The organism is Bacteroides sp. MSK.20.82, from assembly GCF_019052485.1.
Taxonomy (GTDB): Bacteria; Bacteroidota; Bacteroidia; order Bacteroidales; family Bacteroidaceae; genus Bacteroides; species Bacteroides thetaiotaomicron.
Genome location: NZ_JAHQUN010000001.1, coordinates 115,343 through 173,013, shown reverse-complemented (window position 1 = coordinate 173,013; position 57,671 = coordinate 115,343). Strand labels below are relative to the sequence as shown.

At 41.5% G+C, this 57,671-nt stretch carries 38 protein-coding genes (2 of these 38 running past the window's edge); 24 read left to right on the top strand and 14 right to left on the bottom strand.

Annotated elements, in window-relative coordinates:
- Together KTR07_RS00755 and KTR07_RS00750 are read left to right on the top strand one after the other, a co-directional pair.
- On the top strand, nt 1-205 hold the final stretch of the coding sequence (locus tag KTR07_RS00755) for an acyltransferase family protein (protein WP_070750354.1). 743 nt of this gene lie to the left of the window's left edge; 205 of the gene's 948 nt are visible here — the last part of the coding sequence; its start codon lies beyond the left edge, outside the window; it ends in the stop codon at nt 203-205.
- A gap of 37 nt (nt 206-242) precedes the next feature.
- Nucleotides 243-2,048: a S8 family serine peptidase gene (locus tag KTR07_RS00750; RefSeq protein ID WP_070750353.1), complete on the top strand. Its 1,806-nt coding sequence runs from the start codon at nt 243-245 to the stop codon at nt 2,046-2,048.
- Nucleotides 2,049-2,275: 227 nt separating this feature from the next.
- Here KTR07_RS00750 and KTR07_RS00745 read toward each other — a convergent pair whose 3' ends face one another.
- The 4 genes from KTR07_RS00745 to KTR07_RS00730 form a co-directional block, all read right to left on the bottom strand.
- On the bottom strand, nt 2,276-3,367 hold the full coding sequence (locus tag KTR07_RS00745; protein ID WP_016268184.1) for a hypothetical protein: 1,092 nt from the start codon (nt 3,365-3,367) through the stop codon (nt 2,276-2,278).
- A 1,019-nt stretch (nt 3,368-4,386) separates the two neighbouring features.
- Nucleotides 4,387-5,418 (bottom strand): endonuclease/exonuclease/phosphatase family protein, encoded by a 1,032-nt coding sequence (locus tag KTR07_RS00740; RefSeq protein ID WP_055271179.1) that lies wholly within the window; start codon nt 5,416-5,418, stop codon nt 4,387-4,389.
- Nucleotides 5,419-5,446: 28 nt separating this feature from the next.
- Nucleotides 5,447-6,133 (bottom strand): TrkA family potassium uptake protein, encoded by a 687-nt coding sequence (locus KTR07_RS00735; protein ID WP_008760381.1) that lies wholly within the window; start codon nt 6,131-6,133, stop codon nt 5,447-5,449.
- Between the two features lie 4 nt (nt 6,134-6,137).
- A complete protein-coding gene (locus KTR07_RS00730) occupies nt 6,138-7,967 on the bottom strand; it encodes a TrkH family potassium uptake protein (RefSeq protein WP_008760380.1) in 1,830 nt (609 codons plus the stop codon).
- 145 nt (nt 7,968-8,112) lie between these two features.
- Between KTR07_RS00730 and KTR07_RS00725 the strand changes: the two genes are divergently transcribed.
- From KTR07_RS00725 to nfo, 17 genes are all read left to right on the top strand, one after another.
- The gene (locus KTR07_RS00725; protein ID WP_008760379.1) at nt 8,113-9,483 is read left to right on the top strand and encodes a TrpB-like pyridoxal phosphate-dependent enzyme; all 1,371 of its coding nucleotides are present in this window, start codon (nt 8,113-8,115) and stop codon (nt 9,481-9,483) included.
- Nucleotides 9,484-9,653: 170 nt separating this feature from the next.
- Entirely contained in the window at nt 9,654-13,715 is a 4,062-nt protein-coding gene (locus KTR07_RS00720; RefSeq protein WP_008760378.1) for a two-component regulator propeller domain-containing protein, read from the top strand.
- A 190-nt stretch (nt 13,716-13,905) separates the two neighbouring features.
- Nucleotides 13,906-16,164, top strand: a complete 2,259-nt coding sequence (locus KTR07_RS00715) for a glycoside hydrolase family 95-like protein (RefSeq protein WP_055300831.1) — start codon at nt 13,906-13,908, stop codon at nt 16,162-16,164.
- A 308-nt stretch (nt 16,165-16,472) separates the two neighbouring features.
- Nucleotides 16,473-18,596, top strand: a complete 2,124-nt coding sequence (gene hepC, locus KTR07_RS00710; protein WP_061473433.1) for a heparin-sulfate lyase HepC — start codon at nt 16,473-16,475, stop codon at nt 18,594-18,596.
- Complete coding sequence (locus KTR07_RS00705; RefSeq protein WP_254306523.1) at nt 18,562-20,754, top strand: surface glycan-binding family protein; 2,193 nt, start codon at nt 18,562-18,564, stop codon at nt 20,752-20,754. Before hepC (KTR07_RS00710) ends, KTR07_RS00705 begins: the two co-directional genes overlap by 35 nt.
- A 23-nt stretch (nt 20,755-20,777) precedes the next feature.
- The gene (locus KTR07_RS00700; protein WP_113748677.1) at nt 20,778-23,924 is read left to right on the top strand and encodes a TonB-dependent receptor; all 3,147 of its coding nucleotides are present in this window, start codon (nt 20,778-20,780) and stop codon (nt 23,922-23,924) included.
- 14 nt (nt 23,925-23,938) lie between these two features.
- Nucleotides 23,939-25,630: a RagB/SusD family nutrient uptake outer membrane protein gene (locus KTR07_RS00695; RefSeq protein WP_016268192.1), complete on the top strand. Its 1,692-nt coding sequence runs from the start codon at nt 23,939-23,941 to the stop codon at nt 25,628-25,630.
- Nucleotides 25,631-25,732: 102 nt separating this feature from the next.
- On the top strand, nt 25,733-28,660 hold the full coding sequence (locus KTR07_RS00690) for a chondroitinase family polysaccharide lyase (protein ID WP_117981262.1): 2,928 nt from the start codon (nt 25,733-25,735) through the stop codon (nt 28,658-28,660).
- 2 nt (nt 28,661-28,662) lie between these two features.
- The gene (locus KTR07_RS00685) at nt 28,663-31,098 is read left to right on the top strand and encodes a glycoside hydrolase N-terminal domain-containing protein (RefSeq protein WP_061473106.1); all 2,436 of its coding nucleotides are present in this window, start codon (nt 28,663-28,665) and stop codon (nt 31,096-31,098) included.
- Nucleotides 31,099-31,282: 184 nt separating this feature from the next.
- Nucleotides 31,283-32,587: a DUF4995 domain-containing protein gene (locus KTR07_RS00680; RefSeq protein WP_008766874.1), complete on the top strand. Its 1,305-nt coding sequence runs from the start codon at nt 31,283-31,285 to the stop codon at nt 32,585-32,587.
- A gap of 55 nt (nt 32,588-32,642) precedes the next feature.
- Nucleotides 32,643-34,643, top strand: coding sequence for a heparin-sulfate lyase HepC (gene hepC, locus KTR07_RS00675; RefSeq protein ID WP_016268196.1), 2,001 nt, complete (start codon nt 32,643-32,645; stop codon nt 34,641-34,643).
- Nucleotides 34,644-34,755: 112 nt separating this feature from the next.
- The gene (locus KTR07_RS00670; RefSeq protein ID WP_008760372.1) at nt 34,756-36,366 is read left to right on the top strand and encodes a sulfatase; all 1,611 of its coding nucleotides are present in this window, start codon (nt 34,756-34,758) and stop codon (nt 36,364-36,366) included.
- 21 nt (nt 36,367-36,387) lie between these two features.
- Nucleotides 36,388-38,016 carry a hypothetical protein gene (locus tag KTR07_RS00665; protein WP_016268198.1) on the top strand — a complete coding sequence of 543 codons (1,629 nt, stop codon included), beginning with the start codon at nt 36,388-36,390 and terminating at the stop codon, nt 38,014-38,016.
- 160 nt (nt 38,017-38,176) lie between these two features.
- A complete protein-coding gene (locus tag KTR07_RS00660; RefSeq protein WP_117981261.1) occupies nt 38,177-39,130 on the top strand; it encodes an ROK family protein in 954 nt (317 codons plus the stop codon).
- Nucleotides 39,131-39,167: 37 nt separating this feature from the next.
- The gene (locus KTR07_RS00655) at nt 39,168-40,433 is read left to right on the top strand and encodes a sugar MFS transporter (RefSeq protein ID WP_022470959.1); all 1,266 of its coding nucleotides are present in this window, start codon (nt 39,168-39,170) and stop codon (nt 40,431-40,433) included.
- Nucleotide 40,434: 1 nt separating this feature from the next.
- Complete coding sequence (locus tag KTR07_RS00650) at nt 40,435-43,056, top strand: DUF4962 domain-containing protein (protein ID WP_181981935.1); 2,622 nt, start codon at nt 40,435-40,437, stop codon at nt 43,054-43,056.
- Nucleotides 43,057-43,437: 381 nt separating this feature from the next.
- Entirely contained in the window at nt 43,438-44,271 is an 834-nt protein-coding gene (nfo, locus tag KTR07_RS00645; RefSeq protein ID WP_008766881.1) for a deoxyribonuclease IV, read from the top strand.
- Between the two features lie 16 nt (nt 44,272-44,287).
- Here the strand turns inward: nfo and KTR07_RS00640 are convergent, their stop codons facing one another.
- From KTR07_RS00640 to KTR07_RS00600, 9 genes are all read right to left on the bottom strand, one after another.
- Nucleotides 44,288-45,862 carry a ClC family H(+)/Cl(-) exchange transporter gene (locus KTR07_RS00640; protein WP_008760366.1) on the bottom strand — a complete coding sequence of 525 codons (1,575 nt, stop codon included), beginning with the start codon at nt 45,860-45,862 and terminating at the stop codon, nt 44,288-44,290.
- Between the two features lie 315 nt (nt 45,863-46,177).
- On the bottom strand, nt 46,178-46,762 hold the full coding sequence (locus KTR07_RS00635; protein ID WP_011109357.1) for a hypothetical protein: 585 nt from the start codon (nt 46,760-46,762) through the stop codon (nt 46,178-46,180).
- Nucleotides 46,763-46,794: 32 nt separating this feature from the next.
- Entirely contained in the window at nt 46,795-47,154 is a 360-nt protein-coding gene (locus tag KTR07_RS00630) for a hypothetical protein (protein WP_061473102.1), read from the bottom strand.
- 4 nt (nt 47,155-47,158) lie between these two features.
- A complete protein-coding gene (locus tag KTR07_RS00625) occupies nt 47,159-47,695 on the bottom strand; it encodes an RNA polymerase sigma factor (RefSeq protein ID WP_008760363.1) in 537 nt (178 codons plus the stop codon).
- 198 nt (nt 47,696-47,893) lie between these two features.
- Complete coding sequence (locus KTR07_RS00620) at nt 47,894-48,070, bottom strand: DUF4250 domain-containing protein (protein WP_008766883.1); 177 nt, start codon at nt 48,068-48,070, stop codon at nt 47,894-47,896.
- A 61-nt stretch (nt 48,071-48,131) separates the two neighbouring features.
- On the bottom strand, nt 48,132-49,673 hold the full coding sequence (locus tag KTR07_RS00615) for a carboxypeptidase-like regulatory domain-containing protein (RefSeq protein WP_117981260.1): 1,542 nt from the start codon (nt 49,671-49,673) through the stop codon (nt 48,132-48,134).
- Between the two features lie 15 nt (nt 49,674-49,688).
- Nucleotides 49,689-50,531 (bottom strand): FecR family protein, encoded by an 843-nt coding sequence (locus tag KTR07_RS00610; RefSeq protein ID WP_048697257.1) that lies wholly within the window; start codon nt 50,529-50,531, stop codon nt 49,689-49,691.
- Nucleotides 50,528-51,079, bottom strand: a complete 552-nt coding sequence (locus KTR07_RS00605) for an RNA polymerase sigma-70 factor (RefSeq protein WP_048697261.1) — start codon at nt 51,077-51,079, stop codon at nt 50,528-50,530. The genes KTR07_RS00610 and KTR07_RS00605 overlap by 4 nt, the downstream gene beginning before the upstream one ends.
- Nucleotides 51,080-51,129: 50 nt before the next feature.
- Nucleotides 51,130-52,386, bottom strand: coding sequence for a carboxypeptidase-like regulatory domain-containing protein (locus KTR07_RS00600; protein WP_008760358.1), 1,257 nt, complete (start codon nt 52,384-52,386; stop codon nt 51,130-51,132).
- Nucleotides 52,387-52,525: 139 nt separating this feature from the next.
- Between KTR07_RS00600 and KTR07_RS00595 the strand changes: the two genes are divergently transcribed.
- The 5 genes from KTR07_RS00595 (at nt 52,526) to KTR07_RS00580 (ending at nt 56,070) form a co-directional block, all read left to right on the top strand.
- Nucleotides 52,526-52,963, top strand: coding sequence for a GNAT family N-acetyltransferase (locus KTR07_RS00595; protein WP_008766887.1), 438 nt, complete (start codon nt 52,526-52,528; stop codon nt 52,961-52,963).
- 111 nt (nt 52,964-53,074) lie between these two features.
- The gene (locus KTR07_RS28685; RefSeq protein ID WP_008760356.1) at nt 53,075-53,515 is read left to right on the top strand and encodes a hypothetical protein; all 441 of its coding nucleotides are present in this window, start codon (nt 53,075-53,077) and stop codon (nt 53,513-53,515) included.
- 150 nt (nt 53,516-53,665) lie between these two features.
- Entirely contained in the window at nt 53,666-54,307 is a 642-nt protein-coding gene (locus KTR07_RS00590; RefSeq protein WP_011109355.1) for a DedA family protein, read from the top strand.
- Between the two features lie 79 nt (nt 54,308-54,386).
- Complete coding sequence (locus tag KTR07_RS00585) at nt 54,387-55,034, top strand: DUF47 domain-containing protein (protein ID WP_022470951.1); 648 nt, start codon at nt 54,387-54,389, stop codon at nt 55,032-55,034.
- A gap of 16 nt (nt 55,035-55,050) precedes the next feature.
- Nucleotides 55,051-56,070: an inorganic phosphate transporter gene (locus KTR07_RS00580; protein ID WP_022470950.1), complete on the top strand. Its 1,020-nt coding sequence runs from the start codon at nt 55,051-55,053 to the stop codon at nt 56,068-56,070.
- Nucleotides 56,071-56,145: 75 nt separating this feature from the next.
- Here KTR07_RS00580 and dnaK read toward each other — a convergent pair whose 3' ends face one another.
- On the bottom strand, nt 56,146-57,671 hold the 3' portion of the coding sequence (gene dnaK, locus KTR07_RS00575) for a molecular chaperone DnaK (RefSeq protein ID WP_008760352.1). The gene runs 391 nt beyond the window's last position; 1,526 of the gene's 1,917 nt are visible here — the last part of the coding sequence; its start codon lies beyond the right edge, outside the window; it ends in the stop codon at nt 56,146-56,148.

The window sequence follows — 57,671 nt, the reverse complement described above, 5'->3', positions numbered from 1 at the left end:
TCTCCTTTTCTCTCCCATATTTACTATTCTGTCCAAGTTATTAATCCCTCTATTCACTTTTGATAGAACGGGGATATGTTTCGCATCTGTTTCAGTGGCTTTTGTCACGATAGGATGTATTGCTATTTCATATATCATGGATTATTTTCATCTATCAAGATTTTTCGTAGGCAGAGATCGAATTCTTAACAGAATAAGTAATTGATTGATAATTATTGTGTCATAATAATGAATGAAATAAAATGAAAAAAAATGCAGTTTTATTATATGGTTTGTTTTCAGCCTTTATGTTGATATTCCTAACAGGATGTTCTGACAAAATAGAAAACATTAGTGATATGAATGGGAATGAGGTTTCTACTCGCTCACTGTCCTTTACTGATTATTATTGGTATAATGGGCAAAAAATCGGAATAAATAAATTGAATAACAAAAAGTATATTCTTTTTGATGAGAATAACGAAAATACTTTAAAAAGTTATTCTGCAACAACTCTGAAGTTCGTAAAAGAGCCACAATTGCTTCAACTTTCAAATAAGATAATGAAAAAAAAGCTGCAATCTTCACCCAAAAATCTTAAATGGGCTACAATTGAAACAACGGCTTCATCACCGACCTTAACCAAACTAAACGGAATAATTTATGAAGCCCCATATTTTCAAACAGAAAATGGAACTGAAGTAGGATTGAGTCACTTGTATTATGTGAAATTAAAGTCAGACAAAGACGTCTCTAAACTTATGGAACTAGCATCTATCAATAAAGTTGATATAATAGGTAATAATGAATATATGCCTTTATGGTATACATTATCATGCTCAAAAGAATCGACTGGCAATGCTTTGGAATTAGCTAATAAGTTTTATGAAACGAATTTGTTTGAAGCCAGTGAACCAGACTTAATGAGTGATGACACACCTAATTGTGTCAATGACTCTAATTTCTCAAATTATCAATGGAATTTAAGAAATACAGGTCAGAATGGAGGAACTATAGGAGTTGATGTGAATTTTTGTAATGCCAGAAGTATAACTACTGGAAGTCAAAATGTAATTGTAGCTATTGTCGACCAAGGCATTCAACTTGATCATCCCGACTTAAATGTACATTCCATCAGTTATGATACAGAAAGTGGAACATCACCTAGTAGAGTATTGGGCACCCATGGCACCAATTGTGCAGGATTCATTAGTGCAAAAACAAATAATAGTATTGGTATCGCATCCCTCGCTCCAGATTGCCCGTCAATGTCAATTAGTAATTCATTGGCATCTTCTCCGGATAGTAGACAAAAGAGAGCTGACGGGATTAATTTTGCATGGAGAAACGGTGCTTCTGTAATCTCAAATTCATGGAGTTCAAGTGTTGCATATTCAATAATTAACGACGCAATCTCAAATGCCTTAACAAGTGGACGATCTGGAAAAGGATGCGTTGTTGTGTTTGCTACAGGAAATGACTACTCATCAACAGTGGGTTATCCCGCTAATTGCAATCCAGATATACTTGCTGTAGGTTCTAATAACCGAAATGGTTCAAGATCTTCTTTTAGCAATTATGGCACAGCATTAGATATTGTAGCTCCGGGAGAAAATGTATGCACAACAACAACTGGAAGTAATTATTCCACTTCAATAAGTGGTACCTCCTTTTCCTGTCCTACAGCTGCTGCTGTTGCGGCTTTAGTAATATCGGTTAATCCCAACTTAACTCAAAAACAGGTTGTTGATATTCTAGAGAAAAGCGCACGAAAAGTTGGAAACTATGCATATTCGACAACGTCTAACAGATTAAATGGAACTTGGAATAATGAAATGGGATATGGTTTGCTAGATGCCTATGCAGCAGTATCTTTAGCAGGCGGCGAGAATGTCTATTTTAATGACCAAACGGTATCATACACTCAAACAGTTTCTGGAATGAACATCTTTTCTCAAAATGTTACTGTAACGAATAATGCCACCTTAACATTCAATTTTATTCAAACTGTTATCATTAATCCGCCATTTACAGTAAATGCCGGATCGCAGTTCTTCTTATATTACTAAAGTTCTAGGGTGCCCAGTTTGATGTTCTCATTTTAGAGAAGAATTTAACAGTACGATAACAATTGCATTAAGAATGTCAAACTGAACACCCTAACATTTTGCCACTATTTATAACTTAGATAAGGAGCATCTTTCTTCTCTGCCTAACTGATTGTACTTTGCACGGGCAAGTATTGTAAATTTTCCTCTAGGAAATTTTGCATAAAAGTGACCAAGAGAAGTATTATTCATTTGATTCGATAGATATAAATACCATCAGTATAAGTATAAAGTATTAAAATATCATCATATTGTTCAATATCAATAATTCCACCTACACCCAATAAATCGGCTTGATAAAGTATAGACCATGTATCACCACCATCAGTAGAATGATGAATTGTAAATTTATGTTCTTCTTTAGGAATACGGGTGACTCCAGTAGAATATAGTATTTGTGGATTTCTCTTATCATAAATTGTTTTGTAAAAATATACATCATCCTTCAAAACAGGATTCCAAATCCGACCTTTATCTATAGTTTTCTTTAAAAAATATTCCCCTGAATATATCATTATATTTGGATTAGTTGGGTCAAAAGCTATATGATGTATACAATTATTTCTTTCATTCTCAAGTATTATCCAATCTTTCCCATCATTACAAGAAGCATTAATAAAAGATTCAAATATCATAGTTTCCCCTGTATTGTAAATATTTGTAGTGTCTTGAGGATGAAATCCAACAAACCAATTCTGATAGCCGCCATAAAAAGTACTGATAGTCTTCCAACTTTTTCCAAAATTTACCGATTTCACTACTCCAATAGGTTCGACCAAAGCCAATAGTGAATTCGCATTTTGGGAGTTTTGAGATATTGAGTAAGGTATGACCTTTAACTCATTCTCTTCAATTAAAAACTCCGGTGGCGTTATCGCCTTACAAGTTTTTCCACCATCTGTTGAAAGCACAAATGCCTTCTCGTCAGTGCAAGCTGTAATTGCAATTATAGAATCCCCCTTCATAACAAACTGGATTACTGGAAGACCGGAGAACGCAAACTTTTCCCAGTCCATGTTATTCAACGACTTCGCTGGCTTTCGATATATCCCCGACCACGTTGCTATGTAAATATATCCATCAACTACTTGAACAGACGGTCTATAAGGACGCCCATAAGTATTCCAAACTTTTTCTTGGGCCTCTATTACATTTGCTTTATCTTTTAATCCAATATATTCAAAAATCTTCTCGTCGTCAGTAATTTCTCGTAGGTTATTATCATCCTTACAAGAAATAAACATAACTGATAAAAACAAAATTAAAAATAATGATTTCATTTATAATTGCTTTATAATTAGTCTAAGTGGTGATTACAAATTAATTTAAATTATGCGTATATTGGTTTGTCTGCAGGACGAGTCAATATTCATTATATACTAAAATCCTTTAGAACAAACCTTTATATTATCTAAAATATTATTGGATTGATTCTTTTCGAGAGAATCCCTATAAACAAATTGTTTGACCATATTAAAAATTTAAATATAGAACCAATAAATGAAAACCAGCTATCTATCTGGTAGCATTTATATAGACACTAGTATAGTTAAACATTTGCACACTATAATCAAATAATTGAGTAGCAAGCACAATAGCAATGCGTTAAATAAAAACATTCATTTCACAGTATATGTGCATATCATTGCATTCTTCACAATCATTCATACCAAATAACTATTGCAAATATATAATAAATAAGCAGTACATGCTATAAAACACAGCCTACTTCTTCAAGATTAACTAGTATTAGTATTTTCAACGTAAATTTAGTGCCACTCGTTGCCACCCAATGCGCAATTCTCATTAGGAAACTACGTATATCAGATTGAACGTGTAGCTATAGTCATGTGTGTATAATCATAAGATAGAAAAGAAGAAAAGGCTGGCGGCATAATCAGCGCTAATACATGAAAAACGGAAAAGTTTATTAACTTCCTGCTAAAAGGCAGGCCCCTACATCATGATTTCAGGATGTAAGATACAGATATGTAAATAATATTATCAAAAAAGGAAGAATAATTGAGATCTGTATATAAAAAATGAAGAGAAAAATCTCTAAAAATTAATATTATCCTATTCATTTATAGAAAATAAGGACATTTACAGAATACCCCTAAATAAACTACAACGAGTGGCAACAGCGTGACGGCAAATTCTGCCATCACACTGCTGTCACTCGTTGCCGTCACCATATTTATACCTAAAAATCAGCCTGTTACATCTAAAACAGTGACAGGTGACAGATAATATTTGTTTTTATTTATATAGGATGAAGAAAATATAGATGCTACTGATATTATTTACAGATAAACGTAACCAACAATCCTTTGTGATCGGTTGGCCATACATCAAGCGGCAATAAGAACTTATCTTTGGATGTCTCCTGCACGCGCTGTGCGCGGACAATAGAACCTTTCGGTCCGAAGATGACCGCCTTCCTTGCATCCAGTCCTTCGCCTTTATAGAAAATAAAGTCGATCCGGTCCCGCTCGTCTGCTTTGGGAGCCCATGTGATTTTCTCCGGAGTTTTTGCCGGATTGTCCGAAGGATAAGTAAAGCCGGGATGTGTCAAGGGATTGGGATATATCTTGCGGTAACTATCTACAAATCCGGCTTCTTCGAGCAAAGTCGTTACCGTCCAGGGCACAACGAAGCCATTGTGATCGTACATATCTTTATTCTTCTCTATCCAGTCACGGTGAGACGGTTCGTTAAAGTCACCGCCGATAATCACTTTATACCCTGCTGCCAGGTCTTTCTCAGCCTGAGTGATAAACAAACGGATAGCATCGTCACGCTGGGAAGCAACGTTTACTTTCAGTATCTCTTCTACCGATGCCGGCAACGGTATTTCCTTCCAGGTAGAACCGTCATAGCCGCGGGCATTGTAGTATGCACAATCCAGATAATCCAGATGTGACGTGTAAACCGCTACCTTATGCCCGTTTACCGAACTGGTCAGGCGATAGATACTTCCGTGATCGTCTTTCTCGGGAAAAACAGTCAGGGAATCGGTGATAGGATGTTTGCTCAGCAGCCCCGTGTCATAACTATAAAAAGAATAATACGAAAGCCCCTTCTCTTTCAGCGAAGCACAGACGCGGGCTGTGAAATTCGTCTTATTGTAATTCCTGACTTCACTGAAAGTTACAAAGTCCGGTTTCAGGCGAACAATCTCATTGACAATAGCGTCATATCCTCCCGGTACCATCGTACCTTCCTGCCATACATTCCATTGCAGTACTGTAAATTCATTACTCTTCTGACTTCGTGCAAAGACGGAAACAAATAGTAAAAGTGTCGTAAATAGTAAGTTGGTTAATCGCATTTCATTTATTATTTAGCGTGATGTATCTTTAAATAGCTTTCCAGAAAGACTGAAAATCACGGTATTTACCGTAGCAGACCAGTTCGTCTCCTTCTTCCACCTTCTCATCTCCGGGCAACTCATTCTTGACATGACGCTCCATCAAAGAAATGCCCAGGCAATTAGTGACTTTGTTCGCACGCTTCAGTGCGATCAGTTTCAGATGAAACTCTTCATCCATATTCAGCTCATTCACAAAGTATCCTACAAACTTCTTCGGAACAGTAAACTTCACGACATAATAATCCTGATCAATACGGAACGCTTCCATCGTCGCCCCAAAGTCGAGCAACTGCACCAGGCTACGGGCAGCATCCTCTTCCGGTGTCAGAATCTTCTCCAGACTAAACGCTTCAAGCACTGCCTTGTGCACCGCATCAATGGCACGGGCAAAAATACGAGGCACCTTTTTCTGCTTCAACAACGCGACAACACGTACCGATGCTCCAAAATTCTCGCCAATCGCCACAACAACAATATCTACGCTATTCAAAGGCAGCACCGACAACGACTGTTCGTCCGTAGCGTCAATGACAAAAGCAGTGGCAACCTTATCTTTGATTGAGTCGACACGGCTTTCGCTGATGTCCGCTCCAATGATCTCATGCCCCAATGCCGATAATTCCTCGGCAAGTACATGCCCGTAATTTCCTAGACCAATAATAATATACTTCATGATGTTAGTTTATGATGATGTTATCACTCGGATAACGGTATTTTGTATTCTTTTTCTGCTTGACGATGCCCAGCATCAACGTAATCAGACCGACACGTCCGATAAACATCAGCAACGATACCAGCAATTTACTGGCATCGCACAATTGAGGCGTCAGATTCAGGCTCGATCCTACCGTACTAAGGGCGGAAACACATTCAAAGGTCAGTGCCAGCAAAGAGGCTTTCGGTTCGAGTATGCTCAATATGAAGATGAAGAGAAACAATACGCCCAGCGACATGACGACCGTCGCATTGGAACGCCGGATAGAGTCATGAGACAATTCCCTGCCGAAGACCTCCACCCGCTCACTTCCCCGCAATACGGCTACAAGGTTCAACACTACCACTGCAAAAGCATTCACTTTGACACCGCCTGCCGTAGACTGCGAACCGCCGCCGACCCACATCAGGAAGAGATAAACCAACAGCGTCTGCACGCTCAATGATGCCAGATCGACACTGCTAAACCCAGCCGTTCGCGGACAGGTCGCATTAAAGAATGCTTGCGTCCATTTATCGGCCACAGACATACCGGCAAAAGAGGCATTCCACTCAAAAGCAGCAATGGCCAGTGTACCGATCAGCAAAAGCAGGAAAGTCATGATCAATACGATTTTCGTATTCAGATTGTAGAGGTGCTGCATCTTATGTCTTTCCAGTTTGCGGGTACGCACAAACGTCCAGAAATGGCGCAAATGGTATAATACGATATCTTTGAAATTAACCAGAATCGGAAAGCCGATACCGCCCAAGATAATCAGTAAAGAGACGGAGATGAACAGCCAGTTGTGGTTGGTCATCACCATCGAATTTCCTAAATTGCCTGAAAGTGTGGAGAAACCCGCATTACAGAAAGCCGAAATGGAATGGAAGGCGGCAAAAGCCAGTTCCTCTTCCAGATTCATCCCAAGCGTATCGTGAATGCTGAACCAGATGGACACCATGCCAATGCCTTCGATGACCAATGTAAATCCAAGGATATATAGTAGTGTGGACAGTAACGACCCCAACGAATTGGAACTGACCATATCACGGACAACGAGCTGATTGTAAATGGAAGTATTTCCCATAAAGAACATGGCAAAGAAACTGGTTAATGTCATCACTCCCAGTCCGCCGATCTGAATGAGCAGGATAATGACTACAAGTCCGCTGGTGGTGAAAGTGGTGGATACGTCTACCGGCACCAAGCCCGTCACACAGACGGCACTGGTGGCTGTAAACAGAGAATCGACCCAAGTGATGCCATTGACCGTACATCGTGGAAGCATCAGCAATCCCGTCCCGATCAGAATAATAGCCATAAAGCTGACAGCCAGTATCAAAGACGGATTCGTACGGCGTCCTAAAAGACGCACCAAGCCATTGGACAGGTTCAGCAGAGAAAAAACCAACAATAATATTAAATGATAAAACTTCCCGTGAAGGAATTCCCAGACTTGCAGAATTGCTCCCTCTTCTTCCGGACGATGGAAGATGACGGGAACCAAAGTTAGGTAAAGCAATACGCTCAATATCCATGCCAACCTTCGATATTGCTTTTTCGTATTCCGGTATTCCAGCGAAATATGCAGGGTAACATCAATTAAAAAGATAATCCATACGGCTTTATACAAGATCTGTATCTGCTGTACCTCGACCGGGGACAATGGAAAACCATGTTCGTAAACCACTCCGACAATCAACAACAGAGATGCCAGATAAGTGAGCGCTTCTACCAACCCCAGCAGGATACGTACATAGGGCTTGAGAAGCTTATTCTGATATAACAGAAATTTATGATAAATCTTCATATCACATTTTTTTATTGTCGTATTTGCTATGCCGTGCAAACTTAACTAAAATAACAATCGAATTCGATTCTTTGTTGACAAAATTACACGAATATTAAAAATTTTGCCTACTTTTGGCAGCAGAAAACTAATAAACCACAATAACATGAGTGACAAAAGAAAACGGTATATCCTACCGGAAGAAGAAATTCCACATTACTGGTACAACATTCAGGCTGATATGGTGAACAAGCCAATGCCGCCGTTGCACCCGGGAACAAAACAGCCGCTGAAAGCGGAAGATCTGTATCCAATCTTTGCCAAAGAACTGTGTCATCAGGAGCTTAACCAGACTGACGCATGGATCGAAATACCGGAAGATGTACGCGAAATGTATAAATATTATCGCAGTACGCCGCTTGTACGCGCTTACGGACTGGAAAAAGCGCTCGGAACTCCGGCACATATCTATTTCAAGAACGAAAGTGTCAGCCCGATCGGTTCTCATAAACTGAACTCTGCGCTGGCTCAGGCATATTATTGCAAAGAAGAAGGCGTCACGAACGTTACTACCGAAACCGGTGCGGGCCAATGGGGAGCCGCCCTTTCTTATGCTGCCAAAGTTTTTGGTCTCGAAGCCGCAGTTTATCAGGTAAAGATCAGCTACGAACAAAAGCCTTACCGCCGCAGCATTATGCAGACTTTCGGCGCACAGGTCACTCCTTCTCCGTCTATGTCTACCCGTGCGGGAAAAGATATCCTGACGGCTCACCCCACCTATCAGGGTTCTCTGGGTACAGCCATCTCGGAAGCTATCGAACTTGCACAAATGACTCCCAACTGTAAATACACTCTTGGTTCGGTACTCAGCCACGTTACTCTCCACCAAACCATCATCGGTCTGGAAGCTGAAAAGCAAATGGAAATGGCGGGCGAATATCCGGACGTAGTAATCGGTTGTTTCGGAGGCGGTTCCAACTTCGGAGGTATCTCTTTCCCATTTATGCGTCACAACATCCTGGAAGGAAAGAAAACCCGTTTCGTTGCTGCCGAACCTGCTTCGTGCCCGAAGCTGACCCGCGGTAAATTCCAATATGACTTCGGTGATGAAGCCGGATATACTCCGCTGCTCCCGATGTTTACATTAGGACACAACTTCGCTCCTGCCCATATCCATGCAGGCGGTCTTCGCTATCACGGTGCAGGCGTCATCGTCTCCCAATTGCTGAAAGACAATCTGATGGAAGCGGTAGATATCCAGCAACTGGAATCTTTCGAAGCCGGCTGTCTGTTCGCACAGGCGGAAGGTATTATTCCGGCACCGGAATCCAGCCACGCGATTGCTGCCGCTATACGCGAAGCAAAGGCGTGCAAGGAAACAGGAGAAGAGAAAGTGATTCTGTTCAACCTGTCCGGACACGGTCTGATCGATATGGCATCTTATGACAAATATCTGGCAGGCGATTTAGTGAACTACGCACTGACTGACGAAGATATTCAGAAGAATCTGGATGAAATAGGAGACTTATCCAAGTAAGCCCCGGTTTCTGAACCGAATTCTGTAAGCATAAAAGCCCGGTATGATGCCGGGCTTATTTATTATCTCTACGAAACTATCCAAAAGAATACAGTCTTTTGTACTTTATTCATGGGGTATTTAAAGGAAATTACTATCTTTGGCGTCATTATTAATCTCGTGAACTAATAATGAGCAAGCTTAAGAAGATAGTAATCTACTTGTTTTTCCTATGCTTAGGAATGCATTCCGCCTTTTCTGAAACTCCGGAACAAATCACATTTTCCTATATTTCCATCAATGAGGGACTATCACAAAGTACGGTGTTCTCCATCGATCAGGATAAAAGGGGCAATATGTGGTTTGCCACTTATGACGGAGTTAACAAATACGACGGATATGCATTTACGGTTTATCAGCATAATGAGGATGACCCGAACAGTATCGCCAACGACATCTCCCGTATTGTAAAAACAGACAGTCAGGGACGGGTATGGATTGGTACACGTGATGGTTTGTCCCGTTATGATGAGGAAAAAGACATATTCCAGAACTTCTTCTATGAAAAGAATGGGAAACATTTGCAAGTTAACGGTATCGAAGAGATTTCACCGGAACAGTTACTTATCAGTACTCCGGAAGGGCTGATCATGTTCGATATCAAAGAATCCAAATTTATAGATGATTCTTTCAGCACAGCGATGCATAAGACAATCGCCTCCACTCTTTACAGACAGGGTGACCAAATTTATATCGGAACTTCGACCGACGGACTCTATACTTACTCTATTACTCAGAAAACTTTTGAAAAAGTGATCCCCATTTTAGGGACTAAACAGATTCAGGCTATTCTTCAGCAATCCCCTACCCGCATCTGGGTGGCAACCGAAGGAGCCGGACTGTTCCTGATTAATCCGAAAACGAAGGAAATAAAGAATTATCTGCATTCTCCTTCCAACCCGAAGAGTATCAGTTCCAATTACATCCGCTCACTGGCAATGGATTCACAAAACCGTTTATGGATCGGAACTTTCAACGACTTGAATATTTATCATGAAGGTACTGATTCTTTTGCCTCGTACAGCAGTAACCCCGTAGAAAACGGCAGTCTGTCACAACGTTCGGTGCGCAGTATCTTTATGGATTCTCAGGGCGGTATGTGGCTGGGAACTTATTTCGGTGGTCTGAACTATTATCACCCTATCCGGAACCGCTTCAAGAATATCCGCAATATTCCTTATAAAAACTCGTTAAGCGACAATGTAGTAAGCTGTATTGTCGAAGATAAAGACAAAAACCTGTGGATAGGAACGAATGACGGAGGATTGAATCTTTATAATCCGATTACACAGCGATTTACATCTTATACACTGCAAGAGGATGAAAGTGCAAGAGGCATCGGTTCCAACAATATCAAGGCGGTATATGTAGACGAAAAGAAATCTTTGGTATATATAGGTACTCATGCCGGCGGACTGAGTATCCTTCACCGCAACAGCGGTCAGGTAGAAAACTTTAACCAACGCAACAGCCAGCTGGTAAATGAGAATGTCTATGCCATCCTTCCCGACGGAGAAGGGAATCTTTGGTTGGGAACACTCAGTGCACTGGTTCGTTTTAATCCGGAACAACGGAGTTTTACTACGATTGAAAAAGAGAAAGATGGCACTCCAGTCGTCTCCAAACAAATCACGACACTATTCCGCGACTCCCATAAACGCTTATGGATCGGTGGAGAAGAGGGACTATCAGTCTTTAAGCAAGAAGGTCTGGATATACAAAAAGCATCCATACTTCCGGTTTCCAACGTCACGAAGCTCTTTACGAACTGTATTTACGAGGCTTCCAACGGAATCATCTGGGTAGGTACACGCGAAGGATTTTATTGTTTCAATGAAAAAGACAAGCAGATCAAACGGTATAACACGACCAACGGTCTGCCGAATAACGTAGTATACGGTATTTTGGAAGATTCCTTCGGAAGACTCTGGTTAAGTACCAACCGGGGGATTTCCTGCTTTAATCCGGAAACGGAAAAATTCCGTAACTTTACAGAATCGGACGGGTTGCAAAGCAATCAGTTCAATACCGCTTCTTATTGTCGTACGTCTGTGGGACAAATGTATTTTGGCGGTATCAACGGAATCACGACTTTCCGTCCGGAATTATTGCTCGACAATCCTTATACGCCTCCGGTGGTTATCACCAAACTGCAACTGTTCAATAAGGTAGTCCGCCCGGATGATGAGACCGGTATTCTGACCAAGAACATCAGTGAAACGAAAAGTATCACACTGAAATCCTGGCAAACTGCTTTTTCCATTGAGTTCGTGGTATCCAATTATATCTCAGGACAACATAATACTTTCGCCTATAAGCTGGAAGGTTATGATAAAGAATGGTATTATCTGACGGACAGCCGCACCGTCTCCTACTCTAACCTGCCACAGGGAACCTATCAATTCCTTGTCAAAGCTGCCAACAGCGACGGCAAATGGAATCCTATCCCTACAGCATTGGAGATTATCGTTCTGCCGATCTGGTATAAGACCTGGTGGGCACTACTCATCTTCTTCGCAACCTTCGCAGGTTTCATCACTTTTGTTTTCCGCTTCTTCTGGATGCGCAAAAGTATGGAAGCCCAGCTTGAAATAGAACGCAGAGACAAAGAACATCAGGAAGAAATCAATCAGATGAAGATGCGTTTCTTCATCAACATCTCGCATGAACTTCGTACACCTTTGACGCTGATTCTGACTCCCCTGCAAGAGATCATTAACAAAATCAGCGACCGATGGACACGCAACCAACTGGAATATATCCAACGGAATGCAAACCGCCTGCTGCATCTGGTCAACCAATTGATGGACTACCGCCGTGCTGAACTCGGAGTGTTCGAACTAAAAGCGAAAAAAGGAAACGCTCATCAACTGATACAGGACAACTTCCTTTTCTACGATAAACTGGCACGCCACAAAAAGATTACTTATACTCTACACTCTGAACTGGAAGACAAAGAAGTTCTTTTTGATGCCAACTATCTGGAACTGATAGTTAACAACCTCCTTTCCAATGCCTTTAAATATACGGAAAGCGGGCAAAGCATTACCGTAACTCTGAAAGAGGAGAACGGCTGGCTATTGTTGCAAGTCAGCGATACAGGCATAGGTATCCCTATCAACAAACAGGGAAAGATATTCGAACGTTTCTATCAGATAGAAAGTGAGCACGTAGGAAGTGGTATCGGACTTTCGTTAGTACAACGTCTGATAGAACTTCATCATGGACGTATCGAACTGGACAGCGAAGAAAACAAAGGCAGTACATTCTCTGTCTATCTGCCACAGGATCTGTCGGTTTACAAACCTTCCGAGTTAGCTTCCAATAACGAACAAAATGAAGAAGAGCAAGTGTATTCTACCAATTCGAAAGCAATGTATTTCATCGACACGGAGAAAGTGGAAAACGAATCTGTGGAATCCGGTGATAAGAAGCGCGGAACAATTCTGATCGTAGAAGATAATAATGAAATCCGCCGTTACCTGAGTAACGGACTGGCGGATTTGTTCAACACACTGGAAGCCGGGAACGGTGAAGAAGCACTGGAAAAACTGAAAGACAACGAAGTGGATGTGATTGTCACCGACGTCATGATGCCGGTTATGGATGGTATCAAGCTATGCAAGAACGTGAAACAAAATATCCGGACTTGCCATATTCCGGTTATTATTCTCTCCGCAAAGACCGATATCAAAGATCAGATGGAAGGTCTGCAAATGGGTGCGGATGACTATATCCCCAAACCATTCTCTCTTGCCATCCTGACAACCAAGATACAGAACATGATGCGTACACGCAGACGGATGCTCGATAAGTACGCCAAATCATTGGAAGTAGAACCTGAGAAAATCACATTCAATGCAATGGATGAAGCCTTGCTGAAACGTGCCATGGCGATTGTGGAAAAGAATATGGATAACATCGAATTCTCTACCGACGAATTCGCCAGAGAAATGAACATGAGCCGTTCTAATCTGCATCTGAAACTAAAAGCAATTACCGGAGAATCAACCATTGACTTTATCCGTAAGATTCGTTTCAATGAAGCGGCCAAGCTACTGAAAGACGGACGATATACGGTAGCGGAAGTCAGTACTATGGTAGGATTCAATACACCGTCATATTTTGCCACCAGTTTCAAGAAGTACTTCGGATGCTTACCTACGGAGTATATCAAGAAATCAAAAGGATAACCTTCTCATTCAAGGAAAGTATGTTGTTAGACAAATTTGATATATAATTCATTAAAACTAATAGTAGCTAATTTGTTTTTGAACAAAGTATAGACGTTATGAACAAGTATTGGCTGTATAACTCTCTACATTTGTATAGAGATATCAGAACCAAAAGAATATAAACCACATTAAAGGAAATGTTTATACTATGAGCTTCAAAAAACGACTTTACATCTATGTAATTTTATCATTCATCAGTATGGGTATAGTTAATGCACGTTCAATAACTATACAACAAACAATTGACTGGCCCGAATTCATGAGCAGTCAGGATATGATATGGGAAGTACTGCCTGAATATTGGCACGAATCAGCCTATCTGGGAAATGGCAGGCTGGGTCTAATGATTTATAAAGAACCGGAAAAAAACTACATACGGTTCGAAACCAGTAACTGCGATGTACACGACCACAGAGAAAAAAGAGACGTATTCGGGACGCCCCGATTACTCACCGGTCACTTTGCATTACACCCCGAAGGGGAAATCATCAGTGGTAAGATGCGCCTCGACCTTTGGAACGCAGAAGCTACAACAGATATTGTCACTACCAAAGGAGCGATCCATTTAAAAACGTTTGTCCATGCAGACGATATGATTATGATCGTAAAAGCAACGACAGAAGGAGAAGAAAAAAACTTTCAGTGGGAATGGATTGCCGCCGAAGCTAATAGTCCCCGTTATCTTTTCTTCAAGAATCAAGATAAAATGGACAAAATTCCGCAAGACTATCAACTCAATCCTGCTGCTGAAATCAGTCAAAAGAATGATATAAACTTATCCACCCAAAAGTTACTTGCCGGTGGTGAAACAGTAGTAGGATGGCAGGAAAGCAAAGCTGAAAAAGGAGAACGCATTCTGTGGATAAACCTTACACATACATTTCCACAGACAAATGCCGGAGAAATATGTATGAAAGAAATAAAGAAAGCCGGGCGTCAAGGATTTAAAAAGCTACAAAGTACGCATCGCAAATGGTGGAATGCCTATTATCCTGCCAGTTTCATCACATTGCCCGAAATCCAAAAAGAAAACTTTTACTGGATACAGATGTACAAACTGGCTTCCGCTACTCGCGGTGACCGCGCCTTGATAGACAATACAGGTCCCTGGCTGACAGAAACTCCCTGGCCCAACGCCTGGTGGAACCTCAACGTACAGCTAACCTATTGGGCATTGAATGCCTCTGACCATTTAGACCTGGCCGCCTCACTCGAAAACGCACTTTACAACCATATAGACGAACTACGCCTCAACGTTCCTTCTGCCTACCGTTCTAATTCTTTAGGGATTGGAGTGGCTTCCAATCTGGAATGTATGTCAACGGAAATTGGTATTCCCGGCAAAGGTAAAGCACAAGTAGGATTATTACCATGGGCATGCCATAACCTCTGGCTCATCTACCGCCACAAGATGGATGATAATGTGTTACGCGACAAGTTATTCCCATTATTAAAAGGTGCTGTCAACTATTATCTGCACTTCCTGGAAAAAGGCGAAGATGGCAAATTGCATCTCCCCAAAACCTATTCACCGGAATACGATGCCGTAGAAGACTGTAACTTCGATCTCGCTTTGCTACGTTGGGGATGTCAGACCTTACTTGAATCAGCAAAACGTCTGAACATTCAGGATCCCCTGATGGAAACTTGGCAAAGTGTTCTTTATGATCTGGTGGCTTATCCTATGGATGAAAACGGCTTGCTAATAGGAAAAGACATGCCTTATGCCTTTTCTCACAGGCATTACTCACATTTACTTGCCATCTATCCTTTATATCTGCTCAACACTGAACAAACCGGTGCTGTTGACATCATCGAGAAGTCACTGGCCTTTTGGCAAAGTAAACCCAAAGCACTCCAAGGTTATTCATGTACCGGTGCTTCTTCTATCTCGTCAGCTATCGGTAAGGGAAATGACGCACTTGCTTATTTGAATAAATTATTCGGAAAGTTTCTTAGCCCTACCACTATGTATAAAGAAGCAGGCCCCGTTATCGAAACCCCGTTATCAGGTGCTCAGTGCATCCACGATATGTTGCTACAGAGTTGGGGAGGAAAAATCAGAATTTTCCCGGCAGTGCCGGATGCCTGGCAGGATGTTGCCTACTCCGGTTTACGCACAGAAGGAGCCTTCAAAGTTTCTGCCAGCAGAAAACAGGGAAAGACGGAATTCGTGCATATAAAGAGCCTGGCCGGCGAGCCTTGTATAGTAATGACCGACATCTCTAATCCTATTTTCACAGGAAAGAGAGACTTTATAATAAAATCTGTCAATAATGGTACTTATCTGATTGACTTAAAAAAGGGAGAAGAAATCATCATGTATCCTAAAGGTACATCTCCAGATTTTAGTATCTCACCCATATCACATATGTCTCAAAACTATTTTGGAAAGAAGGCAAAATAACCTATTGAAATCAACATGTAAAGGAGCTGCTTGAATGAATTTTAAAATCATCCATTTAAGCAGCTCAAATTGTACAAAAGGTATCTTATGACACTATGTAGAGATATTACATTCTGATATCTAAAAAACTAAAATTCAGAGACAAAACCACCTTTTTGAACAAAAATAGCATATGTCTCAACAAAATTAATATCAAAAAAGTCATTTTTGAACAAAGTGTGGACAACATAAATTAAGAATCATATTTAATGAAGTTACATTTGCAACAGTAAAAATACACTTTTAATAATTATAAAACCTAATAAAGTATGAAGAACATCTTCTTTATTTGCATTTGTGCCTTATTCGCTTTTACCGGATGCACGGATGACGATGATGAACTATTGGCAAATGGAGACACTAACATTAACTTGCTTCCTAATCCTCAACCGAATGGCGTAATTAATGAAAAGTTATTCGAGGTTATCAACCTGGATTATCCGGGTCTGGAAAAGGTGAAAGAGTATTATGAAGCTAATGAGTATTATTACGCTGCTCATGAGTTATTAAAATACTATAGAAACAGATCGGATGTCAGCAACCCGAATATCAATCTGATCAACCCTTCTATTACTGCTTTCGATCAGAATATAGCTGATCAGGCATTGGAACACAGATTCTATGTACGTAACTTTAAGGAAAAAGAAGAAAACGGCAAAGAAGTCTATTATTTATTTGATAAAGATAAAAAGATAGACTGGACTTATACTCCTGCTGAAATTACAGACCAGGAATTTAAGTCTCAGACCCACCGTCATCAATGGATGCTTCCACAGGCAAAGGCTTACCGCGTCAATCAGAATGAGAAATATATTCAATCATGGATAGAGGTTTATAGTGACTGGCTGAATACATTCCCTTGTCCGGAAGGTACGGTAAGCAAAGATGCTGTCCAGTGGTATGGCCTGCAACCTGCCGAAAGAGTGCTTGACCAAATCGATATCATACCTCATTTTATCCAATCTACCAACTTTACCCCTCAATGGCTTTCAACATTCCTTGTTGCTTTTGCTAATGAAGTAGAGTGCATTCGCAACAATTATTATACTGACGGTAGTAATATTTATGTTACCCAGGTACAAGCAATCACTACAGCAGGTATTTTAATGCCCGAATTCAAGAATGCAGAAGCATGGCTGAATGAAGGAGCACAAAAAATCACTGAACAGATTACTGCACAGTTCTTAGAGGACGGAGTTCAAAATGAATTGGACCCAAGTTATCATATCGGAGTAGTTGCAGGATTCTATAATATATATAAAATCGCCCAACTCAATAACAAGTTAAGCTTATTCCCTTCTACCTATATAGAACAATTGAGAAAAGCAGCCCGCTTTGTTATGGATATCATCTATCCGGACTATACAATTGATAACTTCAATGATACACGTTCTGCTTCATATACTAAAAATGTATTATTAAGAAATCTGAGACAGTATTCTGAAATGTTCCCGGATGATGCAGAAATGAAATGGATGTCAACAGAAGGTAAACAAGGAACAACACCTGCCGGTTTGACACAGATATATGATGCTTCCGGGTATTATATGTTACGTAGCGGATGGGGAAAAAGCTCGACCATGATGATTCTGAAAAACAATAATAATCCGGATAACAAATGGCACTGCCAACCCGATAACGGAACATTCGGTATCTATCGTAACGGACGTAATTTCTTCCCGGATGCCGGTGTATATTCTTATGGAGGAACAAGTGCAAGTAATGAAGATCGCAAGACATTCCTTGCAACTAAGAATCATAACACAATGACAGCCTTAAGTGCAACAATTGCCAATGGGTATATGAAAGGCGAGTTCCTTAAACATGAGACCAAAGGAAACACACAGATTTTGGTTACTCAGAATCAAATTAAAGCCGGTCTTACTCACCGTCGGGCTGTATTCTTTGTAGATAAAGAGTTCTTTGTTCTTGTAGACGAAGGATACGGAGATGGTAATAAAGACAAAATCAATTTGAATTTCCATCTTTGTTCAAGCGAAGCTAATGAAACGGTATATGATGACTTGTCCGCTTCATATCAGTATGGCGCACATACCACATTTGCAAATAATAACATACTGGTTCGCACTTTTGCCGAGACAAACCAGGATTTTGGCAAATCAAATGTTGCATCTGATGTTTCCAATAAGTTAGGAGAAAAGAATGCGTCACGCAAAGGTTATCAATATACCATACGAAAACCACAAAATGGAGCTGCCCGCTTTATTACTGTAATCTATCCGTTTGAAGCTGTTTCTACACTTAATAATCTGACTATGGATGCCCAGTTTACTGATAACGCCTCTGAAGACGCAGGTACATTCCATACAAATGGTGCTGCGGTAGAAGTAACTATCAATGGCAAGAAATACGAATTATCTTATACTTTATAATTTAATATACCTAAGAAAAATGAGATCTAAATTACAAAACATTACTTCAAGATTGCTGGCAATCTTAATGGTAGTTGGATTGTGTGTCACGAACTCCTCCTGCACGGATCCGGAGACAACTGACTCTACCAAGTTTGCGATTTTCTATGCCGGTATTACCGACATAGGCCCCTCTATGAATTTTAACATGTCCGGACCGACTTACATCGGAGGTACCCCCTCTGATTTTTCTATCACTCGCATTACTCTTGATGGAGAAGTATACGATACAGATTGTTTTCAAATTTCAGATCCTAGTACAGGAGCTATTAAATTAGTTAATACGGATAATCTGCCTGTCGGTACTTATTGCATCAGTGTATCTTGTATATCAAATGGAAATTATTACGAGTTTAAAGATGCAATCACTGTAAATATGCTGGCACCGGTTCCTGACGGAATTACAGTAGACCCAAGCGAAGTTACAGTAGATTTTGCAGACATCTATAAAGAGTCTGCCAGTGCTCAGGTAAAAACTGAAGAAGGAACACATGTACACATCAGCAAGTATGAAATCATTCAGGAAGAAGGAAAGGAATACTTTGCAATTTCCAATACCGGAAAAATCACAGTCAACGATAAATATGAAGGAGAAATTCTTCCCGGTAAATATGTGTTGAATCTTAAATTAACAACAGAAGCAGGAGCAGGTATATACGAAAATGCTGTTACATTCAACATTATTTCCAGTCCGCTTACGTTAACATATAAACCCGCATCGGTGAGAGTAGAAAAAGATCAAGCATATGTGTCCGGAGCTCCAATTCTCAAAGGATCTCCAGAAGGACTGACGTATAAGATAAAATCAATCTCTCCCGAGACTTCAACTATCTCTATAGATGAACAGACCGGAATCATAACCCTTGCCGCCAATAACGGATTAGAAATAGATAATAGCTATAATGTATCTGTTACAGCAACCAACCAATATGGCAGCAAGGATTTCGATAATACATTTGTTATCAATATAGTGGGATTCATTAACCCTATTACCCAACTTCGATATGCAAACCAGGAAAAGATACAATCTGTTGCATTTGAATTTGGTCCGGAAGAAGTAGATGGAGACGAACTTACTTACTCATTCATTGACTTGGACTCCAGATTAGCCGATAAACTTAATATTGATGGAGTTACTGGTGTTATTTCTGCAAAAAAAGGCAATTCAATAGAAACTGGCACATATACAATCACAGTACAGGCGAAAAATGACAAGAGTGAGAAGACTTCAACCTTTACACTGACTATTGCAGCAAATCCTAACTATTTCACTTACATACGTTATGGAAATAACCTGGGACTTACCCCTGAAGAAAACTATGCTGATCAATTCGATTATGACAAAAAAGCTATTCTTCTAGCTGAAAAGTTAACTCCTAAGACAGACATTCCCAATGGTCGTCCTGTTAAATGGGAAGTTAAAATATTAAATACAACTGCATTAAGTGGTACTACAATCTCAGAAACAGGAGAACTATCATTTAGTGAGAATAAATGGAATAGCAATTATGGTGTTAGTGTACTTTTTGTTACCGCAACGGTGGGTTCTGGAGAAGAAGCTATATCTAAAACAATTCCTGTTTTCATACGTCAAAATAAAGATAAAAACGGAATTTTCGTCAAATATACTCCATTTGCAGTAAAGATGAATCCTTCTAAAGGTGGTATGGTAGCTGCACCTGTAGTTACATCAAATGGCACAACTGTAACAGATTACACAACATATTTAATGGATTATCGTAGAGACTTCTATTACTATAGTTTCATTGAAAACCATGTAGATGGAATACAGTCAGTCAATGGTAGTTTTATGAATGGCTTGTGGGCAACATATTATAAAGCAATTGGGAAAACTCCTAATTATAGTGCAAGAGCTCCTATGTCCTACTACGATAATGCCCAAAATCTCAGTCAACCCTTAGGCTATATAAGCAACAAAGATCTATCTGTAACAATCAACCCTGGCAAATGGAAAGATTCTGAAGGAGTGTATGCAAATGGTGTTTTTATAGGAAGAATGTCTTTTGTAACTGACGGTAAACAGGCAGATCTCGCTAATGATGGCACTACCAAAAATCAAATATTCCCATTAGCCATTTGGTTTGATGAAAGTTTCTAATTTAAATCTAATATAGAATAGATATGTACAATATAAAATTTAAAGCATTGAGTAAAAGAGGGTATTTTACCCTCTTAGCTCTCTTAATTGCGATTACCTCATTTGCTCAGGAAATCACAATAAACGGTGTCGTTATCGATGAAACGGATACTCCATTAATCGGAGCAACGGTTCAAGTAAAAAACACTCAAAAAGGAGTAGTTACAGACTTTGACGGAAAATTCTCCATTAAAGCGAATAGTAATGCAACATTGATTATCAGCTACATTGGCTATAAGAATCAAGAGATCAAAATAAAAGGTCAAAAGAACTTGAATATCAAATTAGAACCAGATAATGCAATGCTGGACGAAGTAATTGTAGTTGGTTACGGCAGTATGAAGAAAAGCGACTTGACAGGCTCCGTTTCTTCTGTAGCAGCTAAATCTATTGAAGGTTTCAAAACAGGTTCTGTAGTAGAAGCACTTGGAGGTCAGATTGCCGGTGTACAGATCACCCAGTCGGATGGTACTCCCGGTTCGGGTTTCGATATCAAAATTCGTGGTGTTGGTACAGTAAACGGAGATTCTTCTCCACTCTATATTGTTGACGGATTCGAAGTTAGTAGTATCGACTATCTTCCTAACTCAGACATTGAATCAGTCGAAGTATTAAAAGATGCTTCAGCTTCTGCAATTTATGGTGCACGCGCTGCTAATGGTGTAGTTTTGGTTACAACAAAATCCGGTAAAGAAGGAAAAGCCGTTATCACTTATAACGGGTCGGCTACTTATCGTAACATTCCTAAAAAACTGGACATGCTCAGCACATATGAGTTTGCCGCATTACAAGTAGAACTCAACCCGACTAAATACGGAACGACTTATTATCAAGAAGGAAATGATTCTGACGGAGTTCCTTATCGTCATCAAACTTTGGAAGACTACCTGACGGATCCCGGAATTGACTGGCAGAGTGAATCATTCAAACCGACTTGGTCTCAGAACCATGATTTCAGTATCAGCGGCGGTACAAAAGAAACTAAATATGCCGCCTCTTTCTCACATTTTGATGAAAATGGTATCTTCACGAACAGTGGCTATAAAAAGAATGCAGGTAAATTACGTATCAACCAAAAGATTACTAAATTCATCACTTTTGATGCTACTATCAACTATGCAAATACGGTGAAAGAAGGTATCGGTACTTCAGGTACCGGAGGAACGCTAAATATGTTATCAAATATATTACGTTTCCGTCCTACCGGAGGTAACAGTGTAACAAACGATGAACTTCTGAATTCTGTTTTCGACCCATTGGAACTAAGTGAGAACACCACTTATTCACAAATTAATCCAATTAAACAGGCTGAAGCTGTAAAAGACCGGAGACAATCTGAATTATGGGGAGCTAATGCTGCACTGACAGTACAATTGATGAAAAACCTGACATTCAAAGCATCAGCCACTTACAATACGACTAATACCAGAAGGGATCTTTTCTATGGTGAAAACTCCAGCCAGGCATATCGTAGTGGAGGCGTTTATGGTTCTACACAAATGCAGAAAGACTTACGTTGGCAGAGCAGTAACACATTAACTTATAAAAAGAAAATCAATAAGAAAAACACGTTTGATATCATGTTAGGACATGAGTTTTCATTCAGAAGCTCGGAACTTTTATATGGACAATCCAAAGATTTCCCGTTCCCAAACCTGGGTAACGACAATCTGGGAATAGGAGCCACTCCTAGCAGCGTATCAACTTCAAGAAGCGACAAGAAACTGTTATCTTACTTTGCAAGAGGTAACTACAACTTCGACAACCGTTATCTATTTACTGCTACAATACGTGCTGACGGTTCTACCGTATTCTCTGCAAAAAATAAATGGGGATATTTTCCTTCATTCTCCGCAGCATGGCGTGTATCGGAAGAAAAATTCATGAAGAACATAACTCCGATATCAAACTTAAAACTCCGCCTTGGATGGGGTACAGTAGGAAATGACCGTATCACAAACTATCTGTCTATGGATCTGTATTCATCAAGCAAATATGGAATAGGACAACAAATGGCCACAGTGCTGAGTCCGAAACAACTGGCTAACAAAGATCTGAAATGGGAAGGATCTACCACTGCTAACTTAGGTATTGATGTTGGTCTTCTTGATAACCGCCTGAACCTGACAGCAGATTTCTTCTTAAAGAACACCAAAGATCTGTTACTTGAACAAAAGCTTGCTTATGTAACAGGATTCAACTCTCAATGGCAGAATATTGGTAAGATTGAGAATAAAGGTATCGAATTGAACATCAATTCCACTAATATTCAAACTCGTAACTTCTTATGGCAGACAGATTTCAACATTTCATTCATTAAGAATACATTGAAAGCGTTGCAGGACGGCAATACATATATACAGTCAGCAACTAAATTCAACAGTAACTTCAATGGAAATGATTATATCTCCATTGTAGGTTCTTCACTTGGACAAATGTATGGATATGTTTTTGACGGTGTTTACCAAACATCTGATTTCAACGTACTTCCTAACGGTTCAATGCAACTGAAACCCGGAGTGGCAGATATAAGCAAACATGCCGGTAAGACCGTGGAACCGGGTATGGTGAAGTATAAAGATATAGATGGAGACGGTGTCATTACTCCTGACGACCGTACCACTATTGGAAACGGGCAACCGGATTGGTACGGAGGTATCACCAACACCTTCAATTACAAAAACATTGATTTCAGCTTCATGTTCCAGTTCCAATATGGCAACGATGTTTATAATGCGACGCGTATGTTCAATACACAATCGCAAGACGAACGAAGTAATCAACTGGCAGAAGTTGCCGACCGGTGGACTCCGACACATGCATCTAATCGTGTGCCTTCCGCCAGAGGATATGTAAAATATGAATTATACTCACGTTTCGTTGAAGACGGTTCGTTCCTTCGCTTAAAAAACATAACATTAGGATATACATTCCCTAATAAATGGACAAGAAAAGCATATATCAACCGCCTGCGTGTATATGGTACAGCTCAGAACTTATTCTGCCTGACTAAATATAGCGGTTACGATCCTGAAGTGAATATGAAAAGCAGTCCGCTTATGCCAGGATTCGACTGGGGTGCTTATCCGAAAAGTAGAGTATTTACATTTGGTGTAGAAGTTCAATTCTAAACAAAAAAAAGACAATGAAAAAGTTCAAATACTACTTATGCACATTAGCCTGTGCAATCACCGTTTCATCTTGCTCATTAGATGAGACCAGCTATACAGAAATTGAGAAAGGAAACTACATGAAGAATGCGGCAGAAGCAGAAAATGTACTTCTGGGCGTATATCGTGATATGGTTCAGGATGGTATTTATGGTTTCCACCTATCTTTGTACTTTACTATCCCCAGTGATATTGCCAAAGTAACAGGTAACAGTACCGACGGACTTCGTCTGATTCCCTCAAACGCTTATACCAGTTCACAGACAGAAATAGCAACAACATGGGCAAACCTATACAGTGCTATCTATGATGCAAACGATTTTATCGAGACACTGGGACAAAAAATCGGAACCTACGATGAAGGTAATTACAAGAAAGCCGCTGTCTATATGGCAGAAGCACGTTGTCTGCGTGCCATGTACTATTTCGAATTAGTACGTTGGTTTGGGAATGTAGCATTGATAACCAATACTGCTCAATCCCGTCAACATCCATCTACTTTCACACAAGCAGATCCCGCAGACGTATATAAATTTATAGAAACTGATTTGCAATACGCTATTGATAATCTGCCTTATTCAGTGGATGACAATATACGTTCTGACAACAGTTTCCGTCTTTCTAAAGGCGCCGCACTCGGACTGTTGACTAAAGTATACGCTACTTGGGCAGGCTATCCTGTCCATGATACAAGCAAATGGGAAAATGCAGCAAAAACTGCTAAGATTCTAGTCGAATCGGGTAAACATCACTTGCTTTCTGACTTCGAACAATTATGGAAGAACACTTGTAATGGTGTTTGGGATGACGAAGAAAGTCTGATCGAAGTAAGTTTCTATGCTCCTACCGTTACCGGAGTATCAGCTAATGACCCTTGCGGACGTATTGGTAAATGGAACGGTGTACAGGCAAGCGGTATCAGAAGCGTCCGTAATGCCGGTAACTGGCGTGTCATCCCGACTTTCCTGCGCGACTGGAAAGACCGTGAAAGTGATAACAGATGGAAGTACTCCTTTGCTGATTACAAATATGGTAAAAACACGACTACCGGTGAAGATGGAGTCAAACTTGTAATCAATGCCAGCGGTAATATTGAAGATGCCATCAAAGACGATGCTAAAGATGCATTAAAGAAATCCTATATCGATAATGTATGCCCGAGAAAATGGGATACAGAAGAATATGTAAACAGTGCCAACTATCTTATCGATGCTAATCTTTCCAATATCAACTGGTATATATTACGTTATGCTGATGTATTACTTTTATATGCAGAAGCTTTGAACGAATGGAAGCAAGGACCGACCGACGAAGCATATAAGGCTATCAATATGGTACGCAGACGCGGCTTCGGACTTCCTGTGGAAACCGACAACAGCGCCTCAGACTTATCCGGATTGTCTTACGACGAATTCCAAAAAGCCGTACGTAATGAAAGAGCTTATGAATTGGCATTCGAAGGACATCGCAGACAAGATTTAGTTCGCTGGGGAATCTACTACGACAGCATCAGAAAAACAGCTCAGGATTTAGTTGACTGGTATAGTGCCGGTGACGAATTCTATGTATGCGTCGATTATACTAAAAAGAATAAGAATGAGTTACTCCCCATACCACAACAGGAAATGGACTTGTGTACTCAATTCAATCAGAATCCGGGATGGTAAATAATCATACTGTAATATAACATGAAAGCGTTACCGAAGAAATAGTCTTTCTTTTGGTAACGCTTTTATCATAATTCTTTATTTCACTGATTTCTATATACCATGAAAAAGAATCTTAGCATAGTAATTCTTCTTATATCTTTAGCCATCAGTCAATCGGTATTCTCCCAAACCTATTCATTTGAGAAGGGAAAAGTGCCCGAAGGTTGGAAAATAGATAAAGGCGTGCTCCATATTTCCTCTGAGAAATACAAATCAGGCAGTCGATCACTTCAAATCAAATGGAAACAGAACGCAGTTCTCACTATCCCCTCACCTACCGGTATTTCTGAAGCATGTAGAAACAGAAATGGTGGTATGAACGCATGGATCTATAACGAATCTCCCACCAAAGAGAATTTACTGTTTTCCTTCAGAGATGAGACTGGTAAAGAAGTATGCCAACTTCCCTTCTTACTTGACTTTAAAGGTTGGCGATGTATTTGGGCTAAATTTCAAGGAGACATGAATATGTCATCCAAAAGTAATATTCAGTCAGTCGAAATACAATTCCCACAGCATACAAAAAAAGGAGTTACTTACATAGATCTTTTAGAGTTCACGTCTAAAGTTTCCTGGCAGAATATGTCGGATGCACAATATAAGGTGAACCGTACTGACTATAGTTTAATACCTGACTTCATTGGCTATAGAAATGCTACTCCAAAAGTAGAAAAAGTAATCACAGTCGAAGATAATCAGATTACAACCATCACAAACAGATTAACAACCTGGTATCTTGGCAGCGGGCAACATTCATCTGAGAGATGGATAAAAATGAGAACGGAAAATGAAAAGACATTTATTCGGAATGGTGTGAAAGCTGCCCAAAAAATCAAAATCCAATATACCGAAGATCATACTCCTCAAGGAGAACCATTATTCCCGATGGGAGCACCCACTATCATAGACGGACAAGAAGCTAAAAAGTTCAGGAGCATTAATGAAAACATCCTGCTTCCATTGGCACTGGATTATCGTAAAAATCAAAATGATCAAAGCCTGAAAAAAGCACTTTACATTTATGATTGGTTCAACGACCAAGGCTGGGCAGACGGCAGCAGTATGGGAACTTTATGTTTTGAGAAACTTAGAAGTTCCGGCTATTTTCACTCATTCTTTTTGCTCAAAGAACAATTATTTCCGGAACAACTAAAACGTGAACTCCAAACGATGAACTGGTTTACCATGTTCGGGGCATGCTATCAGCTTCCTTCACATGCCGGCGAAGTAGCAGATAACTTACGCGCATTGGCGATTCCAAAGCTAATATACGCGCTATCACAAAATGATAAACAAGAAAGGGAAGTTGCCCTGACTGCATTCAAGCATTATATGGACAATGCATTAGGAATAGCTCCGGGATTTTTCGGGACGTTCAAAGCTGACTTCTCCGGATATCATCACAGAGGTCCTTATCATAGTGCGTATTACCCTCATGCACTTTATGCAGGTGCACTCATTGCTTATTTACTGCACGATACTCCTTATGCACTGTCCGAAACAACATTGCATAATCTGAAACAAGGGTTATTGACCTTCCGTTTCTTTTGCGCCGGTCTGGAGGTACCTGCCGGAACTGTGGGACGTTTCCCAAAAGGACAACAGATTTTAGAGACCTTATTACCGGCTTTTGCCTATACAGCTCTGTCATTTAAAGAACCGGATAAAGAATTAACAGCTGCCTTCAAGCGAATACTTGAATCCACAGAAAACCAACAGGCTATCACTGAATATATCAGTAACGTGAATTCAAACTTAGCATATACCAGCACCGTAGGAGAAATCGAGCTAGTAATTCAATTGGCATCAAGTTCCATTGCTAAAGAAAAGCCTGTCACCGGTACACTGTTCATGCCTTATTCCGGATTATTGGTTGCTAAAGACAGTCTTTTTCATTTCAACATCAAGGGATTCAGCCGCTATATATGGGACTTTGAATCTTCTGCCACAGAAAACACCAAAGGACGCTATCTGGGCTATGGTCAAATAGAATATTTTGACTTTAAAAACAGACATAAATCTTTCAATCCGCAAGAAACAGACTTCGACTGGAATTATATTCCGGGAGCTACTACCAAAGTATTACCTGATAAAGTATTGCAAGATAAAGGCGGATCAAGTTCCGGACATCGTAATTTCTCAGATGAGACATTCTTAACGGGGGTACATGCTTCCGACAAAAATGCGATGTTCTCTTTCAGAATGCACGATATCACTTACGATCAGTCATTCCGTGCCAACAAATCAGTCTTTGTATTTGAGGATTTCCTGCTCTGCCTGGGTTCGGACATCCAAACTAAAGATAAAAGATACCCTACAGTCACTACTTTGTTTCAGTCGTTCAGCAGAAACACCAGTGAAGAAAGAATGCCGGAAGGATATATTCTGACAGACCCTTCACTCATGTACGCAGTAAAAGGAGGAGCGGTACGAACTTCCAGTGAAGGCTCTCACACACGAGCTTATATAGAACACGGGACCGCACCGGAGGCGGCAAAATATCACTATTATATACTTAAAAACAAGAAAAAAGTATTGGCCCGTCAACTATTATCCAACGAGAGTCCGATAAAAGTAATAGCACAGGATAACGATGCGCACATTGTTACCTATAAAACGAAAGAAATTACATGCGGCGCTCTTTTCAATGCACAGAAGAAGTATGAAGGTCAACTGGTATCCCAAGTAAATATTCCGCTTTCTTATATACTGGAAAAGCAGAAGGACAATTCATTTAAACTCTCTGTTTGTGAACCGGATATGAGAAGAATATCCCGTGCACATATGGGACTACTGACGGAAGAAGATGTAATACAACAAGAGAAGCCTTATGATACGCAACTGACCATCAATGGGCTATATAATGTGGAATGTCCCCAAAAAACAATAAAAGTATCATTGGATAAAGAAAAGGACAAAACATATATAACCATTTCTACTATCCGGGGAGAAAACTATACGCTTTTATTACACCAAGCTGATCATTAATTATGAAAACTCGATTAATAGCATTATTTATTATTACTCTTTGCATAACAGGTACTAACGCCCAGGGCAATCTGACACTTTGGTATAAGTCTCCTGCAAAAGCATGGGAAGAAGCATTGCCTGTAGGTAACGGACGTATGGGAGCCATGATTTTTGGAAATCCACAGAAAGAGAGAATACAATTCAATGAGAACACTCTTTATAGCGGAGAGCCGGAAACTCCTAAAAACATAAATATAGTACCTGATCTCGCTCATATACGCCAGTTACTCAACGAAGGAAAAAACGCAGAAGCAGGAACTATCATGCAAGAGAAATGGATTGGCAGACTCAATGAAGCCTATCAACCTTTCGGAGATTTATATATCGACTTTGCTTCCAAAGAAACCGTGACAGACTATATCCATTCGCTGGATATGGAAAACGCAGTTGTTACAACTTCTTATAAACAAAATGGCGTAAAGATAAGCAGAGAAGTCTTTGCATCTTATCCGGCACAAGCTATTGTTATACATTTAAAGGCTTCAAAACCGGTTTTAAGTTTTACCGCTTATCTGAATTCTCCACATCCTGTAACGAATGAGTCCGATTCACAAGTTGTTTACCTGAAAGGGCAGGCACCTGCACACGCTCAACGAAGAGACACAGAACACATGAAGCGTTTCAATACTCAACATTTACATCCGGAATATTTTAATGCCGCAGGACATATCATACAGAAAAAGCACGTGATTTATGGAAACGAAATGGATGGAAAGGGAACGTTTTTCGAAGCATGTCTCCTTCCAAGTCATAAAGGTGGAACACTATCCATTTCAAACCATCAGGTCACTGCCCGAAATTGCAGTGAAGTGACCCTCATGCTATATGCTGCTACCAGTTATAACGGACCGCGTAAAAGTCCGAGCAAAGAAGGTAAGAATCCGCATCAAGAAATTATGAGTTTTCGGAAAATCAGTGAAGGAGAAAACTACCAAGAATTAAAAAAGAAACATATCATTGACTATCAATCCTTATTTAACCGGGTATCTTTTATTCTTCCGGCGAAAAAACTACAAAAAGAATTGCCGACAGACGAACGGTTAAAGAAATTCAAGGAAGAAGAAGATCAGGCATTAATCGCACAGTTATTTCAGTTCGGACGTTATTTAATGATAGCCGGTTCCCGAGGCGAAGGACAACCCTTGAATCTGCAAGGCTTATGGAATGATCAGGTATTACCTCCATGGAATTCAGGATACACCTTAAATATAAACCTAGAAATGAACTATTGGCCAGCAGAAGTCACCAACTTATCAGAATGTCACCAGCCTTTATTCAAACTCATTGAAGAAATAGCAGATAAAGGTAAAGAACTGGCTCGTGATATGTATGGATTAAATGGTTGGGCTATTCATCATAACATATCTATATGGCGGGAAGCATACCCATCAGACGGATTTGTTTATTGGTTTTTCTGGAATATGTCCGGCCCATGGTTATGTAATCATATATGGGAACACTACTTATTTACGAAAGACGTGGATTTTCTAAAGAAATACTATCCGATACTAAAAGGATCAGCAACATTCTGCTCCGAATGGCTAATCGAAAACAGTAAAGGAGAACTGGTAACTCCAGTCAGTACTTCTCCTGAGAATGCATATCTTATGCCTGACGACACTCCGGCATCTGTCTGCGAAGGTAGTACGATGGACATTGCCATTATCCGATCCTTGTTTTCCAATACAATTGAAGCTTCAAAGATACTTCAGACTGATAGGGATTTTCGTTCGGAGTTAATCAAAAAGAGAAGTAAATTGAAAGGATACCAAATCGGTAGTAAAGGACAGCTATTGGAATGGGACAAAGAATATAAAGAAAGCGAACCGCAACATCGCCATGTATCTCATCTTTTCGGGGTGTATCCGGGATGTGACATTACAGACAACACTCCAGAACTATTCAAGGCAGCACGGAAATCTTTGAATGACCGTGGAAATAAAACAACAGGATGGAGCATGGCATGGAAAATCTCTCTTTGGGCACGTTTGTACGATTCATCAAATGCTTATGAAGCGTTGAGTAATTTGGTCAATTATATCGATCCCCATGTCAAAGCTGATAATCGCGGGGGATTATATCGAAATTTACTGAATGCACTTCCTTTCCAAATCGATGGCAATTTCGGAGCTACTGCCGGCATTGCGGAAATGTTATTGCAGAGTCATAATGGAAATATTCATTTGCTCCCGGCCCTCCCCCCTACCTGGAAAGAAGGAAGCATAAAAGGACTAAAAGCACGAGGCGGATTTACTATAGACATGGAGTGGAAAGAAGGAAAAATGACAGTCGCAAACATTACCAGTCCATACGAACAGACCATCGAAATTGTTTATAATAACCAAATAAAAAAGACTCATTTCAATGCAGGAGAAAGAAAAAAGATTTCATTTTAAACGAACGGGAATAGGGCTCTAGCCCCCTTGTAAAGGGCATGCTTGACAAAATTAATAGTTTTTTCAACAAAACTAATAGTCGAAATTCTGTTTCAATGTCCTTTTCAACATTCGTATCATTTAAAATTAAACAGATCATCTACTTTTGCATCAGTTACAAAACTTCTAAAAACAATCACTTAAAATGAATAACATGAAAAAGAAACTTGTTCTCTTTGCTTCGGTTGCCATTGCACTTGCATCGTGCCAGACAACTCCAAAGGAAGACTACAGTTGGATTAAGAAAGGGCTGGATGTAGCTTCTGCCCAGTTACAACTTACAGCAGAAGAAATTGACGGAACCGGTAAGCTTCCACGTTCAATCCGCACCGGATATGACATGGATTTCCTCTGCCGCCAATTAGAAAGAGATCCTTCCACTTTTCAGGATTCACTTCGTCCGCAACCTACTGCCGAACAAATGGGCAAACGTCGTTTATGTGTAGTATACGACTGGACAAGCGGTTTCTTCCCCGGATCACTGTGGTACGCATACGAACTGACCGGAAATGATACACTGAAAGCGGATGCCATTCAATATACAAACCTGCTGAATCCGGTACGCTATTATAAAGGTACACATGATTTGGGATTTATGATCAACTGCAGCTACGGAAACGCTGAGCGTCTGGCTCCTAACGATACCATCAAAGCTGTCATGAAAGAAACTGCCGATAACCTGAGCGGACGTTTCAACGATTCAATCGGAGCCATCCGTTCATGGGACTTTGGCAGCTGGAACTTCCCGGTAATCATCGATAACATGATGAATCTGGACCTTCTGTTCACTGTAAGCAAATGGACAGGCGACAACAAATACAAGGATGTCGCTATCAAGCATGCTATCACTACGATGAAAAATCATTTCCGTCCTGACTATACTTGCTGGCATGTAGTAAGCTATAACAACGACGGCACAGTAGAACGCAAACAGACTCACCAGGGTAAAAACGACGATTCTTCATGGTCGCGCGGACAGGCTTGGGCTGTATACGGATACACTTCCTGCTACCGCGAAACAAATGACACTACCTTCCTGAACTTTGCCGTAAACATAGCCGACATGATCATGGAGCGCGTGAAAACAGACGATGCAATTCCTTACTGGGACTACGATGCTCCTGTCACCGAAGAGACTCCACGCGATGCTTCGGCTGCTGCTGTAACAGCCGCAGGATTCATTGAACTTAGCACAATGGTACCCGACGGAAAGAAATATCTGGATTATGCAGAAAAAATTCTGAAAAGCCTTTCAAGCGACGCATACCTTGCCAAAGTCGGCGAAAACCAGGGATTCATCTTAATGCACTCTGTCGGATCATTGCCTAACGGTTCTGAAATCGATACTCCGCTGAATTATGCTGACTACTACTATTTGGAAGCATTGAAGAGATTCATGGACTTGAAGAAGTTGAGATTGGAGAATGGAGAGGTGAAAGTTATTGAGTAACATAGCTGAGAAAATTCAAATCTAAATTGTAATTTGCAGAATAATAAATGATATCATGAATAAAACTCTGAAATATATCGTCCTGCTGACATTTGCTTGTTTCGTAGGCAAAGGCTATGCCCAAGAGTTGAAAAGCGAGGTATTCTCGCTTCTCAACCTGGACTACCCCGGATTGGAGAAAGTAAAAGCCTTACATCAGGAAGGCAAAGATGAGGATGCCGCAAAAGCACTGCTCGACTACTACCGTGCACGTACGAATGTGAAGACTCCGGATATTAATCTGAAAAAGATCACTATCGGCAAAGAAGAACAGCAATGGGCGGACGACGGATTGAAACATACATTCTTTGTTCACAAAGGTTACCAGCCTTCTTACAACTACGGAGAAGATATCAACTGGCAATACTGGCCGGTGAAAGACAATGAACTCCGCTGGCAGTTGCACCGTCATAAATGGTTTACTCCGATGGGTAAGGCATACCGTGTATCGGGTGACGAGAAATATGCCAAAGAATGGGCATACCAATACATCGACTGGATCAAAAAGAATCCGTTGGTGAAGATGGACAAGAAAGAATATGAACTGGTAAGTGACGGTAAGATTAAAGGCGAAGTGGAAAATGTACGTTTCGCATGGCGTCCGCTGGAAGTAAGTAATCGTCTGCAGGATCAGACTACACAGTTCCAGTTGTTCCTCCCCTCTCCTTCTTTCACTCCGGATTTCCTGACTGAATTTCTGGTGAACTATCATAAACATGCCGTACATATTCTGGCTAATTACTCTGATCAGGGTAATCACTTGTTGTTCGAAGCTCAGCGTATGATTTATGCAGGTGCATTCTTCCCGGAATTTAAAGAAGCTCCGGCCTGGAGAAAAAGCGGTATCGACATTCTGAACCGTGAAATAAACGTACAGGTTTACAACGATGGCGGTCAGTTTGAACTTGACCCGCATTACCACCTTGCTGCTATCAATATCTTCTGCAAGGCACTGGGTATTGCGGATGTTAACGGATTCCGTAATGAATTTCCACAGGAATATCTGGATACCATCGAAAAGATGATCATGTTCTATGCTAATATTTCTTTCCCGGATTACACAAATCCATGTTTCAGTGATGCTAAAATCACAGAAAAAAAAGAAATGCTGAAGAACTATCGTGAATGGAGCAAACTGTTCCCCAAAAACGAAACTATCAAGTATTTGGCAACAGACGGCAAAGAGGGTGCATTACCTGATTATATGTCGAAAGGTTTCCTGAAGTCAGGTTTCTTTGTATTCCGCAATTCCTGGGGAATGGATGCTACACAAATGGTAGTAAAAGCCGGTCCGAAAGGTTTCTGGCATTGTCAGCCGGATAACGGTACTTTCGAAATGTGGTTTAACGGCAAGAACCTGTTCCCCGACTCCGGTTCGTATGTATATGCAGGTGAAGGCGAAGTGATGGAACAACGCAACTGGCACCGTCAGACTTCCGTACACAACACCGTGACTCTGGACAATAAAAATCTGGAAACAACCGAATCTGTTACTAAACTGTGGCAGCCGGAAGGCAATATCCAGACATTGGTTACAGAAAACCCAAGCTACAAGAACTTCAAGCACCGCCGTTCGGTCTTCTTCGTAGACAATACCTACTTTGTCATTGTAGATGAAGTATCAGGCAGCGCCAAAGGTTCTGTCAACCTGCACTATCAGATGCCGAAAGGTGAGATAGCCAACAGCCGCGAAGACATGACATTCCTGACTCAATTCGAGGATGGAAGCAACATGAAACTTCAATGCTTCGGCCCTGAAGGCATGAGCATGAAAAAAGAGCCGGGATGGTGTTCTACTGCATATCGCAAGCGCTACAAACGTATGAATGTTTCATTCAACGTAAAGAAAGACAATGAGAATGCGGTACGTTACATCACAGTTATTTACCCAGTCAAGAAGAGCGCAGATGCCCCTAAATTTGACGCTAAGTTCAAGAACAAAACGTTCGATGAAAACGGACTGGAAATAGAAGTGAAAGTAAACGGCAAGAAACAGTCATTAAAATATAAATTATAATCCAGTGACCAGCGAGGCACTGAGACCAGATTTCCATGCGGATATATGCCCGCTACGGAAAAGGCCTCGGCTCCTCACTGGTCATTTTTTATCATCAGATGTTATTTCTATCATGAAAAGCAATCCCTCTACCTTACTGCTTCCATTGGCTGCACTAAGCCTCGCTTCCTGTGCCAACCAGAAAAAAGAAGAAACCAAACGTCCGAACATCATCTTCATGATGACCGACGACCATACCACCCAAGCTATGTCCTGCTATGGTGGCAACCTCATCCAGACTCCCAATATGGATCGTATAGCCAATGAGGGTATCCGTTTTGACAATTGTTATGCAGTCAATGCCCTTTCCGGTCCTTCACGTGCCTGCATCCTCACCGGAAAATTCAGCCATGAGAACGGCTTTACCGATAATGCAAGCACCTTCAACGGTGATCAGCAGACATTCCCGAAACTACTTCAACAAGCCGGTTATCAGACTGCCATGATCGGTAAATGGCATCTTATCAGCGAACCGCAGGGATTTGACCACTGGAGCATACTCAGCGGCCAGCATGAGCAGGGCGACTACTACGACCCTGACTTCTGGGAAGACGGAAAGCACATCGTAGAAAAAGGATATGCAACGGATATTATCACCGACAAGGCAATCGATTTCCTCGAAAACCGCGACAAGAACAAACCTTTCTGCATGATGTATCATCAGAAAGCTCCCCACCGTAACTGGATGCCCGCCCCCCGCCATCTGGGTATATTCAACAATACTATTTTCCCCGAACCCGCAAACCTGTTCGATGACTACGAAGGACGCGGGAAAGCGGCACGGGAACAAGATATGTCGATCGAGCATACGCTGACGAATGACTGGGACTTAAAACTGCTCACTCGCGAAGAAATGCTGAAAGATACGACAAACCGCCTGTATAGCGTTTATAAGCGCATGCCTGTAGAAGTACAGGACAAATGGGATTCCGCCTATGCACAGCGCATTGCCGAATACCGCAAAGGCGACCTGAAAGGCAAGGCATTAATCAGCTGGAAATACCAGCAATATATGCGCGATTATCTGGCTACCGTTCTGGCTGTAGACGAGAATATCGGTCGTCTGCTGAATTATCTCGAAAAGATCGGCGAACTGGACAATACCATTATTGTCTATACTTCCGACCAAGGATTCTTTCTGGGTGAACACGGCTGGTTTGACAAACGATTCATGTACGAAGAATGTCAGCGTATGCCGCTTATCATCCGTTATCCGAAGGCCATTAAAGCTGGAAGCACCAGCAACGCCATTAGCATGAACGTAGACTTCGCCCCCACTTTCCTTGACTTTGCCGGTGTAGAAGTGCCATCTGATATTCAGGGAGCATCACTGAAACCAGTATTGGAAAACGAAGGCAAGACTCCTGCCGACTGGCGTAAAGCAGCCTACTATCATTATTATGAATATCCGGCAGAACACTCCGTAAAACGTCATTACGGCATTCGCACGCAGGACTTCAAACTGATTCATTTCTACAACGACATTGACGAATGGGAAATGTATGACATGAAAGCCGATCCGAGAGAAATGAACAATATCTTCGGAAAAGCGGAATATGCTAAGAAACAAAAAGAGTTGATGCAACTACTTGAAGAAACTCAGAAACAATATAAAGACAATGATCCCGATGAAAAAGAGACAGTGCTTTTCAAAGGAGACAGAAGACTGATGGAAAATCGATAAATAACCCAAAACAATCATATCATGGACAGAAGAAATTTTATAAAGAATACTGGCTGGTCTTTTTTAGGACTGGCAGCATCCGGCAGCCTGCTCGGCTCTTGTGCGGCAGGAAGTAAAGAAGCCAAAAAGAAAATGCCATCGGCAAGTGACCTCAAAATGTACTGGGGAGACCTGCACAACCATTGTAACATCACATACGGACACGGCGATATGCGCGATGCTTTTGAAGCAGCGAAAGGACAGTTGGATTTTGTAAGTGTAACACCCCACGCCATGTGGCCGGATATCCCCGGAGCAGACGATCCACGCCTGAAATGGGTAATCGACTACCATACCGGTGCTTTCAAACGTTTGCGCGAAGGCGGATATGAGAAGTACGTAGCCATGACAAACGAATATAATAAAGAAGGAGAATTCCTCACTTTCGTTGGATATGAAGCACACAGCATGGAACATGGCGACCATGTTGCCTTGAACTACGATCTCGATGCACCGCTTGTAGAATGCACTTCCATCGAAGACTGGAAACAAAAGGCCAAAGGACACAAAGTATTCATCACTCCGCACCATATGGGCTATCAGGGTGGTTATCGCGGCTATAACTGGAAATGCTTTACCGAAGGAGACCAGACCCCGTTCGTAGAAATGTATTCTCGTCACGGTCTGGCTGAAAGCGATCAGGGCGACTATCCATACTTGCACGATATGGGCCCCCGCCAATGGGAAGGAACCATTCAATATGGTCTGGAACTGGGTAATAAATTCGGTATTATGGCTTCTACCGACCAACATTCGGGTTATCCGGGCAGTTATGGTGACGGCCGTATCGGTGTACTGGCTCCGTCATTAACCCGCGACGCTATATGGGAAGCACTTCGGACCCGCCACGTATGCGCCGCAACCGGCGATAAGATTTTGATTGACTTCCGCCTCAACGATGCTTTCATGGGTGACGTAGTGCGTGGCAACAGCCGCCGCATTTATCTGAATGTTACCGGAGAAAGTTGCATCGACTATGTGGATATCGTCAAGAACGGTCAGATTCTGGCCCGCATGAATGGTCCGTTGACTCCGGTTGCCCCCGAAGGTGATACTGTCCGCTGCAAAGTGAAAGTAGATTTCGGATGGAACCGTGAAGAGCAGTATGTACACTGGCAAGGTAAATTGTCTGTAGACAAAGGACGCATTCTGAGCGTCACTCCATGTTTCCGCGGTGCAGCCTTCACTTCTCCGCAAGAAGGGGAAACAGAATTCCATACTCACGTAAACCGCATTGTATCCGCAGACGAAAAAGAAACCGAACTGGATATGTACAGCAGCAAGAATCCGAATACGACTACCGCTGCCATGCAAGCTGTCATCCTCGAAGTAGAGATGCCGAAAGACGGAAAAGTGATTGCTGATTTCAACGGCAAGAAGTTTGAACACACATTGGGCGAATTGCTCGAAGGCTCACGTTCGCACTTCATGATCGGCTGGCTGAGCGAAGCGATTCTCTTCAATCGTGCTATGCCCGAAAGCTGTTTCACTGTGGAACACTATATGGAAGATAAAGAGCCTCAGCGTGATACAGATTACTACTACGTGCGTGTTCGCCAGCGTGACGGGCAATGGGCATGGAGTTCACCTATCTGGGCAGAAAGAGTATAAACTGGTATATGAAAGAAAACAGTTGCTTTGCTTGTGCCAAGCCGTTGGCACAGTTGTGTCAAGCTGTTGGCACTGCTATGCCAAGCCTTTGGCACAAGCGTGCCAATACGGTGGCACAAGCATGGCACAGTATAAACGAATTTAAAACATACCTAGTTATATGGAAAAAGAATACGCTATAGGAATTGATCTGGGCGGGACTTCGGTGAAATATGCTCTTATTGATAATAATGGGGTATTTTACTTTCAGGGGAAGTTGCCGTCGAATGCCGACGTATCAGCCGAAGCTGTCATCGGGCAATTAGTCAAGGCAGTCAAGGAGGTGAAAAACTTTGCTGAAGCAAAGGAATATACAATAGCCGGTATCGGGATAGGGACGCCGGGAATTGTCGATTGTACGAATCGTATCGTATTGGGAGGTGCGGAGAATATTCAAGGCTGGGAAAATCTGAAACTGGCAGACCGGATGGAAAAAGAGACCGGACTTCCTACCCAACTGGGAAATGACGCTAATCTGATGGGACTCGGCGAAACGATGTACGGAGCCGGAAACGGAGCCACTCATGTGGTCTTTCTGACTGTAGGAACCGGTATCGGTGGCGCAGTCATAATTGACGGCAAACTGTTTAACGGATACGCCAATAGAGGTACTGAATTGGGACATGTCCCCTTGATAGCTAATGGTGAACCTTGCGCCTGCGGTTCAATAGGATGCCTTGAACATTATGCTTCCACTGCCGCACTGGTCCGTCGTTTCAGCAAACGGATAGCCGAAGCCGGCATCTCTTATCCGAATGAAGAAATAAACGGAGAATTGATCGTCCGTCTCTATAAACAAGGAGATAAGATTGCGGCTGAGTCGCTGAACGAACATTGTGATTTCCTCGGTCACGGCATTGCCGGATTTATTAATATCTTCAGCCCTCAAAGAGTCGTTATCGGCGGAGGACTGTCCGAAGCCGGAGACTTTTATATTCAGAAAGTAAGTGAGAAAGCCCTTCGCTATGCCATCCCCGACTGTGCCGTGAACACGGAAATCATGGCGGCCTCTTTAGGCAACAAAGCCGGAAGTATCGGTGCCGCCTCCCTCTTTTTAAATAGAAAACCGAATTAAATGAAGAGCAGAAAACCTTCTCAACTTATTTAAGATTATGAAGAAAAATCTAGGAATGCTGGCGCTGATTATGGCGTTCTGGTTCACTATCTCGTTTATTACCAATATTCTGGGACCGCTTATTCCGGACATTATCCACAATTTCAATCTGAGCGATCTTGCGATGGCGGGGTTTATCCCGACTTCCTTCTTTCTGGCTTACGCCATTATGTCCATCCCTGCCGGACTACTGATCGACCGTTTCGGTGAAAAGCCTGTCTTGTTCTGTGGATTCCTGATGCCGTTTATCGGAACCATCCTGTTCGCCTGTATGCATACTTATCCGATGTTGCTAGCTTCATCTTTCATCATCGGTCTGGGAATGGCAATGCTGCAAACCGTGCTGAATCCGCTCCAACGTACTGTAGGAGGAGAAGAAAACTATGCTTTCATCGCTGAACTGGCACAATTTATGTTCGGTATCGCCTCCTTCCTAAGCCCGTTGGCATATACTTATCTGATTCGGGAACTTGATCCTGCCACTTATACAGCAGGAAAAAGCCTTATCCTTGACTTGCTGGCGGATATGACGCCACAAGATATGCCTTGGGTATCTCTCTACTGGGTATTTACCTTATTGTTGCTGGTGATGCTGATTGCCGTCGGCGTTTCGCATTTCCCGAAGATTGAACTGAAAGAAGATGAGAAAAGCGGATCGAAAGATTCCTACCTCGCCCTGTTCAAGCAGAAATATGTATGGTTGTTCTTTCTGGGAATCTTCTGCTATGTCAGTACGGAACAAGGAACCTCTATCTTCATGAGTACCTTCCTCGAACAATATCACGGTGTAAACCCGCAGGCGGAAGGTGCGCAGGCAGTCAGCTACTTCTGGGGACTGATGACGGCAGGCTGTCTGGTCGGAATGATTCTTCTGAAACTGATTGACAGCAAACGCCTGCTACAGGTTTCGGGAGTATTGACGATAGTGCTGTTACTAGCCGCTTTATTCGGAAGCAAGGATGTTTCGCTAATCGCCTTTCCTGCTATCGGATTCAGTATTTCCATGATGTACTCTATCGTCTTCTCATTGGCGCTGAACTCGGCTTCACAGCATCACGGCTCATTTGCCGGAATTTTATGTTCGGCTATCGTGGGTGGAGCAGGCGGGCCGATGATTGTGAGTACATTGGCAGATGCTACGTCCTTGCGTACAGGTATGCTGTCTATCCTGCTCTTTGTGGGATATATCACCTTCATCGGTTTCTGGGCACATCCGCTGATCAACAACAAGACAATCAGTCTGAAAGAACTCTTAAAAAAATAAGATGATGAAACAACGATATTATATTTTCCTGTTATTTGTAGCTATGCTTTCCTATAGTGGATATGCGCAGAAAAGCATCCTGCGTCTGAGTCAGCAGACGCTGATGCATGAAGTCCGCGAAACACCTTCTCCACTAGACGGTCAGCACATAGCAGTCAATCCGCCGCGTTTCATGTGGCCGGATAAGTTCCCCCACCTCGGACCTGTGCTTGACGGAGTGGAAGAAGAAAATCACAAACCGGAAGTGACATACCGCATCCGTATCGCACGTGATCCTGAGTTTAAATCGGAAGTAATGACCGCCGAAAGAAACTGGGCTTTCTTCAATCCTTTCAAACTCTTTGAAAAAGGGAAATGGTATTGGCAGCACGCCTACCTTGATAAGGACGGCAAAGAAGAATGGTCGCCCGTCTATCATTTCTATGTGGACGAGCAGACACGTACGTTCAATCCTCCCTCCTTGCAAGAAGTGCTGGCGAAGTTCTCTCAAAGCCATCCCCGTATCCTGCTCGATGCCAAAGACTGGGATCAGATCATCGAGCGGAACAAGAATAATCCGGAAGCGCAGCTCTATATTCAGAAAGCAAGGAAATGCCTCAATCATCCATTGAAACATCTGGAGGAGGAAATCGATACCACCCAAGTAGTCAAATTGACAAACATCGTACAATATCGCTCGGCATTGATTCGGGAAAGCCGCAAGATAGTAGACCGCGAAGAAGCGAACATAGAAGCTATGGTACGCGCTTATCTGCTGACGAAAGACGAAGTGTACTACAAAGAAGGTATCAAACGTCTTTCCGAAATTCTTTCGTGGAAAGACAGTAAGTACTTTGCAGGAGATTTCAACCGCTCCACGATTCTGTCCATGAGTACTTCCGCTTATGATGCATGGTACAATCTGTTAACGCCTGCCGAGAAACAGTTGCTTCTCGAAACGATCAGCGAAAACGGCCATAAGTTTTATCATGAATATGTGAATCATCTGGAAAACCGTATTGCCGACAATCATGTATGGCAGATGACTTTCCGTATTCTGAATATGGCAGCTTTTGCTACATACGGTGAATTGCCGATGGCTTCCACTTGGGTAGATTATTGCTATAACGAATGGGTATCCCGTCTGCCGGGACTCAACACCGACGGAGGATGGCACAACGGTGACTCTTATTTCCATGTCAACCTTCGTACATTGATCGAAGTTCCCGCTTTCTATTCACGTATCAGCGGTTTCGATTTCTTTGCCGATCCCTGGTATAACAACAATGCGCTCTATGTAATCTATCATCAGCCTCCGTTCTCCAAATCTGCGGGACACGGTAACTCCCATGAAACGAAAATGAAACCGAACGGGACACGGGTCGGCTATGCGGATGCTTTAGCACGTGAATGCAATAATCCGTGGGCAGCCGCCTACGCACGTACCATTCTGGAGAAAGAACCGGATATCATGAAAAAGTCTTTTCTTGGAAAAGCAGGTGATCTGACCTGGTATCGCTGCATTACTGACAAGGCACTCCCGAAAGAAGAACACTCATTGGCAGAGTTGCCGATGACGAAAGTATTTAATGAAACGGGAATTGCTACGATGCATACTTCGTTGGGGGATATAGAAAAGAACGCAATGTTATCATTCCGTTCCAGTCCATACGGTTCAACTTCGCACGCATTGGCCAATCAGAATGCATTTAATACCTTCTATGGCGGCAAGGCGATCTTCTATAGCAGCGGACATCGTACCGGTTTTACCGATGACCATTGTATGTATTCCTATCGAAACACCCGTGCACACAACAGTATTCTGATCAATGGAATGACTCAGACTATCGGGACGGAAGGTTACGGATGGATTCCCCGTTGGTATGAAGGAGAAAAGATTTCGTATATGGTGGGAGACGCTTCCAATGCTTACGGAAAGATCACAGCTCCTATCTGGTTGAAACGTGGTGAACTTTCCGGCACGCAGTACACTCCCGAAAAGGGATGGGATGAGAACAAACTGAAGATGTTCCGTCGGCACATCATTCAATTAGGCAATACGGGAGTGTATGTGATTTATGATGAACTGGAAGGAAAAGAAGCGGTCACATGGAGCTATCTGCTGCATACGGTAGAACTTCCGATGGAAATGCAGGAACTTCCTTATGAAGTGAAAGTTACGGGAAAGAATAAGGATGGAGGCATCTCTGTTGCTCATCTTTTCAGTTCGGCAAAGACGGAACAGGCCATCGTAGATACCTTCTTCTGCGCTCCAACCAACTGGAAGAATGTAACCAATGCCCAGGGAAAAGCTGTGAAGTATCCCAATCACTGGCATTTTTCGTCTACTACCATTCCATGTAAAACTGCCCGTTTCCTCACCGTTATGGATACACATGGAAATAACCGTGCGGATATGAAAGTGGTTCGCCAAGGCAATACCGTACAAGTAGGCGACTGGATTATTACCTGCAATCTGACGGAGAAAGGGAAAGCGGCAATCAGCGTCACACATCAAGCGGAAAAGGTTTCTTTGAAATACGATGCCGGCAAGAAGGAAGGTGCGACTATCATCACAGATCAAGTACAAGGGAAACAGGTCAATAAGGTTCTGACTGACTATTTACCAGATTTTGAGATATAATTTCCCCATTCTGGCACACAATATGGAGCTATTCAATGGTTATTATAAACTTACGAATAGCTCCTTTCTTTTATTGTCTTTTATTGAAGGTGACAATGCTTATTATGCCACATTTCAAGCATTAATAATGTCCATGACAGGTATTAATATCTGACTTTTCAGGTATTAACAGTTGACATCTCAGATATTAACATCTGACAACTCAACCATTAATACCTGAGATGTGGGATATAAAAAGACAGTAGACCACTGTACCTTTATCATAATGAGCATTGAGTTTACTACTAAAAAATTGTATCTTTGCCTATGTTGGTACTCTACGCAAACATTGAAACCTGCATAAATGTTATATCAACAGATAAAATTTAAATAGAATAAAAGATGAAATACATTGGAGCACATGTAAGCGCATCCGGCGGCGTAGAATTCGCCCCTGTCAATGCGCATGAGATTGGAGCAAATGCCTTTGCCCTGTTTACTAAAAATCAACGTCAATGGGTGAGTAAACCATTGACAGAAGAAAACATCCGTCTTTTCAAAGAAAATTGCACTAAGTACAATTTCCAAACAGACTATATTTTACCGCATGACAGTTACCTTATTAATTTGGGACACCCCGAAGAAGAAGGATTGGAGAAAAGTCGAGCTGCCTTTTTAGATGAGATGCAACGCTGCGAACAATTAGGACTGAAACTTCTCAATTTCCATCCCGGCAGCCATCTGAATAAAATCTCCATAGAGGATTGTCTCGCACTCATTGCAGAAAGTATCAACCTGACTTTGGAGAAGACTAAAGGAGTAACGGCCGTTATTGAAAATACTGCGGGGCAAGGCAGTAATTTAGGAAGTGAATTCTGGCAATTAAGATATATCATCGACCGGGTGAATGATAAAAGCCGTGTAGGTATTTGCCTGGATACTTGCCATACATATACAGCGGGATATGACATAGTGAATGATTACGATAAAGTCTTTGACGAATTTGAAAAAGAAGTAGGTTTCGAGTATCTGCGTGGTATGCACCTGAATGATTCTAAAAAAGAATTAGGCAGTCATGTTGACCGTCACGATAACATAGGCCAGGGACTGATCGGGAGTGCATTCTTTGAAAGATTAATGAAAGATTCAAGATTCGATAATATGCCACTTATTCTTGAAACACCCGATGAAAGCAAGTGGGCAGAAGAAATTGCATGGTTGAGAAGCGTTGAATAAACGCTTCACTTCTTTTTTAATAAATATTCGCCATACTGACTAACGGCTCATAGAGTTTCTCGATATCCTGCGAGTCCATTTCTATCTGCACCTGATCCCCCGGCATCAGTTTCTGCCCTTTGGGAGGCCAGTTTTTCCGGTCACGATGAACATTTATAATAATACAACGTTCCGGCAGGCGAAGTTCATCCACGATTTTACCATCCAGGTAAGAACCGCTCATGACCTCTACCGATAAAGTGTAGCGGGCCTCTTCTTTAAACGCAGGAGAATTAATCATATCATCATATAAAATCACATTGAAAGGTTTTATCTGAAGCATTTCCGTGAAATAGTAAGTCAGTCCTCCCACTACAATAGAAGGATAAAAGACTTCCAGATGTCCCGTAATCTCAGTAATCAGCACAATAGCGGTGAGAGGTGTACGTATGACCGCAACCAGAAAAGCAGACATACAGATCAACATGATATAACTGATATTTTCATAAGCAATCACTCCTTGCTGAACCAGAATCAATGCAACTATTTGCCCTAAAAGCCCTCCTGTCACTAATGTAGGAATGAAACTTCCTCCCGGCAGTCCTGACGAAAAAGAAAAGGTACTGAATACAAAATGCAACAACATCATACCGACAATCCAAAGAATATGGGTATCGGGATGCATGGCCTGTGCCAACAGAAACTGTTCCCCACCTCCTGTCAGATTGACTTCTGCCATAGAGATGAGATAAGCAATAAAGAGCAGATATAGCATTTTTACGTATTCCGGATGCTTGATGGCCGGATAGATACGTTTGACCTGAAGCGTAGTGACAGAAAAGAACTTTCCGAAAACAGAAACCACAGCCGCCAAAAGAAGAAACAACTTTACCTGTGACCAGAAAGTCATTCCCGGTACAATCGCATCAATCTGAAAATACGGATTGATAGGAAAAAGCCAACTGGCGACTCCTCCGGCAACGACTCCTGCCAGCAAGGTAGTAATCGCCGTCTTTGGCGCATCAAACCGTTCAATAGATTCTATAACCAGCAATGAGGAAGCCAACGGAGCAGCAAAAGCAGCCGCCAACCCGGCACCGGCACCCGCCGCCAACAATTGTTTCCGCTCGCCGGCAAGCACTCTCCCCCATTTAGAAACCAGACATCCTACATACGAACCGATCTGCACCGAAGGTCCTTCACGTCCCAAAGACAAACCGGTGCTTAGCGCAAGTATTCCTCCCACAAACTTGGCAATCACCTCAATGAAAGGATGTTTATACGCAACTCTTCCATTGATAACTCCACGTGTTTGTGGAATACCTCCTCCTGTGATCAACGGCATCTTTTTCACCAGCCAGGAGACAAATATAAGAATCCCCCACATTAACAGAAAAAGAGGAAGGTACCAATACCATTTAGGATGAGAATCAAAGAAGTCATGACGAAGATTGAAGAAGAACTGAAGCAGGTAATGATAAGGCACAGCAATAAGCCCCGTCAGTAACCCGACAAAGATACTGACAAAGTAAAGCCGCGCATCAATCAATTTGAGTTTGAAGATACGCCAACGTCCTCTGTCCTTTAATTTTTTAATCAGTCGAAACTCCATTCAGCAAAGTTTTCATTGTTTTCGCATGGATACAACAATTAATACCCCGCAGAGGTTTCAGACTGATAAATATTTAATCAGCTTTATCCTTCCAGCAGATTCAGACGCAGAATACCATGTATCATGAGTCAGCATCAACTACACGTCCGGCAAAGCTCTCTTTGCCGGACTGTGCATAGGCTGCCAAAACTTATCAGTAACAAGACACAATGAATAATCAACGATACTGAAAAGAATAGATATATCTGCCTATGCCCAATTTGTGTTGACTTTAGTAAAATAAAACACTATAATAAATAATACCTAATCCATTATCTACTTTTGAGTTTGATGAGGGGTATGCTGTCTTTGTCTCTGGCGGTCTTGTCCGGGTTTGTGACCTTGTCCCGGTTTCTGTCCTTTTCTACGGTCAAACTCTTTTCTGAATTTATTCATATTGCTCTTTTCCTGCTGATAAATCTTCATGATCTGCTTTTGAGACAGAATCTTGCTGAACTCATTATAATACTTCTCACGGATGTCCAGCATCTTACGACTCTGCGCAAACTGATCTTTCAACATTTTAGCGATTTCCGCATCTGTCATAACCGGTTTTGGAGTTTCTTTGGCAGTATTGGCTTCCGTACCTTGAGCTGCATCTTTTCTCGCTCTGGGTTTGAAGTTCATCATACGACACTCACGAAGTTCTTTCAGATACTTCTCGTATATCGGAGTAAACTTGGCTGCCGTTGCATCATCCAGCATGAGCGCTCTCACCATCTGATTGGTCTGCATCTGCATCATCTGCTCCGGTGTAGGACGCTGTTTTCTTTCTTTGTTTTCTTCATTCTGTGCAGAAAGGGTCATCTGGCTTCCCAAAAATAAAGCCATCAACACTACATAAATAAACTTAGTCTTCATAATCTTTACGTTTTAATAATTAATTGAGTTATTCAGTTTAAAAATATATCGTTTTCAGAGAAGCTGACGAGCTCTTCCAACTCCTCATCTGACAATTCCTTAATCCATTTATCTACCGGATCTGTAGTTACATTATTTTTATCGACAGCCAATATATTTGAAGCAGATGGTGTGTCGGTATTCATATAGCGGAGAGACGGCGTAAACAAAATCCCGGCCAATACTGCTGCTACAGCAATCATAGTAGGAATAATCCTTTTCAGCCGACGCTTCTTGCGTTGCTCGTCAACCGTACGTTCCAATATCTTACGCTGTGTCTCCTCAAAAAAGTTATCGGGAGTGCGATAAGGTGTCCGCTTACCAATATTGTCAAAATCAAAATCCTTATCCATGATGTTACCTGTTTAATATATATTCCTTTATCTTATCTTTCGCATAGTGATAATTCACTTTCAGTGTCTCAACCTTACTATCCAGAACACGGGCGATATCTTCATATTCCAGTTCATCGTAATAGCGCAAGTTGAAAACGATCCGCTGCTTTTCCGGCAAAGTCAATATAGCTTCCTGAAACTTTACAGCCAGTTCATCTTCGTAGTCGACATAGTCAGAAGCTTTCAGTTTACTCATCAGTTCTTCCTGAACATCTTCCGCTGATATTACTTCTTCTTTACGGCTATTCAATAACCGAAGACACTCATTCGTTGCAATTCTGTAGATCCATGTACTCAGCGAACTTTCATTCCGGAACTGATCCAAATGGCGGAATACACGAATGAAGACTTCTTGCAGCACATCTTCCGCATCTTCGTGAGACACTACCATTCTCCGGATATAATTATATATCGGTTCCTGAAAACTGTCCACCAGCAACCTGAATCCCCGCTCGCGATCTGAGGAACAAGCTTTTCGGATTTTATCTTCGTTTATCATCTATTATTTCTGAGCTTTGGTTATTAGAACGCCGAAAAGGAACGAAGTTAAATGCACAAGAGCCGATTTTACATTTATTAATAGAAAAGAGGAAATATGACATTGGCATACAAGGAATAAAAAAACGCCTCCATAATCTTTTTCAAGACCATGGAGGCGCTGTTAACTCTTTATATACAAGCCGAAGTTGACTGAAAATCACCAGAACTTATTATGTTCCGCACTATATTCAAAACCTGCAGCTTTCAACTGACTGACAATATCTTCTCTGCTTACATCCATATCTTCGCAAAGCTCATCTAGCGAAGAATAACAGTCACGCAACTTCATATTGATGACACTGAACAGCACCATCGGATCTTTAGGCAATTCCATATTCTACAATCTTTTAAACCGGGCGCAAAGTTACAGCAATCCCGGCGAATGGCAAAACAAATCAAGGGCCGATTTCTTCTATTTTCAAAGAGATTCTCTCAATCAGCTTACCAAGTTCCTCTTCCAGAGGTATCACATTAAAGTCCCTCCAGAAGTCTTCATCATATTTGAAATTCAGATCAGAGAAGATAGTACGCGTCGGTAATCTCTCTGCCCGTGGGAATGCAGTCACTTGTTCCGTATCCACTTTGCAAGTGATCATTTCAAACCAGATCTGCATCTGCGGACTAGCAGACAGCAACCGTCGCCGTTTCACCTTGAAAGAAAGGTCTCCACGGATATGATGAATATAATAGATACCTTGCCATGGTTTGTAGGAAATAGTATAAACCACCTTTTGCGGTATTATCCGAATGCCATGCGTGCGCCTTTCTACAAACATTTCCGACGCTTTCTTCACACGCTGGGGATCTACCTCAAAACGAGCTTGTAACAAGGCATTCGTCTCGGCATCAATATACAAATCTCCGCAATAGAGAGGCTCGATAATCTCCTTCTTTTGTGCAAAGTGTATGACATTCACACACCGGTCGTCTATGAATGTCACTCCCTGCGAAGTATACAGATAACCGTTATCACCTGCGTCAGGTATCAGGAATGAAGGCATATCCTTCATTATATCCATCTGAAAACATGCCTGAATGCCGGACTTCACCTTTACAAGCAGACTGTCTTTGGCTTCGACATTACTCAGCCGACTCATCTTCAACAGCTTCGCCTGATCGGAAACGGGAGAATGCGAAGCGATCTTATAAACTTTGAAAACTGCTTCAGTAAGATTCTGAACCTTATTTTTCAATAAAACTCCTTCACGGTAAAATGTGGTCAGGTAGGCAGGAGAATGAGAATAGTTCTGCTCTCTTTGCCTTCCCATTTCTTTCAGCAGCTTATAAGGATCGACCCATTGAACCACTACTTCCTGTAAAGGAACAACCTTTGGTTCCAAGCTCAGAATATGATGGCGACCTGCCAAAACTGAAACTTCCAGAGTTTGTGAAACATATCCTATATGAGAAAAAACAACCGAATCGTTTTGCAAAGAATCCGGTAAGGAAAGTCTGAACTCTCCTTCCTGATTAGTAATAATCCCCACAGATGTCCTCCGGACTCCAACGGATGCAGAAGCAACAGGCATTCCGGTTTCCTTATCCAGTAAAGTTCCGGTAAGCATCAGATTTACAGGGTGAACGGATGAAGGTTTCGCCTGTTGCTGTTTGGTCGGTGAAGAAGAAGTTATCAGAATATGAGTCCCTATTACTTTAAATTCCAGGCTGGTATCTCCTGTTATCTCATAAATAGCCTGACGAATGGTTCGCTCTCCTTTCCGTATCTTCACCGTTACATCATTATCTACTACTTTACTGTCATAGATAAACAGATAACCTGACTGCTGAGAAATATTGCCTAACAGTGAATAGACCGTTCCTTTCATCTTCGGCAGGCTGATCATACGCTCCAGCACATCTTCTCCGTCAGCTCTCAACGTATCCGGTACGATAAAGAACAAACACAGAATCACCATATAGCGATAAACCATCCTCATCTCACTTTTTTTTATTTATTCTGTCAGTATGAATGTATCCCCCTGCCGTGTACACTTCAAATTAAGCGCATAGGCTATCAATGTAGCCACAGTCTCTGGAGATTCATTGGAAAATTCAACTGTCAGCTTTCTTTTTTCAAGCGCAGGAGAAGCTACACGTATCTGCGAACTGCCTGCATTCATATTCATTACTTTCAGAATATGCCCCAAAGATTCATCTTTAAAACAGACATGCTTCAGATAGCGATTCAACTCTCCGGCATTTTCAGTCGAACTGAGCAAAAGTTGCTGTGATTGCAATACCACTGTCTCACCAGCTTTGACATAACATTCTTTATTTCTCTTTTTAAGGGTTACCCTAACGGTTCCCCGTTGCACCGAAAGACGGAACGGAGCATCTTCGACGCTCTTTACACTAAAAGCAGTACCCAATACTTCAATCTTTACTTCCTTTGTATCAATCCAAAAAGGTTGCTTCTGTTTCTTTGCCACATCAAAAAAGGCATCTCCCTGCAAACTGACTTCCCGTTTATCAGAAACAAAATGTTCCGGATATCGGATAGAAGTCTCCTTTGCCAAGAACACGACAGAACCATCTTCCAGAGTCGTGACCAATGTAGGAACATCTTGATTCTCCTGTGTTATAAAGTCAGGTAATTCCTCTTTTTGACCGAATCCCCAATACAAAGTACTAAAAACCAAACCGACCACCATCGCCGCTACAGTGCCATAGCGTACCCACATCGGGATTTTAGGCATCCGATGGTCTTCTACAAGCAGATGATCTTTATCCAATCGGTCGTACAACCGATTCCAAGCCTGCTCCGTCTTTATTTTATGAATATCCGTTTTCATCATTTCATTTGAATATAATTTTCTATTTCTTTTCGCAAAGTTCGTAAAGTCTTCGTCATTTCCGCTTCCACCGTTTTGACGGAGAGAGAAAGCTGGACTGCAATTTCCGCATATTTCTTTCCCTCCGTCCGGTGCATTTTAAATATCTGCATTCTGCGTTCCGGCAATTTCTCAAGGGTATTATTTATCAGCTTCTGAAGTTCTTCATATTCCATCTGCTGATGAGGATCTGTCGCCTGTTCCGAAGAGGATGCAGTCAGCACAGACTCTCTATACCGCTCTTTGACCTCTTCATGCTCACAGTATTGAATTGACTGATTACGTGTCGCCCTGTAGAGGTAGTTTTTTACAGACTGGAAAATCTGTAACTGTTCCCTATCCTTCCAAAGCACATAAAACAGTTCCTCAACAATTTCCTCAGCCACCTCCATCCGTCCGGTAATGCTTGCCGCATACCAACACAAGGGAGAATAGTAACAGCGAAATAGTTCCTCAAACGCTTTTATGTCACCTGCCTTTATTTTTGTCAGTATGAGCAGTTCATTCAGCATACTTCTATCATTTTACGATTGTTCCCAAATATAAGAAAACAATTCTGATTTTAATTAGATTGCTTTTTCAATTTATCGACAGCATGTTCCAGAGACTCCGTAGGTGCTATGATATTATAATTTCCCCAGAAGTCTTCACTCCAGTAATTTCCGACTTTATCATAGAAAATCTGATTGGAGGTAAATACTTTATTCCGCGGAATTATCTCGGACGGACTCTCCCTCCGATCTGTCACCACCATTTCTGAGGTTACTGCATAGCTCGTAGAGAAAAGCCTCCGTTTCCAGTCGCATTTAAAACGAATATCATTGCGGATATAATTCAGATAAGTCCTTCCATCTATCGTTTTATAGGTTATCAGAAAAGATAACTCTTGCGGTTTGAATCTCAGTCCAAATGGTTTCTGATGAAGAATAGCAGCAATTGCTTTCGATTTATTCTGCATATCCAGATTCATCTCGATACGTGTAAACGACAGCTTATCACAATCTACATACAATTTCCCATGAAACAGCGCATATGGTAAAAGAACTCTCGGACGGAAATTAATAACATATTGTATCCGGTTATCGATCAATGCCGATTCAGCCATCCAGAACTCATAGTTGTTCAATTCTTCTGGTTCCAGCAGCGCCTCTTTATTCTTTACGATATCCAAAACTACAGATATATTAGGACCACCCATAACCTTTACTGCCAATGTATCACTAACTTTCTGACTTAGCAGACGGCGTCCTTTCAGAACCTGTAGTTTATCATAATCCGTAGTGCGATTGGTGTATGCTGTTTTCGACACATCAAGTACAGCTTCCGATACACTGATATAACGGCGCCCTTTCTGCACAGTCTCCCGATAGAAGCTGGTAAGCATATTCCGGTTGGCACTATAATTTACCGGAATCTTCTCAATCGCCTTTTCTATAATTGTACGCGGATTATTGGCATAAACGACCACTTCATTCAACTGGTTAGTATGAGGTATCATCCAGACCGTCAATTTAGAAGAATTATTCTTATCTAAAGATACATGACTATTGATATAGCCTATGTGAGAGATTTCCAACTCTCGCGGCACTTCTTCTTTCCTGACTTTCAGAGCAAACTCTCCCTCTGCATTTGTCACCGTACCGATATTACTTCCTTGCACAGATACATTCACGTTTTCAAGTGTTCTCTTATTTTGCTTATCCTTCACCATTCCGACAATCGTGAAATAATCTCCTGCATCCTGCGCCCATATATCAGCACTCCCTATCCATAGAAAAGCTAATAACCATCCAACCAAAAGTATAACTGACTTTTTCATCTTAATAAAGTTTTAAAGTAAATAATTCCTGCTTCTATAAATAAGATCGTTCAATCTGCAAATACCCTATTGTCTGAAATAAAAAAAATCAGTATCTTGCCCGACAGACAAAAATTATATTCTCAACAAATGATTAATTATGATACGCAAATTAGATAAAGCAGAATTTCAGCAGGCGACAACTTTAGCATTAGAAGTATACTTGCAATGTGGTCAGGATGATTTCGAAGACGAAGGTCTTGAGAGTTTCAAAAGTTTTATATTCAACGATAAATTGATGAATGAACTCTGCATTTATGGAGCTTTCGAAGAAAATAAACTAATAGGTATTATGGGAACCAAGAATGAGGGCAAACACATTTCTTTGTTTTTCATCAAAAAGGAATTCCATAGAAAAGGGATAGGCAAGCAACTGTTTGACTATTCCCAATGTGATTGTCCGGCAAATGAAATAACTGTAAACTCATCTACATACGCTATCAGGTTTTACGAATCTCTGGGATTTGAAAAAACAAACGACAGGCAACAAACAAACGGAATCAGTTATACTCCGATGAAACTCATATCAAACAAATAAAGAAGAAGATATTACCATTAGATTCCAGTTCCCCGGAGCCCAAATCTAATTGTTAATTATACTTTCGAATATGTATTTCTTATAAAAATAGTTTCTACATTTGCGACTGTTATGGCGAAATACATTTTCTGTATATTATTTGGTATATTTCTGATATGGGGATGCAATTTAGTGCCCGATAAAGAATTACAGGAGTTCCGGACAGAGGCCGGTACTACCACTATACAATCCCATAATAAGTCACAGAGTTACCGATCCAAAGCTGTAGTCAAACAATCCGGTAAAGAAAACAACTCCTTCCAAGAAGGGAAATATGATGGAAAATATGATTGCAACATTGCCGATGGTATTTTAGGAAACTCACTTTTATCCCGTACCACTTCTCTTTCCAAAATTCTAAGATTCAACGTTTCTTCCGTTACAATTCGGATACTAAGTTCCTTAAAATATCAATTTCCGAAAGAAAAATGGACTGGTCTCCCCTACTACACAAATCTCACCAAATTCTCATATAGATATTACGTCTATACACTAGGACGAATACTTATTTAAATATCTCTTTTCCTTCTATGGGATGAGATGAGTGTATCTTCATGCCCATTTTATCTCTTTATATTCAAGGCAAGAAAGCAAGAAGAGTCTTTTCCATTGCCGGGAATATGCATACGATTTCACTTTTACATATTAATAACTTGATATATAATGGAATTTATATTAGACTTTATTCTCCACATTGATCAATACATGATTAATATAGTGCAGGATTACCATACTTGGGCATATGCTATCCTATTCATCATTATATTTTGCGAAACCGGGCTTGTAGTCACTCCCTTTCTTCCTGGTGATTCTTTACTTTTCGTTGCAGGAGCCATTTCCGCATTACCCGGTATGCCGATCGATATCCATATTCTTGTTTTAATCTTATTTGCAGCAGCCGTATTAGGTGACTCCTGCAACTACATGATCGGACATTTTTTCGGACGCAAACTTTTTCATAATCCCAACTCCAGGATATTCAAACAAAGTTATCTTGATAAAACGCATGAATTTTATAAAAAATATGGTGGGAAAACGATTATTCTCGCCCGCTTTGTGCCTATCGTCCGCACTTTTGCTCCATTTATAGCCGGAATGGGAAAAATGCATTACTATTATTTTATGATCTACAATTTGATAGGTGGAGCTATATGGGTAGTTTTATTTTGCTATGCAGGCTACTTCTTTGGCGATCTGCCGTTCGTACAGGAAAATCTTAAACTCTTGATTATCGCTATTATATTTATTTCAATATTGCCTGCAATAATAGAAATATTACGAGCGAAGTTAGGATCGAAGCAATAAAAAACTTTATTCATTTGTTTATTAATAACAACGGCCATCAAATTAAACATCTCAAAAACAATTTAATGTACTCATATTTATGAAAAATTCTTTTTTTAGTAAATTTACGCCCAAAGAACCAAAGTTCTTTCCTCTACTGAAGCAGTTATCAGATGTTTTATCTGCCTCATCCGTTCTACTTGTTGAAAGTCTGGAACATGATCTGCCCACAGAAAGAGCAGATTACTACAAACAAATTAAAGACATGGAACGTGAAGGTGACAGATTGACTCATTTAATCTTTGACGAGTTAAGTACGACATTCATCACTCCCTTCGACCGTGAAGATATTCACGATCTGGCTTCCTGCATGGATGATGTTATCGACGGAATCAACAGTAGCGCCAAGCGCATTGTTATCTATAATCCCCGCCCTATTTCCGAAAGTGGAAAAGAATTGAGCCGTCTGATTCACGAGGAGGCTATCAATATAGGTAAAGCCATGGATGAACTGGAGACTTTCCGCAAAAATCCAAAGCCATTGCGCAACTATTGTACCCAATTACACGATATAGAAAATCAGGCAGATGACGTATACGAGCTTTTTATCACCAAACTCTTTGAAGAAGAAAAAGACTGTATCGAACTGATTAAAATTAAAGAGATCATGCATGAGCTGGAAAAGACAACCGATGCAGCAGAACATGTAGGGAAAATATTAAAAAACCTGATCGTAAAGTATTCATAAAAGCAGAGCAAGACACATGGAATTATTAGTGACTATCATTATACTAGCTCTGATATTCGATTATATCAACGGCTTTCATGACGCAGCAAACTCGATCGCTACCATCGTATCGACTAAAGTACTGACTCCTTTTCAGGCGGTATTGTGGGCAGCATTCTTTAACTTCGTTGCGTTCTTCATAGCCAAATACATTATAGGTGGCTTTGGCATAGCAAACACTGTGTCAAAGACAGTCGTTGAACAATACATCACGCTACCTATTATCCTGGCGGGCATTATTGCTGCTATTTCATGGAATCTGATTACCTGGTGGAAGGGTATTCCGTCTTCTTCCTCCCATACGCTTATAGGTGGTTTTGCAGGAGCTGCTATCATGGCAAACGGCTTTGAAGCTATTCAGCTCAATATCATTCTTAAGATTGCCGCTTTTATCTTCCTGGCTCCATTTATCGGTATGGTTATCGCTTTCGGATTTACTCTACTTGTGCTTTACATCTGCCGACGTGCAAATCCGCATACCGCTGAAATGTGGTTCAAGAGATTACAGTTGGTTTCTTCCGCCATGTTCAGTGTAGGACATGGTCTGAATGACTCGCAGAAGGTAATGGGTATCATTGCCGCTGCAATGATAGCTGCCCACTCTATGGGTCTGGGAATGGGAATAAACAGTATTTCTGATCTACCGGACTGGGTAGCGTTCTCCTGTTTTACTGCTATCTCACTGGGAACGGTGTCCGGAGGATGGAAAATCGTAAAAACGATGGGAACCAGAATCACTAAAGTCACACCATTGGAAGGTATGGTTGCCGAAACCGCAGGTGCTTTTACACTTTATATCACCGAAATGCTGAAAATTCCTGTAAGTACGACTCATACGATCACCGGAGCAATTATCGGGGTCGGAGCAACCAAACGTTTATCTGCTGTTCGCTGGGGAGTAACTAAAAGCCTCATGACTGCATGGGTACTTACTATTCCTGTCAGTGGACTCCTAGCTGCATGTATTTATAGTGTAGTTTCTCTGTTCCTGAAATAAATTCAGTTTCAAATAAAAAAGGTGTATCAGAACTTTTTCTGACACACCTTTTTATATATACTAATTCAGCTAATCTTACTTCACTTCCTCGAAGTCTGCATCCTGAACATTGTCACCATGCTTGCTACTATCCTGACCAGCATTCTGACCTGCATTCATATCAGGACCAGCCTGTGCACCACCCTGAGCTCCGCCTTGAGCGTACATTTCAGCACTTGCAGCCTGGAAAACAGTATTGATTTCTGCCATAGCCGTATCAATAGCAGCTAAATCCTGAGACTTATGAGCATCTTTCAGTTTCTGCAAAGCAGCTTCAATTGGAGCTTTCTTATCAGCAGGCAACTTATCACCCAATTCCTTCAACTGATTTTCTGTCTGGAAAATTACGCTGTCGGCCTGGTTCAGCTTATCAATCTTTTCACGTTCTTTCTTGTCTGCTTCTGCATTAGCTTCAGCTTCAGCCTTCATCTTTTCGATTTCTTCCTTGCTCAAACCGCTGGAAGCTTCGATACGGATTGCCTGTTCTTTACCTGTAGCCTTATCCTTAGCAGATACTTTCAAGATACCGTTAGCATCGATATCGAATGTAACCTCAATCTGAGGAACACCACGACGAGCCGGAGCGATACCTGACAAGTTGAACTGACCAATTGACTTATTCTGAGCAGCCATCGGACGTTCTCCCTGCAATACATGAATAGTTACTTCACTCTGATTGTCGGCAGCAGTAGAGAAGGTCTCACTCTTACGAGCCGGAATTGTTGTATTAGCATCAATCAATTTCGTCATCACACCACCCAGTGTTTCAATACCCATTGACAACGGAGTAACATCCAACAACACCACACCTTTGATTTCGTCTGTCAAAACAGCACCCTGTACAGCAGCACCAACAGCTACTACTTCATCCGGGTTCACACCTTTAGAAGGAGTCTTTCCGAAGAAATCTTCTACCAGTTTCTGTACGGCAGGAATACGGGAAGAACCACCTACAAGGATTACTTCATCAATATCAGAGTTGCTCAAACCAGCATCGCTCATTGCTTTCTTACATGGTTCCAGACAAGCCTGAATCAATCCGTGAGCCAATGATTCGAATTTTGCACGAGTCAAAGTCTTCACCAAGTGCTTGGGCACACCGTTTACCGGCATAATGTACGGCAAGTTGATTTCTGTGCTTGTTGAAGAAGAAAGTTCAATCTTAGCCTTTTCAGCAGCTTCTTTCAGACGCTGCAAAGCCATCGGGTCCTGAGTCAAGTCAGCACCTTCGTCATTTTTGAATTCCTGTACCAGCCAGTTGATGATTACCTGGTCGAAGTCATCACCACCCAAGTGAGTATCACCGTTAGTAGAAAGGACTTCGAATACACCACCACCAAATTCGAGGATAGAGATATCAAAAGTACCACCACCAAGGTCGAATACAGCAATCTTCATATCTTTGTGAGCCTTGTCCAGACCGTATGCAAGAGCTGCAGCTGTCGGTTCGTTAACAATACGTTTTACTTCCAGACCTGCAATCTGTCCGGCTTCTTTAGTAGCCTGACGTTGAGAGTCGGAGAAATATGCAGGAACGGTGATAACAGCTTCTGTAACTTCTT

Bases quoted from the DNA above. Each gene is read 5' to 3' on its own strand.
- KTR07_RS00605 (WP_048697261.1), bottom strand. From the start codon at position 51,079: ATGCTGAATGAACTGCTCATACTGACAAAAATAAAGGCAGGTGACATA.
- KTR07_RS00750 (WP_070750353.1), top strand. From the start codon at position 243: ATGAAAAAAAATGCAGTTTTATTATATGGTTTGTTTTCAGCCTTTATG.
- KTR07_RS28685 (WP_008760356.1), top strand. From the start codon at position 53,075: ATGGCGAAATACATTTTCTGTATATTATTTGGTATATTTCTGATATGG.
- KTR07_RS00715 (WP_055300831.1), top strand. From the start codon at position 13,906: ATGAGCTTCAAAAAACGACTTTACATCTATGTAATTTTATCATTCATC.
- KTR07_RS00655 (WP_022470959.1), top strand. From the start codon at position 39,168: ATGAAGAAAAATCTAGGAATGCTGGCGCTGATTATGGCGTTCTGGTTC.
- KTR07_RS00695 (WP_016268192.1), top strand. From the start codon at position 23,939: ATGAAAAAGTTCAAATACTACTTATGCACATTAGCCTGTGCAATCACC.
- KTR07_RS00730 (WP_008760380.1), bottom strand. From the start codon at position 7,967: ATGAAGATTTATCATAAATTTCTGTTATATCAGAATAAGCTTCTCAAG.
- KTR07_RS00725 (WP_008760379.1), top strand. From the start codon at position 8,113: ATGAGTGACAAAAGAAAACGGTATATCCTACCGGAAGAAGAAATTCCA.
- KTR07_RS00610 (WP_048697257.1), bottom strand. From the start codon at position 50,531: ATGATGAAAACGGATATTCATAAAATAAAGACGGAGCAGGCTTGGAAT.
- KTR07_RS00620 (WP_008766883.1), bottom strand. From the start codon at position 48,070: ATGGAATTGCCTAAAGATCCGATGGTGCTGTTCAGTGTCATCAATATG.
- hepC (WP_061473433.1), top strand. From the start codon at position 16,473: ATGAAGAACATCTTCTTTATTTGCATTTGTGCCTTATTCGCTTTTACC.
- KTR07_RS00700 (WP_113748677.1), top strand. From the start codon at position 20,778: ATGTACAATATAAAATTTAAAGCATTGAGTAAAAGAGGGTATTTTACC.
- KTR07_RS00650 (WP_181981935.1), top strand. From the start codon at position 40,435: ATGATGAAACAACGATATTATATTTTCCTGTTATTTGTAGCTATGCTT.
- KTR07_RS00685 (WP_061473106.1), top strand. From the start codon at position 28,663: ATGAAAACTCGATTAATAGCATTATTTATTATTACTCTTTGCATAACA.
- KTR07_RS00600 (WP_008760358.1), bottom strand. From the start codon at position 52,386: ATGAAAAAGTCAGTTATACTTTTGGTTGGATGGTTATTAGCTTTTCTA.
- hepC (WP_016268196.1), top strand. From the start codon at position 32,643: ATGAATAAAACTCTGAAATATATCGTCCTGCTGACATTTGCTTGTTTC.
- KTR07_RS00630 (WP_061473102.1), bottom strand. From the start codon at position 47,154: ATGGATAAGGATTTTGATTTTGACAATATTGGTAAGCGGACACCTTAT.
- KTR07_RS00580 (WP_022470950.1), top strand. From the start codon at position 55,051: ATGGAATTATTAGTGACTATCATTATACTAGCTCTGATATTCGATTAT.
- KTR07_RS00740 (WP_055271179.1), bottom strand. From the start codon at position 5,418: ATGCGATTAACCAACTTACTATTTACGACACTTTTACTATTTGTTTCC.
- KTR07_RS00585 (WP_022470951.1), top strand. From the start codon at position 54,387: ATGAAAAATTCTTTTTTTAGTAAATTTACGCCCAAAGAACCAAAGTTC.
- KTR07_RS00690 (WP_117981262.1), top strand. From the start codon at position 25,733: ATGAAAAAGAATCTTAGCATAGTAATTCTTCTTATATCTTTAGCCATC.
- KTR07_RS00660 (WP_117981261.1), top strand. From the start codon at position 38,177: ATGGAAAAAGAATACGCTATAGGAATTGATCTGGGCGGGACTTCGGTG.
- KTR07_RS00680 (WP_008766874.1), top strand. From the start codon at position 31,283: ATGAATAACATGAAAAAGAAACTTGTTCTCTTTGCTTCGGTTGCCATT.
- KTR07_RS00670 (WP_008760372.1), top strand. From the start codon at position 34,756: ATGAAAAGCAATCCCTCTACCTTACTGCTTCCATTGGCTGCACTAAGC.
- KTR07_RS00665 (WP_016268198.1), top strand. From the start codon at position 36,388: ATGGACAGAAGAAATTTTATAAAGAATACTGGCTGGTCTTTTTTAGGA.
- KTR07_RS00720 (WP_008760378.1), top strand. From the start codon at position 9,654: ATGAGCAAGCTTAAGAAGATAGTAATCTACTTGTTTTTCCTATGCTTA.
- KTR07_RS00640 (WP_008760366.1), bottom strand. From the start codon at position 45,862: ATGGAGTTTCGACTGATTAAAAAATTAAAGGACAGAGGACGTTGGCGT.
- KTR07_RS00595 (WP_008766887.1), top strand. From the start codon at position 52,526: ATGATACGCAAATTAGATAAAGCAGAATTTCAGCAGGCGACAACTTTA.
- KTR07_RS00625 (WP_008760363.1), bottom strand. From the start codon at position 47,695: ATGATAAACGAAGATAAAATCCGAAAAGCTTGTTCCTCAGATCGCGAG.
- KTR07_RS00735 (WP_008760381.1), bottom strand. From the start codon at position 6,133: ATGAAGTATATTATTATTGGTCTAGGAAATTACGGGCATGTACTTGCC.
- KTR07_RS00590 (WP_011109355.1), top strand. From the start codon at position 53,666: ATGGAATTTATATTAGACTTTATTCTCCACATTGATCAATACATGATT.
- KTR07_RS00615 (WP_117981260.1), bottom strand. From the start codon at position 49,673: ATGAGGATGGTTTATCGCTATATGGTGATTCTGTGTTTGTTCTTTATC.
- KTR07_RS00745 (WP_016268184.1), bottom strand. From the start codon at position 3,367: ATGAAATCATTATTTTTAATTTTGTTTTTATCAGTTATGTTTATTTCT.
- nfo (WP_008766881.1), top strand. From the start codon at position 43,438: ATGAAATACATTGGAGCACATGTAAGCGCATCCGGCGGCGTAGAATTC.
- KTR07_RS00635 (WP_011109357.1), bottom strand. From the start codon at position 46,762: ATGAAGACTAAGTTTATTTATGTAGTGTTGATGGCTTTATTTTTGGGA.
- KTR07_RS00705 (WP_254306523.1), top strand. From the start codon at position 18,562: ATGGCAAGAAATACGAATTATCTTATACTTTATAATTTAATATACCTA.